Annotated in this window: 42 protein-coding genes (1 of these 42 cut by a window edge); 12 read left to right on the top strand and 30 right to left on the bottom strand. The window is 50.0% G+C overall.

Annotated elements, in window-relative coordinates:
• Positions 1 to 17: 17 nt before the first annotated feature.
• Positions 18 to 944 carry a C40 family peptidase gene (locus AC6CHQ_RS01365; protein WP_498080614.1) on the top strand — a complete coding sequence of 309 codons (927 nt, stop codon included), beginning with the start codon at positions 18 to 20 and terminating at the stop codon, positions 942 to 944.
• A gap of 154 nt (positions 945 to 1,098) precedes the next feature.
• Positions 1,099 to 2,976 carry an N-acetylmuramoyl-L-alanine amidase gene (locus AC6CHQ_RS01360; RefSeq protein WP_498080613.1) on the top strand — a complete coding sequence of 626 codons (1,878 nt, stop codon included), beginning with the start codon at positions 1,099 to 1,101 and terminating at the stop codon, positions 2,974 to 2,976.
• Between the two features lie 174 nt (positions 2,977 to 3,150).
• On the opposite strand, the gene AC6CHQ_RS01355 is transcribed toward AC6CHQ_RS01360, so the two are convergent.
• Positions 3,151 to 5,337 carry a 5'-nucleotidase C-terminal domain-containing protein gene (locus AC6CHQ_RS01355; protein ID WP_498080612.1) on the bottom strand — a complete coding sequence of 729 codons (2,187 nt, stop codon included), beginning with the start codon at positions 5,335 to 5,337 and terminating at the stop codon, positions 3,151 to 3,153.
• A gap of 268 nt (positions 5,338 to 5,605) precedes the next feature.
• Between AC6CHQ_RS01355 and AC6CHQ_RS01350 the strand changes: the two genes are divergently transcribed.
• The gene (locus AC6CHQ_RS01350; protein ID WP_498080611.1) at positions 5,606 to 6,856 is read left to right on the top strand and encodes a C40 family peptidase; all 1,251 of its coding nucleotides are present in this window, start codon (positions 5,606 to 5,608) and stop codon (positions 6,854 to 6,856) included.
• 98 nt (positions 6,857 to 6,954) lie between these two features.
• Here AC6CHQ_RS01350 and AC6CHQ_RS01345 read toward each other — a convergent pair whose 3' ends face one another.
• Positions 6,955 to 8,901 carry an S-layer homology domain-containing protein gene (locus AC6CHQ_RS01345; protein WP_498080610.1) on the bottom strand — a complete coding sequence of 649 codons (1,947 nt, stop codon included), beginning with the start codon at positions 8,899 to 8,901 and terminating at the stop codon, positions 6,955 to 6,957.
• A gap of 125 nt (positions 8,902 to 9,026) precedes the next feature.
• Between AC6CHQ_RS01345 and AC6CHQ_RS01340 the strand changes: the two genes are divergently transcribed.
• On the top strand, positions 9,027 to 10,448 hold the full coding sequence (locus AC6CHQ_RS01340) for an MBOAT family O-acyltransferase (RefSeq protein WP_498080609.1): 1,422 nt from the start codon (positions 9,027 to 9,029) through the stop codon (positions 10,446 to 10,448).
• A gap of 9 nt (positions 10,449 to 10,457) precedes the next feature.
• Positions 10,458 to 11,642 carry an alginate O-acetyltransferase AlgX-related protein gene (locus tag AC6CHQ_RS01335; RefSeq protein ID WP_498080608.1) on the top strand — a complete coding sequence of 395 codons (1,185 nt, stop codon included), beginning with the start codon at positions 10,458 to 10,460 and terminating at the stop codon, positions 11,640 to 11,642.
• Between the two features lie 51 nt (positions 11,643 to 11,693).
• Here the strand turns inward: AC6CHQ_RS01335 and AC6CHQ_RS01330 are convergent, their stop codons facing one another.
• The 6 genes from AC6CHQ_RS01330 to AC6CHQ_RS01305 all read right to left on the bottom strand — a co-directional run bounded on the left by AC6CHQ_RS01330 (position 11,694) and on the right by AC6CHQ_RS01305 (position 21,741).
• The gene (locus tag AC6CHQ_RS01330; protein WP_498080607.1) at positions 11,694 to 12,782 is read right to left on the bottom strand and encodes an S-layer homology domain-containing protein; all 1,089 of its coding nucleotides are present in this window, start codon (positions 12,780 to 12,782) and stop codon (positions 11,694 to 11,696) included.
• A gap of 194 nt (positions 12,783 to 12,976) precedes the next feature.
• Positions 12,977 to 13,702, bottom strand: coding sequence for an S-layer homology domain-containing protein (locus AC6CHQ_RS01325; protein WP_498080606.1), 726 nt, complete (start codon positions 13,700 to 13,702; stop codon positions 12,977 to 12,979).
• 109 nt (positions 13,703 to 13,811) lie between these two features.
• A complete protein-coding gene (locus AC6CHQ_RS01320) occupies positions 13,812 to 16,100 on the bottom strand; it encodes an S-layer homology domain-containing protein (RefSeq protein ID WP_498080605.1) in 2,289 nt (762 codons plus the stop codon).
• Positions 16,101 to 16,202: 102 nt separating this feature from the next.
• Positions 16,203 to 17,906, bottom strand: coding sequence for an S-layer homology domain-containing protein (locus AC6CHQ_RS01315; RefSeq protein WP_498080604.1), 1,704 nt, complete (start codon positions 17,904 to 17,906; stop codon positions 16,203 to 16,205).
• Positions 17,907 to 18,107: 201 nt separating this feature from the next.
• On the bottom strand, positions 18,108 to 19,850 hold the full coding sequence (locus tag AC6CHQ_RS01310) for an S-layer homology domain-containing protein (RefSeq protein WP_498080603.1): 1,743 nt from the start codon (positions 19,848 to 19,850) through the stop codon (positions 18,108 to 18,110).
• A 187-nt stretch (positions 19,851 to 20,037) separates the two neighbouring features.
• Positions 20,038 to 21,741: an S-layer homology domain-containing protein gene (locus AC6CHQ_RS01305; protein ID WP_498080602.1), complete on the bottom strand. Its 1,704-nt coding sequence runs from the start codon at positions 21,739 to 21,741 to the stop codon at positions 20,038 to 20,040.
• 250 nt (positions 21,742 to 21,991) lie between these two features.
• Here AC6CHQ_RS01305 and AC6CHQ_RS01300 point away from each other — a divergent pair, with 250 nt between their 5' ends.
• Positions 21,992 to 23,494, top strand: coding sequence for a DUF6056 family protein (locus AC6CHQ_RS01300; RefSeq protein ID WP_498080601.1), 1,503 nt, complete (start codon positions 21,992 to 21,994; stop codon positions 23,492 to 23,494).
• 144 nt (positions 23,495 to 23,638) lie between these two features.
• On the opposite strand, the gene AC6CHQ_RS01295 is transcribed toward AC6CHQ_RS01300, so the two are convergent.
• The 6 genes from AC6CHQ_RS01295 to AC6CHQ_RS01270 form a co-directional block, all read right to left on the bottom strand.
• A complete protein-coding gene (locus AC6CHQ_RS01295) occupies positions 23,639 to 26,269 on the bottom strand; it encodes an Ig-like domain-containing protein (protein WP_498080600.1) in 2,631 nt (876 codons plus the stop codon).
• A 289-nt stretch (positions 26,270 to 26,558) separates the two neighbouring features.
• Positions 26,559 to 27,863, bottom strand: coding sequence for an oligosaccharide repeat unit polymerase (locus tag AC6CHQ_RS01290; protein WP_498080599.1), 1,305 nt, complete (start codon positions 27,861 to 27,863; stop codon positions 26,559 to 26,561).
• 16 nt (positions 27,864 to 27,879) lie between these two features.
• Positions 27,880 to 29,406, bottom strand: coding sequence for a murein biosynthesis integral membrane protein MurJ (gene murJ, locus AC6CHQ_RS01285; RefSeq protein WP_498080598.1), 1,527 nt, complete (start codon positions 29,404 to 29,406; stop codon positions 27,880 to 27,882).
• Complete coding sequence (locus tag AC6CHQ_RS01280) at positions 29,399 to 30,136, bottom strand: WecB/TagA/CpsF family glycosyltransferase (protein ID WP_251239028.1); 738 nt, start codon at positions 30,134 to 30,136, stop codon at positions 29,399 to 29,401. The genes murJ and AC6CHQ_RS01280 overlap by 8 nt, the downstream gene beginning before the upstream one ends.
• A 26-nt stretch (positions 30,137 to 30,162) precedes the next feature.
• A complete protein-coding gene (locus AC6CHQ_RS01275) occupies positions 30,163 to 31,440 on the bottom strand; it encodes a nucleotide sugar dehydrogenase (protein WP_251239027.1) in 1,278 nt (425 codons plus the stop codon).
• 116 nt (positions 31,441 to 31,556) lie between these two features.
• Positions 31,557 to 32,726, bottom strand: a complete 1,170-nt coding sequence (locus AC6CHQ_RS01270) for a S41 family peptidase (protein WP_498080597.1) — start codon at positions 32,724 to 32,726, stop codon at positions 31,557 to 31,559.
• A 253-nt stretch (positions 32,727 to 32,979) separates the two neighbouring features.
• Between AC6CHQ_RS01270 and AC6CHQ_RS01265 the strand changes: the two genes are divergently transcribed.
• Complete coding sequence (locus tag AC6CHQ_RS01265; protein WP_498080596.1) at positions 32,980 to 33,843, top strand: hypothetical protein; 864 nt, start codon at positions 32,980 to 32,982, stop codon at positions 33,841 to 33,843.
• A 24-nt stretch (positions 33,844 to 33,867) separates the two neighbouring features.
• On the opposite strand, the gene AC6CHQ_RS01260 is transcribed toward AC6CHQ_RS01265, so the two are convergent.
• The 5 genes from AC6CHQ_RS01260 to AC6CHQ_RS01240 form a co-directional block, all read right to left on the bottom strand.
• A complete protein-coding gene (locus tag AC6CHQ_RS01260) occupies positions 33,868 to 34,353 on the bottom strand; it encodes a VanZ family protein (RefSeq protein WP_498080595.1) in 486 nt (161 codons plus the stop codon).
• A 36-nt stretch (positions 34,354 to 34,389) separates the two neighbouring features.
• Complete coding sequence (locus tag AC6CHQ_RS01255; protein ID WP_498080594.1) at positions 34,390 to 35,460, bottom strand: CAP and S-layer homology domain-containing protein; 1,071 nt, start codon at positions 35,458 to 35,460, stop codon at positions 34,390 to 34,392.
• A gap of 104 nt (positions 35,461 to 35,564) precedes the next feature.
• Positions 35,565 to 36,761: an aminotransferase class I/II-fold pyridoxal phosphate-dependent enzyme gene (locus AC6CHQ_RS01250; RefSeq protein ID WP_498080593.1), complete on the bottom strand. Its 1,197-nt coding sequence runs from the start codon at positions 36,759 to 36,761 to the stop codon at positions 35,565 to 35,567.
• Positions 36,762 to 36,954: 193 nt separating this feature from the next.
• Positions 36,955 to 38,061, bottom strand: a complete 1,107-nt coding sequence (locus AC6CHQ_RS01245; RefSeq protein WP_498080592.1) for a nuclease-related domain-containing protein — start codon at positions 38,059 to 38,061, stop codon at positions 36,955 to 36,957.
• Between the two features lie 227 nt (positions 38,062 to 38,288).
• Positions 38,289 to 39,221, bottom strand: coding sequence for a DMT family transporter (locus tag AC6CHQ_RS01240; protein WP_498080591.1), 933 nt, complete (start codon positions 39,219 to 39,221; stop codon positions 38,289 to 38,291).
• A 191-nt stretch (positions 39,222 to 39,412) separates the two neighbouring features.
• Between AC6CHQ_RS01240 and AC6CHQ_RS01235 the strand changes: the two genes are divergently transcribed.
• On the top strand, positions 39,413 to 40,867 hold the full coding sequence (locus AC6CHQ_RS01235; RefSeq protein WP_498080590.1) for an S-layer homology domain-containing protein: 1,455 nt from the start codon (positions 39,413 to 39,415) through the stop codon (positions 40,865 to 40,867).
• A gap of 155 nt (positions 40,868 to 41,022) precedes the next feature.
• Here the strand turns inward: AC6CHQ_RS01235 and AC6CHQ_RS01230 are convergent, their stop codons facing one another.
• From AC6CHQ_RS01230 to AC6CHQ_RS01200, 7 genes are all read right to left on the bottom strand, one after another.
• Positions 41,023 to 41,640, bottom strand: coding sequence for a 3'-5' exonuclease (locus AC6CHQ_RS01230; RefSeq protein WP_498080589.1), 618 nt, complete (start codon positions 41,638 to 41,640; stop codon positions 41,023 to 41,025).
• 130 nt (positions 41,641 to 41,770) lie between these two features.
• Positions 41,771 to 45,331: a S8 family serine peptidase gene (locus AC6CHQ_RS01225; RefSeq protein WP_498080588.1), complete on the bottom strand. Its 3,561-nt coding sequence runs from the start codon at positions 45,329 to 45,331 to the stop codon at positions 41,771 to 41,773.
• A gap of 216 nt (positions 45,332 to 45,547) precedes the next feature.
• Positions 45,548 to 46,276: a YetF domain-containing protein gene (locus AC6CHQ_RS01220; protein WP_092054437.1), complete on the bottom strand. Its 729-nt coding sequence runs from the start codon at positions 46,274 to 46,276 to the stop codon at positions 45,548 to 45,550.
• Positions 46,277 to 46,390: 114 nt separating this feature from the next.
• Positions 46,391 to 46,984 (bottom strand): general stress protein, encoded by a 594-nt coding sequence (locus AC6CHQ_RS01215; RefSeq protein WP_498080587.1) that lies wholly within the window; start codon positions 46,982 to 46,984, stop codon positions 46,391 to 46,393.
• A 105-nt stretch (positions 46,985 to 47,089) separates the two neighbouring features.
• Positions 47,090 to 48,397, bottom strand: a complete 1,308-nt coding sequence (locus AC6CHQ_RS01210) for an efflux RND transporter periplasmic adaptor subunit (RefSeq protein WP_092054443.1) — start codon at positions 48,395 to 48,397, stop codon at positions 47,090 to 47,092.
• The gene (locus AC6CHQ_RS01205) at positions 48,390 to 49,082 is read right to left on the bottom strand and encodes a hypothetical protein (RefSeq protein ID WP_498080586.1); all 693 of its coding nucleotides are present in this window, start codon (positions 49,080 to 49,082) and stop codon (positions 48,390 to 48,392) included. Before AC6CHQ_RS01205 ends, AC6CHQ_RS01210 begins: the two co-directional genes overlap by 8 nt.
• Before the next feature lie 316 nt (positions 49,083 to 49,398).
• Positions 49,399 to 49,851, bottom strand: a complete 453-nt coding sequence (locus AC6CHQ_RS01200) for an IDEAL domain-containing protein (RefSeq protein ID WP_092054449.1) — start codon at positions 49,849 to 49,851, stop codon at positions 49,399 to 49,401.
• Positions 49,852 to 50,317: 466 nt separating this feature from the next.
• Between AC6CHQ_RS01200 and AC6CHQ_RS01195 the strand changes: the two genes are divergently transcribed.
• From AC6CHQ_RS01195 to AC6CHQ_RS01185, 3 genes are read left to right on the top strand one after another with little or no spacing between them, the layout of a single operon-like run.
• A complete protein-coding gene (locus AC6CHQ_RS01195) occupies positions 50,318 to 51,898 on the top strand; it encodes a hypothetical protein (protein ID WP_498080585.1) in 1,581 nt (526 codons plus the stop codon).
• Positions 51,895 to 54,624, top strand: a complete 2,730-nt coding sequence (locus AC6CHQ_RS01190; RefSeq protein ID WP_498080584.1) for a DEAD/DEAH box helicase — start codon at positions 51,895 to 51,897, stop codon at positions 54,622 to 54,624. Before AC6CHQ_RS01195 ends, AC6CHQ_RS01190 begins: the two co-directional genes overlap by 4 nt.
• A 21-nt stretch (positions 54,625 to 54,645) precedes the next feature.
• Positions 54,646 to 55,128, top strand: coding sequence for a hypothetical protein (locus AC6CHQ_RS01185; RefSeq protein ID WP_498080583.1), 483 nt, complete (start codon positions 54,646 to 54,648; stop codon positions 55,126 to 55,128).
• 5 nt (positions 55,129 to 55,133) lie between these two features.
• On the opposite strand, the gene AC6CHQ_RS01180 is transcribed toward AC6CHQ_RS01185, so the two are convergent.
• Positions 55,134 to 55,637 (bottom strand): single-stranded DNA-binding protein, encoded by a 504-nt coding sequence (locus AC6CHQ_RS01180; protein ID WP_245744438.1) that lies wholly within the window; start codon positions 55,635 to 55,637, stop codon positions 55,134 to 55,136.
• Positions 55,638 to 55,924: 287 nt separating this feature from the next.
• Between AC6CHQ_RS01180 and AC6CHQ_RS01175 the strand changes: the two genes are divergently transcribed.
• Positions 55,925 to 56,371: a YwpF family protein gene (locus AC6CHQ_RS01175; RefSeq protein WP_251239014.1), complete on the top strand. Its 447-nt coding sequence runs from the start codon at positions 55,925 to 55,927 to the stop codon at positions 56,369 to 56,371.
• Between the two features lie 76 nt (positions 56,372 to 56,447).
• Here AC6CHQ_RS01175 and AC6CHQ_RS01170 read toward each other — a convergent pair whose 3' ends face one another.
• From AC6CHQ_RS01170 to AC6CHQ_RS01160, 3 genes are all read right to left on the bottom strand, one after another.
• Complete coding sequence (locus AC6CHQ_RS01170) at positions 56,448 to 56,792, bottom strand: hypothetical protein (protein WP_251239013.1); 345 nt, start codon at positions 56,790 to 56,792, stop codon at positions 56,448 to 56,450.
• 197 nt (positions 56,793 to 56,989) lie between these two features.
• A complete protein-coding gene (fabZ, locus tag AC6CHQ_RS01165; protein WP_092054467.1) occupies positions 56,990 to 57,427 on the bottom strand; it encodes a 3-hydroxyacyl-ACP dehydratase FabZ in 438 nt (145 codons plus the stop codon).
• Positions 57,428 to 57,464: 37 nt separating this feature from the next.
• Positions 57,465 to 57,671, bottom strand: the 3' portion of a protein-coding gene (locus tag AC6CHQ_RS01160) for a DNA-directed RNA polymerase subunit beta (protein WP_092054470.1). The gene runs 273 nt beyond the window's last position; the window shows 207 of its 480 coding nt (coding positions 274-480); the start codon falls outside the window, past its right edge — the gene reads right to left on this strand; it ends in the stop codon at positions 57,465 to 57,467.

The raw sequence follows: 57,671 nt of genomic DNA, 5'->3' as shown, positions 1-57,671 counted from the left end.
GGGAAAAAGAGAAGAACATGAAACGTTTCCTTTGCTCACTCGCAGCTGTTGTGACAATTACTGCCTTCTCGCCGCAGATCGAAGCTGAAGCGGCATCCGTTAAAACGACAGAATCTCAACTGATGAATATTGCAGATGACTATATCGGTGTACCATATAAATGGGGCGGAACAACGACTTCTGGTTTTGACTGCTCCGGTTACATCCAATATGTATTCAAGAAAGCCGGCGTAAGCGTGCCGCGCACTACTTCACAAATGGCTGCCACAGGAACTGCGGTCTCCAAATCAAATCTGCAGGTCGGCGATCTGGTCTTCTTTAATACAAGCGGACGCGGAATCTCCCACGCAGGTATCTACGCAGGCAACAATAACTTCATCCACGCATCATCGAGCCGCGGTGTGATGATCACATCCCTCAGCGATCCATATTACTGGGGCAGCAAGTACGTCACTGCTCGTCGCGTAGTTGACTTCCCTGCAAAAGCCCAAGAAGTTGCACAGGTTGCTGCTCCAAAGCCGGCAGTGAACCAGGAAGCTTTCGTTACCCGCCTTGAAGCTGCTGAAGCGCTCGCTAAAGAGCTTGGACTGAAAGCCTCCCAAACTTCAAAGTCCTACTTTAAGGACATCCCTGCCAACCATCCGAAAATCGCTGTATTGAACGCAGTCTACGAAGCCGGTATTTTCACAGGTTCCAACGGCAACTTTAATGCAGACCAGAATCTCAACCGCACTCAGATGGCGAAAATTCTAGTGGAAGCTTACAACCTGGAAGGACAAACAAACCCAGGTTTCAAGGACGTCCCTACTAACTACTGGGCATCCGGCTATATTTACACGCTCTACCATAACAATGTAACGACCGGTTATGGAGACGGTACCTATGGTATCTACGATCCGCTTTACGAAATTCAATTAGATAAATTCATGGATCGCGTGAATTGACAGGAAGTTAAATAATTCTTTAAAAAGACCATGTCTTCTCAGGGGACTTGGTCTTTTTTTCTATCTTTTTCATTTAATAGTTGAATAGTTATAGAATAATAGATTTCCATTTGCTATCATAAAGTCGAGATGGATCATATCAAGGAGGAAAAGGATGGACATTAAACGACGAATTCTGCTTCCGCTGCTTTCACTGCTTCTCGTTCTCGGCCTTCCGTTGCAATCAGAAGCAGCCACAGGCTTCACGGATATTGGCGGAAAAGAATTTGAACAACACGTCAATTATATCGCCGGGAAGGGAATTATTTCTGGATACAAAGAGAATGGGAAAAACCTGTTTAAACCAATGAATCAAGTCACTCGGTTCCAGGCAGCCAAAATGCTCGTTATTGCTTCCGGCAATGAAGGAATTCAGGGTGCAGACATTCGTTTCTCAGATCTCAAGAGCAGCGAAGAAAGAGACTATATCAGTAAGGCTGTCAAATTAGGATATTTCAACGGCTACCCGGACGGCAAGTTCCGGCCTCATCAGCCCCTTTCCAGAGGTCAGATGAGTAAGGTCATGTCACGGGCATTTAACCTCAAACAATCAATCAGCGTGGACAATCCGCTGATGTTTGCGGATATCAGCCTTTCCTACCCTTATGCCACTGAAATAAATGCGCTTTATTACAATGGCATTTCCCGAGGGGCAAACGGCAACTTCCTATCCGAACGGAGTTTGACCCGCGGTCAATTCGCCATGTTCCTCTCTCGTGCGATGGACAAGAAGTTCCGCCTCACGGTTCCTGCCCTCAACAAGACTGTCATCGCCAACGGAAAAGTCAATACTGGTTTCAATCACTTGAACATCCGGAACGCACCTTCGACTTCCGGTGCAGTAATCGGAAACATCAAACCCGGCACTCTCTTTGCCGTCGTTCAGAATGATCAGTTGAAAACTTCTGACTGGGTCCAGATCCGTTATGAAAAAGGACCTGCTTACATCAATGCCAGTGACCTCTACGTTACATTCCTTGATCATGACAACAATGAGATCGGTTCGGCTACACATTCTGTCAAGGTGAATACTAAGTCGTCGACAGATACGACGCTGAACGTTCGGACAGAGCCGTCCGTTAACGGTATTGTCCTCGGACAATTGAAAAATGGGAACGTCGTACAGGTATATGGTGAAAGCAATGGCTGGCATCTCATCATCTTCAATGGAATACCGGGCTATATCCAGTCAGCCTACACCGAGAAGGTTCAAGCCCCTTCCCCTGCCCCATCAGGCAACCTTAACGGGACAGTTACCGTTAACAGCCTAAACGTAAGACAAAGCCCAAGTGACTCGAGCGCATCTCTTGGAAAACTCAACAAAGGCGCAGTCGTCAAAGTCCATGGCATCAACGGCTGGTGGGCGAACATTGATTATAACGGGCGTAGTGCCTATGTTCACAAAGCTTTCCTGAAGCTGAAAAACACAAGCGGCTCTGTACTTAATAATCGGATTATCGTCGTCGATGCAGGTCATGGAGGTCGCGATCCGGGTACTTCGAAAGCTGGTGTCACCGAGAAGGCCATCGTCCTGAAGGTTTCTCAGAAAGTCGAGCAGAAACTCAAGGCTGCAGGTGCAACAGTCTATATGACCCGTGTCGGTGATACGTACCCTTCCCTACAGAACCGTGTTGACTATGCCGGCCAAAAATATGCCGAATCCTTCGTCAGCATCCACGTCAATGCCGCTGGCTCTTCCGCGGCGAGAGGCGCAGAAGTCTTCTTTGATACATCGGTCAACATGAATGGCGTTGAAAGTAAGTATCTTGCACAGGATATACAGAATCGCCTAGTAAGGGACGTTGGCATGTATAACCGAGGAGCAAAAGACACTGCGTTTTATGTAATCCGCAACCAGCATGTACCGGCAGTTCTTGTCGAACTTGGATTTATCACCAATCCGAATGACTTCAACAAGCTTACCAATGATGCTTATCTGGAGAAGTTTGCACAGGCCATCTATCAAGGAATTGTAGACTACTACGCAAAATAAATTAAAAAAGTGAGCTATCGCCTAAAAAAGGCGGCAGCTCACTTTTTAGTTGGTAACAACAAAAGAATAATTTCATTTTGAGGTGAATTCTCTTTTAACTCTCTAATGTCAGTGTTCACGATTTTTAGTCCTATACACTAAAAACCAACCAGGCTATCTGGTTGGCCTTCTTACTTATTTGCTGGATTGGACTTTTTCAATCAGCCCAACATAATTGGACATCATCTTCGCAGCCTGCTGACGTGTTGCCGATTCAGCCGGACGGAATTTTGTACCATTGTCCGATCCGTCTGCTACACCGAACTGGTAAAGGAAGGCTACGGCATCTTGAGCCTCTTCACCAATGCGGCCGATATCTTTAAATGGCACTTCCCCAGTCGGCTCATAGGCCGTGCCTTTAAGAGACTCATAGGTACGCTTGAGCATCAGGGCCACCTGTGAGCGTTTGACCGGTTCATATGGCATGAAGTTACCGTCCAGGCCATTTACGATCCCTGCTTCCTGGGCAGCAGCGATTTCCGCACGTGTCTCGTCAGCCATGTTGCCAAGGTCTTTGAAGTTTGTAGTCTTACCTTCTGTCTCGAGGCCGAGGGCACGAACCAAGATGCTCGTTGCCTGAGTTCGAGTCAATTCGCGGGTTGGGGAGTACGTTGTTGCAGTAGTTCCTTTGATGAGATCACGATAGTAGAGATCCTTGATGAACGGTGCGAACTCGCTATCCACTTTTACATCAGTGAACGGAACGGTTGCATTAATACGACCTTCAACAGCCGGATTGATGGAATCCCATTGGCTTACATAGTCGATGAACATTTCATAGTCGATGTTGCCCGGCTCGCTCACCCGGCCTTCTTCATAAGCCTTGCCGAACATTTCATAGCCGTCTCCACCTTTGGCGGTGAAGTTGTTTGTTGCCACATGGTAAGTGTCTTCAGGATTGAGTGCTTCGTATCCGTCTTCCGTTTCAACCAGTACTTCTTTCACTCGATTTCCGGCTTCCGCTTTTCCGTCAAACGAGAATTTGAGACCGGATACGTGAAGGAAACCGCCGTTTTCAGCCGGGAATTGACGTACACTATGCTCAAGTGCCTGAACAAGTTCTTCCCCTGTAACTCTCATAATCGCCAATGCATTACCAAACGGCATGACGGTCAGCACTTCGCCGACTGTAATATCGCCTTCATCGATACCGGCACGGATTCCCCCGCCGTTCTGAAGGGCGATCGAGACGTTAGGATCGATGCTTTTTGCAGTAGCCAGCATGCCGTCCGTCATTAAATTGCCAAGGTTGGTTTCCCCAGCACGGACACCCCATAGGCCGCGGCTTCCATCAAGAGCGACTTCCGCTTCTACATCAATCGACTGATTTTTCAGCTCGTCGATTTCCGCTTTGTACTTGGCAAGGATCTCAGCTGCGCCTGCATCCTCTTCTTCTACGGCATCAACATCATGCAATTGCCCATCATAGCCTTGAACAACGCCGTTTTCATCGAAAGTGACATTGAGCTCTCCGAGGAACTTACTATACTCATTAGCCTGGACAATGATTGTCGGATCTCCATCTTTGTCCGCCTTTACCGGCTCTTCAAGGGTTTTATGCGTGTGTCCGCCGACGATGATATCGATTCCATCCACTGCATCAGCAAGAAGTTTATCGTTATCATATTCTGCTGAGTCATCATATCCGATATGGGTCAGAGCGATGATTTTGTTGACCCCTTGTTGTTCGAAAGATTCGACCGCTTCTTTTGCTTCTGCAATATAGTTGCTGAAAGCAACTGAACCCGGGCTGGAAATCGCAGCGGTTTCTTCAGTGGTCAGGCCGAAAATCCCGACCTTCTCGCCATTGATCTCTTTAACGATTCCATCATAGATTTTCCCGTTTTCATAGTCGGCAGCATAGCCGCCCGCCTGCAAGTCTTTAAGATGTTCATCTTGGGAAAAGTCTGCATTGGCACTGACAAGCGGGAACTTAGCCCCACTAACGAATTCACTTAGCGCAAGATGACCATTCTCGGAAGAACCAAGGTCGAATTCATGGTTCCCGAATGTCATAGCGTCATACTCCATGTAATTCATCAGTTCCAGGTCGGCCTGTCCTTCATAGGAGTTAAAGTATAACGTTCCAGAGAAGACGTCACCGGCGTCAAGCAACAGGTTGTTCGGGTTTGCGTCTCTTAGCTTCTTGATGAGCGCTGCACGCTTTGGAGCGGCCTCCACATGAGCATGTGTATCATTCGTATGCAACACTTTCAGCTCAAAGTCCCCTTCAGCTGCTTTTGCTTCACCAGGCGCCTGCAGGCTGAATAGGCTTAGCGCCATCGTCGCGGAAGCTGCCACCTTGATCCATTTCCCGTTCATCATACACCATCCTGTTCTATTCTTTTTTTGTCTTCTTTTCAGAAAACACTTTCTCCGCTCTATTCTATCATTCTGTTGTTCTATTGAATATGCTGTTTTACTTAGATATCTGTTAATTTTCAGTAAAAATGAATGAAAACCGCACCAACCGAACTCGTTACATTAGTAATCTATTTGTAATCAAAACGTAATCTATCAGAATATTGATTAGCAGGCTTGATAAAGCTACAATGAGTTCTAAGTGATTCGACAGAAAAGGAGAGCTATGATGAAAAAAATCGCATTTTCGGTGTTGGCGACATCAGCACTTGCAGCGGTGATAGCCGCACCGGGCGAAGCAGAAGCTTCGCAACAGTACGCGGTACAATCGGGAGATTCCCTATGGAAAATCGCCTCGAAGCATCAAATCTCCGTTGCCAAACTGAAAGAGATCAACAACATCCGGACAGACGTCATTTATCCTGGACAGACACTGGTCCTCTCGTCAGCAAAGCCATCCATCAAAACGCCAGACGTTGCCTCCGTTCCAAGCAGAACAGCTGTATATACCGTCAAAGGCGGCGACTCCCTAGGCAAGATTGCATCCATACATAAGACGACTGTGCGCCAGCTAAAAGAATTGAATGGACTGACAGGAGATCTCATACTGGTCGGACAGAAGTTGAAAGTTAGCGGAACAGCCACGGCCCCTTCTACTTCAAAAGCAAATCCTGAAAAAGCTGCAGCCCCTTCTTCTCCGACTTCCGCAACGGGCGATTACCAAGTGAAAAGCGGGGATACACTTTCTCTGATTGCAATACGGCATGGGGTGTCAGTTGATCAGGTCATGAAATGGAATGGACTTACCTCCCACCTGATCTATGCCGGACAGAAACTGAAAATCACCGGCTCAGCTGCTGCTTCTTCCAAATCAGAGCCTAAAGTGGTTCAAGTTTCTGCACCCCGCCCTACTATAGAAAATAGTCATACTGTAGTCAGCGGAGATACGCTTTCGGGAATTGGAGCGAAATATGGGGTCAGTGTCCGGAATCTGATGGCCTGGAACAACCTGAGTAACTACAATTTGTATGCCGGACAAAAATTGAAAGTGAAGGGTGATTCTTCGTCTGTAAGCAATCAGATCCCTGCTTCGTCTCCCGCTCCGGCCCAATCTGATTCATCTCTGATTAGCGTGGCTAAGAGCGTGGCCGGGACGCCTTATGTCTGGGGAGGCACAACGCCTTCCGGCTTCGATTGCAGCGGCTTCATCTGGTACGCTTTTAAGACTGCGGGCTACGATGTTGCCCGTACGAATACGGACGGCTATTTTAGCCGTTCCTATTACGTAGATACTCCTGTTCCAGGAGACCTGGTCTTCTTCAATAACACGTATAAGAAGGGCATATCCCATATGGGCATCTACTTGGGGAACGGCCAGTTTATCCATGCAAGCTCTTCTCAGGGAGTGGTTGTCTCCAATATAAATGACTCCTACTGGAAACCTCGTTTCGACAGTTTCAAACGATTCTATAACCAATGATGCAAATAGAGCTGTACAGAAAATCAGTTGAATACGATTTTCTGTACAGCTTCTCTTTTGCACAAATTTGAAAGAACACCGCCGCAGCGGTGTTCTTTTTAGTTAGGACTATAAACGATCCTGACATGTTCCCCGGCAAGATAAATCATTTCGAGACTTTCGTCGTCAGAAGCCACCCGGTACCATGTGCGGTCGGGCTTTTTCTCAGAACCAAGGACGGCGACCGGAATCGGAGCTTTCTCATAAGTGAATGCGATGTTATTGCCGACAACCGGGGAGGTGCGTGCATTAAGGCCTGTTGCCAGCGTGAGACCAATCGTATAGCGGCCAAAGTCACGTCCGCCCATTGCCTTGTCCGCACGATACATATGGCCGGCTGCTTTCGCCCCCCAATATGGATCCGATGCATATCTCATGTTGAATCCGGTTGCTTTCGTACCGAATACCGGGCCATTGGCATACGGTGCATTCGGCGGGATGTAATTCCGGTTAAAGAACTGGTCCATCAGTTCGTTGATGTTCTCTTCGACCGTTTCAAAATGATCATTTGCCGGATTGTCGTCATAGACGCGAAGTCCGAATAGGTTGTTGAACTCCAAAGCCCTTGTACTCAGCCCATAGTTGCTCTCATGCTGGGCAAGTGCCAAAATCATGAGCGCGTTCACATTTTTTTCACGCTCTACCTTTTTAAGAACTTCCCCGATCCCAATTAGCTTACTCCTTTTAGAGGCATCCTTATAGGCAGCGTTATTCGGATAAGCTACCTCCAGTCCTTTCAGCATTTTGATGATATAGGCATCGATCTCAGCTGCAGTATAGACTGTCTGGGTTCGGGCCGGGAGGAACTGGAAGTAATTATAGAATGTTTGGACAGGCTGACCGGACCAGTTCATATAGTGGATCTGATCCCACGAAAGATACTTTTGGCCCTGTTTCAGGCTAGCAGGGGCTTTTCCCATTACGTAGCTTGCTTCTGATCCAGTCCGGTTAGAATAAATATGATGAACAAGATCACCTGAAGCATTTACTGTGTAGTAGGAACGGCCTTTCAACATGTCCCAAGTTTTCAGGTCGGCGTTCGCATGCTTGATGAAGCCGGTTGTGCCCGCGACCTTCACTTTCACATAGTCTGCTGTCGCTTCCAAGAATTCGAGCTCAGTGTCGCTGGTTACATAGGTAAAGGCGCTCTTCATATCGGCCTTCTCGTAAATGTTTGTCAGGGATGAAGAAGCAGTCGGCTTGGTGACAACGATACCGTAATGCATATTGACGATTACGTCACCAAGCAGCACGACCTGTCCATTTCCCATGGCCGCAGTGGCCTGGTCGAATGTATCAAAGCGCTTAATAATCTTCGTATTCCCATTACTGTCGACCGTTGCCGTCGCGTATTTAATCTCCGGCTCAGGCTCCGGTTGAGGTTCCGGTTGTTCCGCGATTCTTACCAGTCTTGCTATGACTGCGGAGGCCTCACCCCTAGTTGATAGATCTAATGGTCGGAAGTAGATGCCGTCTTCCCTTGGAGAACCCTTAAAGATTCCGAACTGTACTGTCTGCCCGATCGCATAGAGGTAGTCAGGGAATATGCTGGACTGATCCTTGAAAGTGACTGGATCTGCTTCGCCGCTGATTTTTAAATAGTTCAGAGCACGGTCCGCCATAACCGCCATGTGTTGCCTGGAGATCTGCTGGTATGGTTTGAACGTACCATCCCCATAACCGGTAACAATTCCTGCATTGGCTGCGGCAAGCACTTCATTGAGAACACCAGATTTCTCATCCAGGTCCGTAAAATATGCTCCCTGTGTAGCCGGCTGCAGATTCAGTGCACGTGCCATCAGGGCTGCGAATTGCCCGCGGGTGATCGGATTGTTCGGATGATAACCTGATCCATTCCCCTGAAGAATACCCTTTTCAACCAGATATCTCATGTCCTCCTCGTGCCAGTGACCCGTGATGTCATCTTCCGCCGAAGTGGGGGTTGCTGCGATAAATAAACCAAGAATGAGTAACCACGCTGCAGTTAATTTCGGGAGCTTTCCCATGGGATCCTCCTCCTCTACCATGAATAGATTCATAGTATCACAGACCGCTATAGGATACACAATATTCTCCTATTTTCGCTATGCTATAATAAGGGCATCATTTTGTGCCGAATTGAGGAACATCCATGGTTTTCAGCAGCCTTATTTTCTTATACGGTTTCTTGCCAATTGTGTTGGTGCTCTATTTTCTGAGTCCAGCCAAATTGAAAAATATAATCTTGCTTGCATCCAGCCTGTTCTTCTATGCTTGGGGAGAACCTAAACTTGTTTTCCTCATGCTCATTTCCATTGTTGCGAACTATCTGTTTGGGCTTTGGATAGGTAGAACTGAGACCACACCAAAAAAGAAGGCACTTGTGGCCGGAGCAGTGGTTTCCAATCTGGCCATTCTCGGATACTACAAGTATGCCGGATTTTTAGTTGATATCTTAGAGGATTTGACCGGAAAAAACATCGCCTTTGAGGGGGTCCCCCTTCCGATTGGAATTTCGTTCTATACTTTCCAGGCGATGAGCTACATCATAGACGTCTACCGGAAGGATGCAGCCGTCCAACGGAATCCGCTTAACCTTGCCCTTTATATCTCGCTCTTCCCCCAACTTGTCGCAGGCCCAATCGTCCGCTATCAGACGGTCGCCGACCAGATAAGGGAACGCTTGACGACCTCAGACCGCCTTGTCACAGGGTCTGCCCGTTTTATCCAGGGCCTCGCAAAGAAAGTCCTGATCGCCAATCCAATGGGAAGAGTTGCGGATGAAGTTTTTGCCATGAGCGGCGGTGACCTGACCACAGCCACCGCATGGATCGGTATACTGGCTTACACACTCCAGATCTATTTTGACTTCTCGGGATACAGTGACATGGCAATCGGGCTCGGAAAACTGTTCGGATTTGATTTCCTGGAGAACTTTAATTATCCGTACATTAGCCAGTCGATTTCCGAGTTCTGGCGCCGCTGGCATATCTCACTCGGTAGCTGGTTCCGGGATTACGTCTATATCCCGCTCGGCGGCAATCGTGTGGATACTTGGAAGACCTACCGCAACTTGCTCATTGTCTGGACGCTAACCGGCTTCTGGCATGGAGCCAGTTGGACATTTATGGCCTGGGGATTCTATTACGGAGTTCTCATCTCGCTGGAGAAATGGTTCCTGCAAGGACTCCTGAACAAGATGCCCCGCTTTATCAGGCATGTCTACGTGCTGGTAATTGTCATGATCGGATGGGTGTTCTTCCGGGCTGATGATTTCGATTATGCTTTCCATTATATCGGGACCTTGTTTGGACTCGCCGGAGCCGGTCTGTTTGACCACACCTCTATCTTGTATGCTACCGACTACTGGCTGTACTTCATGGTCGCAATCATCCTATCTATGCCGCTCTATCCAAAACTTCGACACTGGTTCCAAGGATTTGCAGAGAGGCGTCCTATAGCAGGAAACATCCTTTCCGTTACCGCCTCGGCCTGGTTCCTTCTTTTGGTTGCTATCGTCACAATGTACCTGGTCAATGAAACTCATAATCCGTTCATCTACTTCAGATTCTAGGTGGTCGACATGAATAAACTTAACTTACTGCTCCCCGTTGGGCTTTTTCTGATGCTGGGAGGCGGGCTAGCCGCTCATCTCCTCCTACCTGACAGAAGTGCCTCTCAAATGGAGAACCGGACGCTTGCGGCTGCTCCTACATCACCAAGTTCGGCAGAAGTCTTATCTGGTGATTGGTCGAAACAAGCTGAATCCTACTTTACAGACCAGTTCCCTTTGAGAGACATCTGGATGAAATCTTTCGTCCGCTCTGAACTGGCTGTCGGAAAAACCTATATCAACGAAAAATACTTTGCTGACTTTGACAGCGGCTGGATCACATCCGGCCCTTCCGAGCTTCATGACGAAGAAACTCTTGATGCTGGCGCCGTAAAGGCACAAAACATAAATGAACACTTAAAAGAGCTGGGCATACCGTTCACCTTCTATTCCTTGCCGGCAAAGGCAACCTATGTACGGGAGCCACATCCCGACTACATGCCAGAAGATGCAGGGATTGAAAACAACGCCCGATTCCTCGAAAAACTTGCAGATCGGAATATCCGTTCTGTGCGACTGATCGATACAATGAGAACAATCGAACAGGAATTGGATCCTCAGAAACTCTATTTCAAGACGGATCACCATTGGAAAATCGATGGGGCGATGCTCGGTTACCAGGCAATTATTCATGACCTTATAGAAAACGGAATACCGGTCTCGGGCGCGCCTCTAAGCGAGGAAAATATGAAGCGTTCCTGCCTGGAAAATCCGTTTGAAGGATCGTGGAACAAGTTCTATCATATGCTGGTTCCGAACGATGACTTGATCTGTTACCTGGAGCCAGACGGAATGGCAGACCGGTTTAGCATCAGTGCCACGTCTGTAACAGGAACTTCGGATGCTAGCTATGAAGACATTTACGGAGTTGCACGCAAGCTCCCCCCGGAGCAGTCGGTCAATTACTCTGTAGGCTACACATCAGACTATCCGGAATTGGATATTCATAATGCCGACGCTAACAGCGGTCATCTGGTTGTTCTAAAAGACTCTTACTTTAACCCGATTACCTTCCTGACTGCCTATCATTTTCAGCGCACCACAGTCATTGACCTCCGTTATTACGAAGGAGATTTAGATACATGGATTGAAGCAGAACAGCCCGATGCCGTCATCATGGCCTATAACGACCGGAACTTCGATTTAGGGTTCTGAAGACAAAGAAGACTCCCAAGCATATGCGCTCGGGAGTCTTCTTTGTGGTTATTAGGATTCTGCCGGAGAGTGGGACGAAACGTTCGTTTTGAAGGATTCTTCGAACTCTACGCCGTTCTTCTCGATTGACAGGGTGATTGGAAGTTCCGAGACGCGGTAAGCGCCATCTACAAGTTCCATCTCATTGAATGCCTGTGTGATCAGAGTTTCTTTCGCAGCTGCGAAGTCTTCTGTAATAGAAACTGCTGTGTTATTACCGATCTTGATATGAGTTACGCCAAGTTCAGGCATCTTATCGGAGAAGAAACCGGTCTCTTTAACTGCATCGATGCCTTCTTCAAAGTTGGAAACAGTAATGTTGAAGACACCCTTTTCACGGTTGAAGGAAGTATCAACGAGCACTTCACCGTTGGCGTCATGTACGTCACTGTCTTCAAATTCTTTGAAGATCTGATCGCGAGCTTCCTTGACTGCATCACGCTTTTCTTCATCCACTTCCGCGCGGAAGATGAACGATGCCATCTGGCCACGCTTAACCGTTACGTAAGGGCTGAAGGTTGTAGCTGTTGTTCCTTTGGTGATGTTGTGGTCAAGCAACGCCTGGACGTGCTCAGCCATCCATTCGCCCTTTTTGACATCAGAGAACTTGCCTGTGTATGCCTGGTTGTTCAATCCGTAACCAAGGTCGATGATTTTTGCCATCTGGGAACGAGTCAGAGGCGCAGTAAGATCGAAGTACTTGCCTTTGCTGTCCTGATAGCCTTTGATGATGCCCCGTTCTGCGAGTGCTGCGATGTAGCCATAGTACTCGCTGTCCTTGCTTACGTCACGGAAACCAGGATCTTTGACATTTGTCGTATCCAGTTCCAATGCGCCTGCAATGATTTTCGCTGCCTGTGCACGTGTCACTTCACGGTATGGTTTGTACTCCCCGTCAGGGAAGCCCTTGACGACACCGCGAGCTGCCAGATTTAGAACATCCGAGTAATAGTCCTGGTTCTGCTCAAGGTCAGGGAAAATCTTTTCCTCATCTTGTGCATAGGTTACTGCAGGCGGTGCAGCAGTGAAGAGTGTACCTGCCGCCAGGGATGCAGTGAGCGCCATTCCCAGCATTTTTTTCTTCGTGTTTGGCTTGACCATTTTCTTACCTCCATCTTCTTCTGTTTTTTGTCTTGGGGGTAAATCATGATGTATGTAGCAATAAAGAAATACATGGTAATTGTAGCAGTTTAATAGTAAATGTTCAAATAATATTCGACAAACTTTTCGAATAGTCACTATAGATGGAAGAATAGTAGAACCAAACCAAAACTGCTTTGGTCTCAGGGACTTTTCTACTCCAATTCATCAACTATTCGAATTTCTGTAACTACGGGTGGAGGGAACTCTTCATGGCCAGCATGGAAAGCTGCTACAAGGAACGACGCCAATTGCCCCCTGGTGGTCGTCTCGGTCGGCCGGAAGCGCTCGATTGTCGTCACGTCATTTTTGGAAAGGATGTCGATTGCACGCCGTTCCGCATCACTGAACGCCTGCTTGTTATCCAGGATCCGTGAACGCTTCTCAGGCAAGTCCTGCAGACCAAAGGCGCGGACAATGACCTGTGCCATTTGCTGACGCTGGATCAGACTCCCCGGCATCAGCCGATTGTTGCTCCCCAGGAACACTCCCTCTTTCTTCACCAGAAGAGAATATAAGTACAGTTCCGGGTCACGATGATCCGGCGGGACATCCAAGAACGGTTCCACGTCAGACAAGTCGGTTTCTGCTGCTGTTCGGCCGCTCGTCTTCTCAACATACTTGCCCAATGCCTTGACGACATTGGCCCTGGTTAATTTTTGGTACGGGCTGAACTTGTTATCTGGGTACCCGGACATTAGACCCAGAGTCCTTGCTTCAGTGATGTTCTGGAAATGCGTGTCGGATACCGGTACGTCGACATAAGGACTGGTGTTGACCTGCTGATTTCCTGATGCCCCCTGCCCCGGCTCCCAGACTACTGTTCCCAAAAGGACAAGCGTAGCCACCGATATAGCAACCCAGCGCTTTGGTGCCTGCATCGCATCCCCTCCCTTTCTATTATTATACCTTCATGCAAGTGAAAAGGATGCTGAAATTATGTAAAATGCGGACGGAAATCCAATGATTCCGCCCGCAATTGAATTTGAATTAGGAAGCCGGCTCCTCAGTGAGATCGACAGTTATGGTTGCAGACTTAAACGTCTGTCCGTCCGCGTCTTTCACCCTGAGAGAGAACTGCCCTTCATCACCTGTTTCCAGTCCGTTCAGAAGGATTCCGCCTTCTTCACCTTCAGCTTCTGTGAAAGTGATATCGCCGAGGTCAGTCGAGACAGTATCCACGGTACCGACGATCACATCGCTATCATCCAAACCGGCTTCAGTACCTTCGACATCGACATAAAGCGTCGGAACACCGTTATCCAGCGCTACCGATACAGCATCGTCCGATGTCAGTGAAACAGCTTCTGCTGACAACAGATCCTCAAGTGCAACCGGCAGTTCTGTAATTTCGGTGGAAGCAAACGATACTGAAGACAGTTGAGGCGTCGTATCTTGGACAGTCACCTTGAAGCTATCACGGCGAAGGTCCCCTTCCATAATGGAAATGGTCGACTCTCCAGGCTTATTGGCTTGGATATTGATCTCGCCATTTTGCCCGTAGGAAACGGTCACATTGTCATTGTTTGTAGTGGCTGTATACTTGGCGCCAGAGCCAAGATCCGTTTCGGGACCAATCAGCAGACCATCCTTGTTGTACTTGTTGTATACAAGGCTCAGTGCATTGTCATTCTTCGTACCCGAAAGATCAAGCACAGCATCGGCGGAGTTGTTGGCCAGCTCGAGATTTCTAGTGGCTACATTCGTATCCGTGCCGACTGTGAGAGGCACGCTCAGCAAGGTCGTCTCTCCCGAAGTGACCGCAATCGTTCCGGTCCCTGCTGTATTCCCCGCTGTTACCTCTGCAATGTACTGGCCATCCTCAGTTCCCGGGTTAACTGTGACATCCGCAATTTCTTCATCATCCGCATTCGTCACTGCGAAGTCTTCAGGATCGAAGCCATTCACCGGCATACCATATTGGTCAGTGACCGTGAATGTAAAGCTACCTGTCTTTCCTGCAATGAGACCCAAGCTCTCTGTTTCTGTCACAGCTGAAGCCGGGGCACGCTCAGCAGACGCGACGGTGACTGGAACTGTCAGTGATGTACCGGACGCATCATGAGACACGGTAACAGTCGCTTCTCCCGCAGCCACCGGCTTGACAGTCCCATCCTGACCCACTAGGATGACACCGGTGTCAGAAGACGTGTAGGTGAGCCCGTCCCTCACGGAAGCTTCTTCTCCGGACTTTGTCGTCCCCATGACAGAATTGATACTAGCAGTTTCCCCTGTCGTGATGGTGTCATTGGCAACTTCTTTGCCACCTACCGTGAGCTTGTAAGAATCAAGGGACTCCAGCGCAGTCGTAAAGTCCTGGATGGTCAGCGTAGCATCGTCGGATGAAACCGTCTCTCCGTCTTTTGTAACGTTGACTTGGAACGTAACTGTATCCCCTACATTTGCAAGCTCTTCCGGATCCAGTTCACCTGTCGCCTGATCTTTAAAGAGTCCGGAGTGTGATGAGAGGAACTCGACAGTATATCCTTGCTCGGTCAGCGCCTCGAGTTCCACTTCTTCCCCACCGTTGATGGTGAAGGTTGCAAACTGCCCTTCTGAAGTACGGTCAACAGCACTGTCTACGCCTTCAACAGAAGTGACCTCAATTGGCGCATCCGGCATAGCATGATACGCGCGGACGAGGAACGAAGCAAATTGCCCGCGTGTAGTGGTCTCGGCCGGACGGAAATTCTTCTCTGTTGTTACTCCATGCTCGGAAAGAATATCAATGGATTCACGGAAATCTTTCCAGGCCGCATCATTATCTTCTACACTTGATTCCTTGTCCGGAAGGTCTTCAAGTCCAAAAGCGTTGACCAGTACTTGAGCCATCTGCTGACGCTGGATCAGGTTAGTCGGCATCAGGTTATTGTTGCTTCCTTGGAATATATCAGCCTGCTTGACAATCAGTGAATAAGTATAGAGCTCCTTGTCCGGATAATCAGACTGTACATCATTAAACGGCTCAACATCGGTCAGGTCAAAGTCTTCAATGTTCTTGCCGCTCGACGCCACCACATACTTCCCAAGCGCCTTGACCACATTGGCACGTGTCAGTGATTGGTAAGGCTTAAACGTTCCATTCCCGTAGCCTGAAAGTATTCCCAAGGTGCGTGCTTCCATAATATTGGAGTAATGTGTGTAATCCCCCGGGACATCTGTGTAGGAAAATTCCTCTGCAACTTCCGGTGTCTGTGCCGACACTGGCGCCACCACTGATGCTACCATCGCGGAAGCCGCTACTGCTGTGCCAAACTTATAGTATGTTTTTCTGTTCAAGAAATCTTCCTCCTATCAAAAGAATGATTGCAGGAGAAGGGCGAACCCTTCTTACATTCTCATACCCCAGTTATACCAGAAATAACGTTATATCTCTGTTTCTCAATCTGAGGCCTTCTCTGGATTGATCACAACAACATCATTCTTGGTAATTGTTTTAGTAACCGGTGCGACTACGGCATTATTGCCTTTTGAAGCATCAGTGATCATTAAATACAGGTTGTCTTCACCTTCCGGTACAATCGTAAGTGAAGAATTTTGGCTAATGTCTATTGGCGGAATGGAGATATAGATCTTATTCCCATCCGTCCTATCAAAATCACTATTAACCTCAGTTCCTCCAACCATAAAGACAAAGTCGTCCTCAAGGTTCTGACGTCGAATTAAAATTTGCTCTTCCCAATAGTCCCACTCGGATGAATGTATATGACCTGGTACATATAAATACATAGGACTCATTTTCTCCGAGAATGTCAGCTGAATTTGATCAGCGATTGAAGAATCTGCTGAGGAAATTACATAGTGAGCCGAGACCAATGTTGGTGGTACATTATCATGGAATGAAATTGTTGTTATAACGGTCTCAGGCTCTTCTGTTCCATTATTTGCAGCGATAGAATTATAGACAATAATATCTCCGTCTGCAGTTTTCACATTCTTAGTGATTTCTAGTGTGTTGTCAATATCCTCAGGAATACGTTCAGGCAGTTTTGGAAGAGTTATTTGAATGACACCTCCTTCCCCACTAATTGTTGTACCGGCCGGAAGCGCTCCTCCATTAAACTTATAGTTTGTGAGATCAAGGGCGGAAGCACCCATTTCAGTAGGATAATGGATATAGATGACATTATCGACCACGCCGAAACCGGACGGTTCTTTATAAGTCGGTTCTTTGACAATAACTTCGATAGAAGCCAACAACTCTGTATCCTTTACATTTCCTTCGAATGTATAGGTGCCAGCTTTGTCAGTAATGAAATTGTTCGTGTTCCACTCCACGTTCCTAGATGTATCTACTCCGCTTTCCAGTGTTACTCCAACCGTTTTCGGCAGTTCAGGTGTTTCGCCGACTGTAATTATGATATCTGGTTGAGTGTGCACAGACTCAACTGAAGAAGGATATGGCGCTTTTGGATTCAGACCTTCTGAAACTTTGTAGGCACGAACCAGGAACGAAGCGAACTGACCGCGAGTTGTGCTTTCATCCGGACGGAAGTTTTCTACGGTCGTGACGCCATTCACGGAAAGAACATCTATTGATTCGCGGAAATCTTTCCAAGCTTTGGCGTTATCCTTAACGCTTGATTCCTTGTCGGACAAATCTTCAAGACCAAATGCATTGACCAGTACCTGGGCCATCTGCTGGCGCTGGATCAGGTTCGTCGGCATCAGGTTATTGTTGCTGCCCTGGAAGATACCGGCCTGCTTGACGATCAGCGAGTATGTATAAAGCTCTTTATCCGGATAATCGGACTGCACATCATTAAATGGTGTAACCTCGGTCAGATTGAAGTCTTCAATCTCCTTGCCGCTTTTCTCCACCACATACTTCCCAAGTGCCTTTACCACATTGGCACGTGTCAGAGACTGATAAGGCTTAAATATTCCATCCCCATAGCCTGACAATACACCGAGCATACGGGCTTCCAGGATACTGGAGTAATGCGTATACTCTGTTGGAACATCCGAATAAGCAACCTCTTGCTCCATATCCGATGTTTGTGCGGCTACGGGTACCACCGTTGTTGCCAGCATTGCCGAAGATGCCATTATTGCTCCAAATTTAGGGTTTAACATTTTATTCATGTTTTTGTCCTCCTAGTTGTGCGTGATTTAAACGCCTTATCTCTTATACTACTATTAATCTGCATAGTGCATCCTGATTCTTTGAAAACGTCACGACATCTGAGAATTTCTCTATTACATGTAAAACGAAGCTTGAACTTTTTATTTAATATGAGCAAAAATAAAGCGAAGAGATTTCCCTCTACGCTGAAAAAAGCAGATTTACTCAATAATTAAATCTGGTTCTATTTCGACATCTGGGTCGATGACTACAACATCTTCCTTTGTCAGTGTTTTGGTGACTGGTGCCATCACCGGATTTTTCCCGCGTGAGTCATCAGTAATCATAAACCTCTCATTGTTTTCACCCTCCGGCACAAGTGTAATCGTTGAATTCTGGTTAATATTTATGGGTGGAATCGAAATATAAATCTTTTCACCATCAATCAAAAAGTCTTCTTCAAGGAACAGATCCTTTCTAACTTCCGTCCCGTTTACTTTAAAGTTAAAATCATCTCTAACATAGTGGCGGTTACTATCGTTTTGATGGCCAGCAAACTCCATCATAACCGAGTCCTCTGGATCAATAGCATCCATGTCGTAAAATACAGGTGCCATTCCTTCAGAGAATGTCAATTGGATCCAATCAGCAGTCTCAGAATCAGCAGAAGTAACAACATAGTTAGCCGATACAAGGGTTGGTTGGACATTATCGTGAAAAGCCGAAGTCACAGATGCATTAACGGGTCCTACTTCCTCGAAATCTCTATCGAAGGCGTTACCGGTAATGATTTCCCCATCGTTGGTTTTTACGTTCTGAGTTATTTCGAATGTATAAGGAATATCTTCATGAATTATTTCTTGGGGTTTTGGAAGTGTAATAATTACTCCCCCTCCATCTCCCTTCTTAATCTTGGTACCTGAAGGGAGTGGCCCATCATTAAACTTGTAATTCAATGGGTTTAGAGCAGATTCACTCAAATTGCTCCTACTAATTACGATTACATTGTCTCCTCCCCCAAATGTAGCTACTTCCGTGTACGTTGGTTCTTTAACGGTCAACTTCGTTGCTGCTGTCAGTTCTGTAGAGGCGACTTTACCTGTTAGTGTGTACGAACCCACTTCTTCAATATTGAGGCTGTCTGTGTCCCACTCGACAGTAACATCGGTTTTAACACCGCTTTCCAGAGTCGCTTCAACCGTTTCAGGAAGTTCTGGTGTTTCCCCTACAGTAATGATGATCTCCGCTGGGTTTTCCACGGACACTATCGGAGCCGGATACAGTTTTTTCGGATCCAGACCTTCCGAGACCTTGTAGGCACGAACGAGGAACGAAGCAAACTGACCGCGTGTAGTGCTTTCAGACGGACGGAAGTTTTCTTCCGTAGTCACGCCATTTTTAGAAATAATATCTATTGATTCGCGGAAATCTTTCCAAGCATTGCTGTGATCCTTGACGCTGGTTTTCTTGTCCGGTAAATCTTCAAGGCCGAATGCATTGACCAGCACCTGAGCCATCTGTTGACGCTGAATCAGACTTGTCGGCATCAGGTTATTGTTGCTGCCCTGGAAGATACCGGCCTGCTTGACGATCAGTGAGTATGTATAAAGCTCTTCATCCGGATAATCGGACTGCACATCATTAAACGGTGTAACCTCGGTCAGATCGAAGCCTTCAATCCCCTTGCCGCTTTTCTCCACCACATACTTTCCAAGCGCCTTGACCACATTGGCTCTAGTCAATGACTGATAAGGCTTAAAAACCCCATCCCCATAACCAGACAGTATACCGAGCATACGGGCTTCCAGGATACTTGCGTAATGCGTATAATCCGTTGGAACATCCGAATAATTAACCTCCTGTTCCACATCCGTAGTTTGTGCAGCTGCAGGCAATACCACAGCTGCCATCATTGCCGAAGATGCCACAACTGTAGCAAATTTGCGATATGTCTTTCTGTTCATAATCTAGTCCTCCTTATTTTTGCACGGGTCACAGCCCTTTCACCTAAACAACGCTGACTGCATAATGTGCTCTGAAAATCTATGACTTCCTTTAAGTCCTTTTTCTATTGACAGCAAGGCCCTACTCTTTAAATTAAGTTAGTGGAGAGACTTTCCTTTCCCTTGTTTAATAGGTTAAAGGATTTCACTAGGAAGTTACATCTGAATCAATTACTAACACGTCATTCTTGGTAATCGTTTTAGTAACTGGTGCAACCACTGCATTTCCGCCTCTGGAATCATCAGTTATCAATAATACCTCGTTCTCCTCTCCTTCCGGCACAATTGTGATTGTTGATTCTTGGTTAATTTCCATAGGCGGAATAGAAATATAAATTTTTTCACCTTCTACTACAGCACCGAAATAATGACTAACCTGTTGTCCTCCTACCTCAAAGATAAAATCATCTTGAAGGTACCTAAAATTACGGGATATTTGTTCTTCCCAATAGTCCCATTGCGATGGGTCTACCTGGCTTGGTACTTTCAAATAGATTTGACTCATTTCCTCAGAGAATGTTAGTTGAATTTGATCGGTGGTTTTAGAGTCTGCAGAGGGGATTACATAATGGGCTGAGACAAGTGTTGGGGATACATTATCATCAAAAGTACCCTTTACAGCCACATTAACAGGTCCATCTGTTTCAAAGCTTTCCAAGAAAGCATTGGCGATAATGATATCACCCCTTTGCGTTTTTACATTCTGTGTAATCTCAAATGTATATTCTATGTCGTCATGAATGGTTTGTTGTGGTCTTGGAATTGTAATTTGTACACGATTGTCATCAGCAACAATCTTAGTACCAGAAGGCACTGGCCCACCATTAAACTTATAGTTTGATAGATCAAAAGCAGAGTCGGTCATGGCCTGACCATAGTCAATAGTGATTACATTATCTTCGACCTGTATCGTTGCAGGATCAATATACGTAGGTTCTTTAACAATTACGTTAACAGAAGCAGCCAAATCAGAATCAGCCACGTTCCCCGTGAGCGTGTACGTACCAACTTTGTCTTTAACGAAATTGGCTGTATTCCAATCGACAACTCCCGTCGAATCCACACCGCTTTCCAGCGTAACTCCGACCTTTTTTGGCAGGTTAGGCATTTCTCCAACTGTTATAATAATGTCCTTCAGAGCGTGAACAGACTCCACAAGAGAAGGATATGGAGATCTTGGATCCAATCCTTCTGAGACCTTGTAGGCACGAACGAGGAACGATGCGAACTGACCGCGCGTCGTGCTTTCAGACGGACGGAAGTTTTCCTCGGTCGTTACGCCATTCAAGGAAAGAATATCAATTGATTCGCGGAAATCTTTCCAAGCTTTGGCGTTATCCTTAACGCTCGATTCCTTGTCAGACAAATCTTCAAGACCAAATGCATTGACCAGTACCTGTGCCATCTGCTGGCGCTGGATCAGGTTTGTCGGCATCAGGTTATTGTTGCTCCCCTGGAAGATGCCGGCCTGCTTGACGATCAGTGAGTATGTATAAAGCTCTTCATCCGGATAATCGGACTGCACATCATTAAATGGTGTAACCTGGGTCAGATTGAAGTCTTCAATCTCCTTCCCGCTTTTCTCCACCACATACTTCCCAAGCGCCTTGACCACGTTGGCACGGGTCAGAGGCTGATAAGGCTTAAAAATCCCACCCCCATAACCTGACAGTATACCGAGCATACGGGCTTCCAAGATACTTGGGTAATGGGTATAATCAGTCGGCACGTCCGTATAAGCAGCGTTCTTCCCCACATCCGGTGTCTGGGCAGATACAGGTGCTACCACCGTCGCCATCATTGCAGAAGACGCGACTACTGCACCAAATTTTCGGTATGTCTTTATGTTCAAAATATTTTCCTCCTTAATTGTTTATAGGGCACTTAATTGTTCCTATAACTAATATTACTATTAAACTACCGTTCATTGGCTAAAGAAGGAGATTTATTGAAATTAAGATATCAATGCGTGTGTATTATTGCCAGCCAAACCTCACCGGTAAAACTATCTTCAGTGCTCTGCTAATATTGACGGTTGTTTAACCCTCTGGGTATCATTGAAAGGATTGTTGAAAGATGATAGAGACGGAAGGATTGAAGGAATGTTAAATAAACCTGCAAACATGAAAACCTTTATATTGGCAGTGGTTGCTTTCATTTTTTTCGGCTTTTTAGCTTACAATACACCTTTGGGAGGAGATGATTGGGCCTGGGGATCGGCTTTCGGTGAAGAACAGTGGAAAAACTGGTTTGACAACTATAATGGCCGCTACTTAAGCAATACAATCGTCATCATTCTAGCGAAGGTTCAATGGTTGAGGGTACTTTTCATGGCCCTTGTTTCCACCCTGCTTATCATGCTCATCGGCCGCCTCGGCAGCCAGCCTTCAGAAAGACGAATGAGGACGATGATTGCCTTGATCTTGTTTCTGATTGTTCCAGCGAACATGTTTGGCCAAACGTTCGGCTGGCTGTCAGGCTACGTGAATTATGTATTCTCTGCGGTTTTACTTCTCATGTACATAACTATTAACCACAAGCTACTGGATGCGGAAGAGCAGCCAAAGTTTCTAAAGAAAGACATCCCGATGATGGCTTTACTAGGACTTTTAACTCCGCTGGTTGTGGAACACGTGACATTGTTTGTAATTATTACAGCGTCCATGACCATTCTATATACAATGATTCGCTTTAAAAAGGTCTATGCCATTCATCTGACTTATGCAGTGGCATCCATTATCGGCACTTGCATTATGCTCTCAAATCGTGCTTATGCCAGTATCTTTGGTGGGGAGGCTTCTCATGGGAGAGTTGTGTATGCAGATCGGCCGGAACTGTTCTTTGGTATTTTTAAAGAGTCCATTACGCCAATTCTCTTTATCGACAGTTACGCCATTCACATCGTGCTCTCGGGTCTATTGCTATTATTCCTAGTGCAAAAGGAAACTGACGGCAAAAATCTTAAGATGGCTTTAAAATACGGCACCATGACAATCTTCCTTGCAGTCATCGCCTTCTTCCTGGTAATCAAGCCTGCCCTAGGAGATTATTACTTTGGAGAATACACAGTAGATGCAGAAGCCCTGTTATTTATTCTCTACTACCTTGCATTAAGTGCCGCATTATACATCTTCTCGCCAAACACAAAAAGCAGGACCCGATTCGCTTTTTACACGATCGGAATCCTGCTCATGACAGCGCCTTTTGCCGTCCTTTATCCATATGGACCAAGGGTCGCCTTTAGTGCCTATGTCTTTTTCGTGTTGATTGGAACAGAGCTATCCTCACAATTGATCAAAAAAAGCGACATAAACCTAAGATTATCCAGTGTGCCGATCTATTCAACAGTTGCTATCCTCACTATTTTCTATACATTTACCATTTGGATGAACGGACACACGGACCGCGCCCGGATTACTGAAGTTCAAAATGCCCTAGATCAGGATCGGCAAACCATCGAAATTAAAGAGCTACCATTCCCTCAGTATCACTGGATGCCTACACCGTTACCCGATAACTCTCACATTGATCATTATAGAAACTACTACAGTATTCCGAATAGAGCAGATATTTCTGTTCAACCATTCTTCCCTGAATCGATGTAAGATTATGCTTTTGTCCTCTTATGGTTACTGCCAAAGGAGGATTTTATTTTATCACTCTCATTATGTTGCTCCAAAGTTTAGCCAAGATAATATTTCTCCAAAGAAATAGGGCTACCCAATGTATGGGTAGCCCTACTGAGATTATCACTCAGAGACCGAATTACCAGGTACGTCTACATTGACAGTTGTAGAAGCCACTACATCTCCATCTGCTTTTGTAAACTTGAAGACAATAACACCCTCATCGCCAGCAGCGGTTGTGAAAGTATATGCTTCTGTAGCATCTGTTGGAGCTTCGAAACGATCTTCATCGAAGTCTGCGCTAAGCACAGTGAAGTCTCCAAGGTATACATCTTTGCTATCGTCGCCATCCCACTGACCGTTATCATTAACATCAAGATAGATCTGATCGTTGTCAGTACGTTTGCGTACGAAAGATGTTGTCTCAATATTCAATTCGATTCCTTCAACAATGTCATCTTCATCAACACGCTCGATGTCGAGAACATCGTATACGTTAATCTGCTCACCTTCTGCGATGACTGTAGGAGCTTTTACAAACTCAACAGATTTAACTTCAATAGTCGGGATGTTTACTGTCCACTCATACGTATCGATGAGTACACCATCAAGAGAAACTGTAATATCAGTTGTACCGTTCTCTTTTCCAACTACTGTGATTTCACCATTAGCATCTGTAGAGAGCTGTGCGATATCTTCGTCTGCAACTTCGACAACATATGTGCCTGCTACACCAGTCAATTGTACAGTAGTTGCAGCTTCTTGAGCTTCGCTGTCAGCAGTAGCAACAAATCCACCATCTACGGTGTATTCATTTACATTCAGGTCTGCAACAGCAGAACGCTCTAGTTTTGTCTCTTTCGAAACAACTGTATTTCCTTCAGTTACTTCTACTTCAATTGTATCAAGTGGTGCAGTGAAATCATCTGCACGAAGGTAAACTTCGTATTCACCTTTAGGGGCTGTTTCAGAAACATTGATTACTAGTGCACCAGAACCTGGAGCCTCGTAAGTAACTTCTTTACCAGTTACGGTAATAGCTTGATTAGACTCATCAGTAGAAGTAGTGACTTCAATATCACCATCTTCGAATACAAATGGATCGCCGTATTGGTCCTGAACGGTAACGCCTACTGTTCGGCTAGCAGTTTGTGCAAGCTTATAGCTATCTTGTGCAACTGTAGCTGTTGCCAATTCGCGTTCTTCGTTTGTTACAGTCAAATCTACTGAAGCAGTTTTATTGCCAACAGTAGCAGTAATTGTTACATCGCCTGGTGCGATTGGAGTGATATTGCCGTTTTCACTGTTAACTTGGGCAATACCAGGATTCGAAGTAGAGAATACTACTGGAATTCCAGAGTTGTAGATAGTAGCGCCTGTTTCAGAAACCAAGTCACCAACATCATACGACTCTCCGATAACCAATGTATCACTGTTCAACGTAAAGTTGCCTGTTGTATTAATTACAGAGAGATCACCAATTTCCGGAGTAGCATTCAAGTTTACAACTTTGACAGATGCGAATTCGGATTCAGTTACTTTGCCATCGCGAGTGAGAACAATTTTCACTTCAAACTCATCGTTAATTTTTACAGCACCTTCTGCAATCTCACCAGTTGGGGATGTAGTAGCGGCAGTTTCGTTTCCGGATTCAAATACTGCTTCTGTTGCCTGGAATTGTACTTTATATCCATATTGATTTACAAGGTCATTTACACTTACACTTTTACCGTTGACTGTGAACTCAATGAATTGTTTGTCTTTGTCATCATCGACAACAGTCGTAGTAATTGCTGCTTCTGTAACATCACCAAGCTCATCGGATTCAACGATTACTTTAACAGAGGCAGTTAGGTCCGTGCCTTCTACATCACCAGTGAGCGTGTAAGTGCCTGCTTTAGTGTTATCGAGGTCTTCTGTGTTCCACTCAACATCTGCTGTACCAGTAGAGCCGTTTTCGAATGTAACACCAACAGTTTCAGGAAGGTCTGGTGTTTCGCCTACCTTGATTGTGATGTCGTTAAGGTCATTAACGGACTCGATTGGCGAGAGTGGAAGGTCTGGAACAAGGCCTTCGCTCACTTTGAATGCACGCATCAGGAAGGATGTGAACTGACCACGGTTTGCATCTTCAGTCGGGCGGAACGTAGTTTGGTTAGTTACGCCGTTTTCAGCGAAGATTTCTACCGATTTAGCGTGGCTCGCGAATGCTTTGTCAAGGTCAGTCAGGTTAGGTGTACCCTCTTTGTCTTGAAGATTGAAAGCACGAACCAGTACGGAAGCGATTTGCTGACGCTGGATGTTAGTTGTGTGCATCAGGTTGTTGTTCGAACCAACGAAGATTCCTTCGTTTTTAACAACTTTCGAGAAGTTGACGAGCTCTGCGTCTGCGAAGTTGTCCGGAAGGTCGGAGAAGCCTTCAACGCTTGCGAGATCGTACTCTTCTGCGTACTCAGAAAGAGTCATTTCTTTTGTTTGCAGGACGTATTTAGCAAGGATCTTTACAACATCACCACGAGTGATTTTTGCGTACGGAAGGAATTTACCTGCGTTTGGTCCACCAGTGTAACCGGAGACGAAACCAAGTTCGTTCGCTTCTGTGATTTCCATGAAGTAGTCGTTCGGACCTACGTCAGAGAAAGCCTTTGTGTTCGCTGTTTCTTGCCCTTGTGCAGCAACCGGTGCTACTGCGGATACGACCATTGCGGCTGTCGCTGCGCCAGTCAAAAACTTTTTGTAAGTTTTTGTTGCCATAGAATATGTTCCTCCTTAGATTTAAAGAAATGATGCCATCTCTATCACTGCAGCCAGAATGGCAGAGTAATAGAATGCTCAATGTTCATTATAGAGTATTACAATACGATGTCAACGGATTTCAGTATGATTTCCATTTGGTTTCGGGTATTTTGCGGAAGATAATCGAATATTATCATAATTGATGGTATCTTTGTACCAAAAAAAGCGGAACGGCATCAGTATATGATGCCGTTCCGCTTTCTATGACCAGTATTTATATGCAACAAGGAACTTATTCTATGGGCGCTTACAGTATATCGCGCTGCAGAGATTTGTTCAAGTCTTTTTTTCTGCCCGAGAATTCGATGGCAGCTGTCAGAACCACAAAGCCGATCATCAGGATAAAGATGAGGTCGAGCAGGCCGGTATGCAACGAGACTGTAAAGATCGTCATGACAAATGCGAACGCAACAGCCTGATAACTCCGGACGCCTGCTGTCTGAACTTGGTTATAAAGCATAGCTACAATGATTCCATAAAGAAGGAAGCCGATCGCTACCAAGAGGTATCCGCCGTCCAGGAACAGCTGGCCGATGTATGTAGGCGTCGTCGTTCGGGTTGGGCGTGTGATGTAACGGCCGTCCTCAACGCTGATCGAGTTGACGACTTCGGTGACCTTCATGCGAGGGGAAATCTGTTCGCCAGGCAAGACGGTGCCGAAGATGCCGCCATGGATTGACCCTTTCAGGTAGCCTTCATTACCCGTGTACTCAATGATCTTGGAAAGGACGATATGACCTGTGACCATCTCGGCATTCATCTGACGGACCCATTTCGGAGTCTCGTTGACGATTTCTTCATCTGTTCTCAGGTCAACCTGTTTTTCCTCTTCGAGTACGACGTCAGGCTGTTCACGGCTGTTAAACTCTTTGGTTGTATCTTCCGTCAGCACCCGGATAAAGCCGAACATCGAGAAGAACAGCGCCACGACGAACATGGCGGCAAGCAGCCATGTGAGCTTGATGCGCTTGATGACGTAGTGGAAGATGACGAGACCGGTAAAGAGCATGACCGCAATCGGCGTCCGGTACCCCATGAGAAGGAATAGGACCATTGCCCCGAAGTAGATCGTACCGTAGATCCACATCTTCTTCCTCGACATTTCCTTGTCGCGGATGATCTTGTAAGAAAGGAGAAGAACAACTCCGAACCAGAGCAATTGGCTAAGCAGGTTCAGCTTCGGATCCAGGTTGCGGCGGACAGACTCGTCAGTGAGACCGACCTGACCGGTCGCGAGCATCGCCGCGTAGGCAATCGCGCCGATCATCGCCAGAACCCAGATCACCCAAACTGTCTTACCTTTCATGAATCCGAGCCCGAAGCCCGGGAACGTCCAGCCTTTTTTATCCGTGATCCAGACACCGATGTAATACGCGACCAGTGAAAGGATCACCGCCGGCCAGATGGTTTCTCTTACATTGAAGTAGGCGAACCGGTGAAAGTCAAAGAGGCTGACGACAAAATAAAGTACCAGTACAAATGGCAAAAAGAAATAGGGTGAGAATGCGTCGATCCGGTTCAGCCGGCCGACGAAGTTTTTTAATGTTTTCATAGTCAATGGTTCATCATCAGCGGGATGATGGTGTTCCTCCTTTGGCTAGCATCTCTTTCACAAATTCGTTTCGGAACAGCAGCATGACGGCGAAATAGACAATCGCTCCTGAAATGCCGAGGACGACCAGGCGGATGATGCGGTGCCAGTCTTCGGACCCCGGAACCAGCAGATCGAAACCGTACAGATAAGCCATCATCACAGCGACACCGAGAATAATCTGTACGGTGTTCCGAAGCAGATACCGGACATCGAATCCTCCAACTTCTTTATAGAGCGTCGAGAAGGTGATCGCACAATAGAGAAGCGCCACGATCGAAGCGGACAGCGCAATCCCCTGTGCCCCGTAGAATTGGGAGAAGATCCAGTTCGACAAGATGTTCAGGATGATCGAAATCAATCCCACCCGCATCATGTAATGCCCTTTTTCCAGTGTGTAGAAGCCCTTCGCGGTGACAGCCTGGATGCTATAGAAGAAGGCCGATCCGATATAAAGCACCGCATAGGAGGTTGTCAGGCTCGTCGCGCTTGCCGAGAAGGCACCGCGCTCATAAACTGTTCCGACGAGTTCGTGCATGAGGTACCACATGCCTGCCAGCATCGGTGTGAGGAAAACAAGCAGGTACAGATACCCTTTTTCAAGCCCCCGCTTGAACAGGGCCGGATTTTTCTTGTTGTGTGCTTCGGCAATGATCGGGAATGCAATCGTCGCAATCGTCACGCCGAAGATCGCCTGCGGGATGTTGACGAGCCGGAACGCATAGTTCAGGTTCGACACGACCCCTTCCCCGAGATCGGCTGCGAAGAAAGTGTTGACCATCAGGTTGATCTGACCGACGGCGATCGTCAGCCCGACCGGCCAGAAAATATGGTAAAAGTCCGAGACTTCCCCGATGTCCAACTTCTGCTGCCAGTTCAGGAACTTCTTCGGGGTCCGGTAAATGACTTTCAAAAGCAGACTGACAATCGTCCCGACAAAGTAGCCGACAGGAATGGCGATGATGCCGAGCTGCTCGTGGAAGAGAACAGCAAACAGGATCGTCATTAGAACGACACTCGTCTGAGAAAAGACACTGAACGAGAACTTCTTCTTCGCGTCAAAGTAGCCTTCGTAAACGGCGTTTACGCCTACCATACATAGTGATGCGAAATAGAGTGCCGCCGTTGCGGTGGCAATGGCGAATCCATGTTCGAACTCCCCAAAGTTCGGGTAGAACAGCCGGATGATGGGGCCGGACAGGAGCACGCCCAGAATTGAAACACCAAGCGTGATCCAGAACGTTCCCTTCACGATATTCGTCAGGTGCTCTTCTCCCCTGCCAATGGCGTTGAACTTATAATAACTTGGCAGAAAGGCATCTTTCATCCCCGTCAGGAGAAAAAGGACAAATGCGTTCGGAATCGTCATCGCAGCCAGATAGGCATCGGCCTGATAGGAGTCGCCGAACAGGCCGGCGATGACAAGGTCGCGGATCATGCTTGAGAATTTCAAGACAAAAGTCGAGAACAGGAACAGGATCGACGCAACCTTCAGCTTACTCATTGACACCGCCGCCTTTCTCATGTCGGCCGGTTAGGACCGCGATGAGAAACTTCGGCAGTTCGAGTTGCCTCCTCCACCGGGATGGTTCTTTCAAAAGGCGGTACAGCCATTCCAGGCCCAGCTTCCGGAAGGCGGCCGGGGCACGCTTGATGTTTCCGGAGAACACATCAAACGACCCGCCGACTCCCTGGTAGACGGACGGAACGAGCCTTTCCATGTTGCGGATGATGAAGTTTTCCTGCGTTGGGCTGCCGAGGGCTACAAACAGAATGGCAGCGCCGGATGCATTGATCGTGTCCAGCACCTGCTGCTCGTCCTTGACGTAGCCGTCGAGCGTCCCGGCGACGTTCAGTCCCGGGAACTTCGCCCGCAGTCCGGCCGACGCCTGGTCAGCGACGCCGGGCTTTGCACCGTAAAGGAAGACACCGTCTCCGGTCTCTGCCGCCCGGGCGCAAAGCTGCTCCATCATGTCCACGCCTGTGATGCGGTCGCGGATCGTCCCCTTTTTCAGCCGGGAAGCGATCAGCACGCCGACGCCATCAGGAATCTGGAAGTCCGCAGTATTCAAGATTTTGTGTAGGGCAGGGTCTTTTCTCGCTTTCATCAGCTTTTCCGGATTGATCGCGACGATGAACGACTTCTCCCCTTCCCGCTTGCGCGAAAAGATGAGGTCGAGCATCTCATCGAACCGTTCCGTATTGACCTGTACCCCGAAAAATTGTTCTTTCATTAGATTCACCCGTATGCTCGAGTCGATTACTCGTTCGTATTGTCTTTATGGTCTCCCAGCAGGTATGTCCGGAAGCCTGCTTCCTTCCAAGCCGCAAGGTCGATGCAGTTTTTCGTGTCATAGATGATCTTCTCGTCCATGGCATCCGCAACCTGGCCCGGCTCAAGATCCTTGAATTCCTTGTGGTTCGTCAGGATGAGGACCATCGCCGCTCCGTCGGCCGCTTCTTCGATGGATTGGACCTGTGTCGGATGGCTGTCATCTTTCACGTGCGGATCGAATGACGCGACGGTGAAGCCCTTTTCTTGCAGATTGTTAATGACATCGATAGAAGGGCTCTGACGCATGTCATCTACGTCTGCCTTGAAAGACAGGCCGAGGACGGCGATTTTCCGCTCCGAATCCCCTACAAACTCCATTACCCGGTCAGCGACGAATTCCGGCATGCCGTCATTTGTTTTACGGGAAAGATGGATGATGTTCGACTGCTCAGGTGCCAGTTCAACGAGGAACCAAGGATCAACCGCGATGCAGTGGCCGCCGACGCCGGGACCCGGCTGGTGGATGTTGACCCGCGGGTGGAAGTTTGCAAACCGGATCGCGTCCCAGATATTGACGTCCAGGTGCTCACCGATTTTCGCCATTTCGTTGGCGAACGCGATGTTTACGTCACGGTAAGTGTTTTCCATGACCTTGACCAATTCTGCGGTGGTCGCATCCGTCAGCTCAATCGGTCCCTTGACGAATGCTTCGTACAACTCTTTCGTCATCTCAGCGGATTTTTCATTGATGCCGCCGATGATCCGGCCGTTCTGCTCGAGTTCTTCGAAGATACGGCCCGGGATAACCCGCTCAGGAGAATGCGAGACAAAAAGCTCTTCGCCAATTTTAAAGCCGGACTTTTCAAGTTCCGGAAGCATGACATCCTCTACTGTCTTCGGTGGGACCGTCGATTCCAGGATGATCAGGTTGCCCTTCTTCAGATAAGGAACGATCGACGCTGTCGCCTTCCGTACATATTCAAGATCCGCAGTGCGGTCTTCACGGATCGGGGACGGGACGGCGACGATAAACGCGTCCGCTTCGACGGGCTCCGTAGAGACCGTCAGCATGCCGCTGTCGATCGCCTTGTCCAGGCGCTCCTGCAGGCCGTTTTCTTCAATGTGAAGCTGTTTATTCGAAATCATCTCGACTGCGCGCTGATTCAAATCCACACCGTGAACGCGTACGCCATGATTGGCGAACATGACCGCTGTCGGCAGGCCGATGTAGCCGAGTCCGATGACACAAAGATTCTTCGTCATTCCAAGTCTTCCTTTCCTGATACAAAACTGCAAATACAAGTTAAGGTCAAATCAATTTCCCCATTATAGCACAAGGCGACGGCATTCGTCTTTAGGCGGGAGGACAGAAGATTTTGTCACATTGTCCGGATAAACAGGTATGCGCCCTCCCTCATATAAATGCCGCTTATGTCCGCAAAGCGGGGATGGATCATCAGCACATATACAGCATTTTTTTCGAGCCCGACTTCCGGTACGATCCTGAGTGTGCCCGAATCCTTCTGCTCAACCCTGACAGGAACCGGCTTGGCGTTTCCCATCCGGATCAGCTCCACACGATTGGACGCGGCAGGAGCAGAAAAGTTCATCTCCTGAGAAAAAGAGACTTCGATGGGTCCGCCCGGCGCCTCTGCTTCGACTTCCGGAATTTCTGCATACCTCCAGGTCTTCAGCTCTGCCTTGGTCAGCGCAGTATGGGCAAATTCCAGTTCTTTGCCGAACTCCGTCGGCACATCCGGCGTGATGCCGATGCCATGGATATCGGAACCCCCAGGACCGGTAAAGTGAGCCGTAGTCAGCTTAAGTGCTCCGCCATCCGACAGTTCAAAAAAGCTTTGAACACTGCCCTTCCCGAACGTTTTCTGCCCTACAAGGATGCCCGCCTTCTGGTCTTTGACAGCGGCCGCCACCAGCTCGCTGGCGGAAGCGGAGTATTTATTCACCAGGACATAAGGCTTGCCCGGGAATTTGACCGCGGACTTTGCAGCGGGCACTTCAATAGTAGAATCACGATTGTAGCGGGTATAGGCTTTCGGGGCATTGTTGAACATGCCAATGATGGACTCCGCACTTGCAACTGTTCCCCCGCCGTTAAAACGGAAATCAAGGATCAGTGATTTTGCTCCTGATTTTTTTAGACTTTCCCACTCTCTGACGATTGCCTGCGGGGTCTCCACTTGAAAACTGGGAACTGTAATATGGGCGACATTGCCGAACAGCAGCTGGGAATCTACCTTCGGCTGTACTGTACTCACCATTGTATTACCCGTCAGATTCTCATACAGGGCCGGAATATGGATGCTATTCAGGTAGGACGCATACTCTGACTTCGTCATGTAGAGGGAATACGGGTCCAGCCCTTTCATGATTTCATCGATGGTCTTCATCTGTTCGATGCCGGCCGGCACCTCGCCATAATAATAGTTTTTAACATAAAATCGGATCTCATCAACGATGGCTGCCTGTGCTTGATGACCGACGAAGAAACTCATGAAGATAAGAATTAAAACTGTTGCAACCTTTCGCATCCCAAGCCCCCCTGCCTCTGCCCAAGTGTTTCTCTCTATTATAGCAGTAGGGGCACTGGAGAGGATATGGACTCTCCACAAAAAAACAATCAGAAAAACTGTCTGATTGGCAGGGCATTTGTCATAAGTTGGCTGGTCCGCAACTCCCAATCTTCGGGTGTGCTGACATAAAAGATTCATTATCCTTCTAATTTGTGCTACTCTATTCAAAACTAAGGAAAACGCCTATCGCAGGACTGGAGGGATGCACAACATGAAAAAAGGCATCAAGCGTCATTGGAAAAAAGTTCTCCTTGGGCTGTTCGCAGTCGTATTGGTTGTCGGGGGCTATCTGCTTTATCAGTTCCAATTCAAGGAATACGATGTAGCGGACGAGGAAGTCGAAAAGATTACGGATGAGGACTATACAATCGAACTGCCGGACGGCACGAGCATCGGTGGTGACAATGATGAAGCAAGCGCCGATGAAGAAGATTCCGATTCTGAAGCCGGTGAAGATGCATCAGCTTCCGGTGAATCAGGCGCTGGGTCTGCATCGGGCGCTGTTGGTGAAGCCACAGATGACGGCACTGATAAAATCGTCTCCACTGAAGGAACACCAGGCGGTGCCGGTTCGGCGGCCGTAGCAGGAGTCAGCCAGACATCTTCTGAGAATCAGGGCTCCGGAAATTCATCCGGTTCCAAATCAGGGACAAGCGCAGGCGCAGGTTCTGGCGGAAGCACGGGTTCCGGTTCCGCCGACAGCACACAGCCATCCGGCTCCAAACCGACCGTCGCGGCGATCAAGAACAAATATGCACCTTCGTTTGAAAGCCTCCAGTCCCAGGCACATGGCAAGATCAATTCCCTTGTCGGACGCGCCAAGGCTGAGTACAGCGAAAAGAAAAGCAATGGTGAATCGATCAGCTACGGCTACTTCTACCAGAAGTACATGGGTGCGGCAGCTTCCCTTGAAGGACAGACCGACGCCGTGTTCAATCAGCTGATCGGGGCAGTCGAAAGCGAACTTCAGCAAAATGGCTACAGCAAGGAATACGCACAAAGTTTCCGCGATCAGTACCAGGCGGAAAAAGAATCGATGCGCAGCAGCATCATCAGCTCAGCGATGAACCGCTGACCAATAAGACCGCCGGATTTCCAATCAGGAAATTCCGGCGGTCTTTTGTTTGGGCATCTTATTTCGTTTTTGCAGCAGGGCGATGAGGCTCAGGGCGAGTGCCGCTCCGAATGCATCAAGCGCCACATCACCCAGATAAGGCGTCCTGCCCCCCGTAAGCGACTGATGATACTCGTCCAGAACTGCCGCGATGACGGTCAATGCGAATGCCAACAGGTAACGGAAGCGGATCTTTGGCAGCACGGCAAAGATTGCCGCAGCCAGCGCGCCGAAAGAGACGATATGAGCCCCTTTCCGGATGAGGAACTCGATGAAATGGTAGTACCCCTTTGACTCAACAGAGATCGTTTGCCCCCAATACGGTACCTGGAGTGCAGAAAGGAGACCTTCAAGCGGACGGTCAGGAAGCCACTCTTTCAGTTTCGGAATCAGTGACTGCTGTTCGTACGTCTGTCCGGATGATAAAAACAGGAGTGCAACGATCAGCAGCAGAAATAGGTATTTTTTCATAGTACCATCATAATCCAGACGGACTGGATTTAAAAGTCATTTTCTCGAGAAGTGATGGGTCCAGTAGGTTTCTCCTTCCGCATTCTTCGCGAACCCTGCTCCGATGTGGGTGTACCGCGGGTCAAGAATGTTTTCACGGTGCCCTTGCGAATTCATCCAGTCGGTGACGACTTCCTTGGCGGATTGCTGATTCCATGCGATGTTCTCCCCGATGCGGGTGAATGGGTAGTCGAACATGACCGCCATGTCCCACACCTGGCCGTAAGTCGGCGACTCGTGCTCGAAGTAGTTGTTCTGTGCCATGTCCTCCGATTTCAATTGGGCCATCATGGACAATGCGGGGTCGGCGGTGAGCGGGGAGATGCCTCGAGCCTCGCGCTCCGCATTAACCAGGTCGATCGTCTGCTGGCTGATTTCATCCTGAGGGCTAGGCGGATTCGGCGATGCATCCGTCAGGTCGACATACTGTTCACTTTCCTTGTCATAGACGATTTCTCCGGAATCGCGCTTCCGGTCAAACTCCAATGCACGGCTCGCAAACACGGCAAACTGGGCGCGGCTCACCTTGCCATTCGGTTCAAAGCGACTGTTTGCACGGCCCGTCGTGATTCCGAGTTCAGCAATGGTCGTGATGTACGTATGGAATTCCCCGGAAGGCGTATCGGCGAAGAATGACAGGTCATTGTCATCGGTGATGATGTCGAATGATTCCACAATGATTTTCGCCATCTGGGCACGGGACAGGTTTTCTTCCGGCCGGAAACTCTCCGCATTCCGGAATACGCCACTGTGCGTCAGGTCACGGATGTAGCCGTAAGCCCAGTGCTTCGGCGTGGCGTCAGTGAATTGAGTGCGGAATCCCTGCGGTGCCTGCTGTGGATCTGTGAGTTCATGAAGCACTTTGGCGCTTTGCGCACGGGTAAGCAGGTTGTTCGGGTAGAACCGCCCGTCCGGATAGCCCTTCAGAGCACCGAGTTGCGCCAGTTCCTGGATTTCTGCGGCGGCCCAGAACGACGGCCCGACATCTGTAAAACTCTTTGTATCTGCGGATGCGGCGGATGGGATCGAGAAGGCAAGCAGGATGGCGACAAGGAAATTTTTCAGCATAGAAAGCCCCTTTCACGGTATCTTTCTATGAAAATACCCTGTCCGGGGAGATTTAAAGGTTTTATGAGCAGGAAAAAAGGACCCTTTTCGAAGGTCCTCGAGGATTACATTGTTGGTGGATCCGGGACGATGGTGCGGGTGTCTCCGCGCAGCTTCCGGACAAACGTGCCGAGCCGCTCCATTCCCTTTTCCAACTGTTCCATGCTGGCTGCATAGGAAATCCGGATATGGCCTTCCCCGTACATCGTAAAAGCACTGCCATGGACAACTGCGACCCCTTCCTCTTCAAGCGCCCTGATGGCGAAGTCCTGCGAGGTGATTGGGAATTCTTCGATCGAAGGGAACGCATAGAACGCACCGGTCGGGCGGACAATCGGAAGATTCATCCTTTTTAGAGCAGTCATAAGGAATCGCCTCCGTTGGATGTAAGCGCGGTTCATCTTATCCGTTGCCTCGGAGCTCCCTGTATACGCCTCGATTGCGGCATACTGTGACGGCGTCGGTGCGCAAATCGCATTGTAGGCATGGATCTTGACGATATGCTTCATTACTGCGGCAGGACCGAACAGCACCCCGATTCGCCAACCCGTCATGGAATGCGACTTGGATAGGCCGTGGATCAGGAAAAGCCGGTCCCGGAGCGACGGATAGGCACCAAACGATTGATGCGCTGCGTCAAACGTGTTCTCGCTGTAAATGTCGTCGGACAGGATATAGACCTCATATTTAGCGAGGACCTCGGCAAGCCGGTCCATCTCCGCTTTCGGGATGGCGACACCGGTCGGATTCGACGGGTTATTGAAGATCACGACCTTCGTCTTGGGAGTGATCAATTTTTCAAGAGCGGCTGCGTCCGGGACAAAACGGGTCCTCCGGGTATCCAGATAAACCGGAGTTGCGCCTGCCAGCCGGATCAGCGGCTCGTACCCCGCATAGATCGGCACGGGGATGATTGCTTCATCCCCCGGCTCGAGGATCGTCCGCAATACTGCATCCATGGATCCGCTCCCGCCCGCAGTGATTACTGTCTCAGTCGCCGGATTGTAACTGAATCCATACTTCTTGCCGTAGTAGGCGGACGCCGCTTCCCTAAGCTCCGGCAACCCCGCATTCATCGAATACCCCGTCGCCCGCTCCCCGATCGCCCGCCTCGCTGCCTCCTTCACCTCATCCGGCGGCGGAAAATCCGGTTGTCCTACCGTCAGATTCACCGCCCCCGGATGCGCCGGCAGCCGGTTCGACATCTGCCTGATCCCCGACAGCGGCGTCTTCTTCACCAGCGGATTGATCCTGAGTGCCATTGTGATCATCCTTTCCGAATTAGAACCAGTGTATGAGAGTGTCTGCAGCAGATAGAAGATGAGACGTTGCGATACTGATGTGAGACGTTGACATACTGAAGTGAAACGTTGCGATACTGATGTGAGACGTTGACATACTGAAGTGAAACGTTGCGATACTGATGTGAGACGTTAACATACTCTATTGAGACGTTCACATACCATCACGTCCTGTTCTGATGTCTCTAGAATCGTTCAGTACATAGTCTTCCGCCCACTTCAGAGGACCGGCTTCCTCCTTATGATAACTGGTTGCAGGGGGTCGGCCGCTCATAACGAGCTGCAAGGACTTCAGGACTCTTGTTGCTTGCGAGCTATACCGGAGCTGAAGAAATTCCCTGCATTGCTTGTTCGTGATTTTCGGTTCAATCAGAATGAGGCGATCTTCAACCGCCTGGCGAACCGCTTCTCTTCCAGGCAGGTCGCAAGTTTTGCAGTGCCAGCTGCGCATCCGTGCGTTCGTGATCTGCCGGTGACATATCAGGCAGAGCACGCCAGGACGAAAAAGTGCTGGATTGAAATCCATCTTCTCGCATAGCGGCAGCCCCTTACTTTCCGGTGTCCCTTCGCTGAACAACCTGGCAAGATAGTCGAAAGCCCTCGGCGTAAGAGGTGGTCCGGTTGCGATAAGAGAGCGAAAATGTCGCGCAAGCTGTTTTCGGTATATGAGTGGAAGTGTAATAGGCCGCTTTTTAACGATGGTGTTCTGATTCGATAAGACAATGACGCCATGGACCGGCAAAGTGATCCGATGAATGGCCAGAAACTGATTCAACCCGCTGATCTGCCTATCCAGCTGATGGACATAGCAATCGAACTCGTCAATCTCGCCATTTACCCGGATTCGGACGGTCTTCCCTTCCTCTTCATTGAAACTCAAAGTACCCGCGATATTCTTCACTTCCAGAATCAGAGCAAACACCGGCGTGAGAATCAGGACATCAATTTCGATCCTGAAGTTTTTCCTGATTAGCAATGAGAGGTTTCTGAAAACTTGTGTTCCTACTGGAAAGATCACTTCAGAAAGTGTCTGTTCTACGGCCTCTTCCCCTGCTCTTCCTGCTTTTTTCCGGTATAGCCTCGACTCGATGTCGGCCAATACCTGCTTTCGTTCCAGTTCGATCTCCCCTGCATCAGTCGCGATGCCTAGCATCGCCTCAACTGTCGGCACCCCTAGCAAGTGGTTTGCTACCGGTTCTTCCGGTTGAAGACGGGCGACTGCTCGCTCCAGACAATGAATCCCCCAGTCAGTCGTATCCACTTGAGTCTCCTTTCAGGCCGGAGGGGGATCGCTAAACAAAAAGCGTCCGGCTTCGTTTCCTTTACCATAGGCGAAGGAAAGCCGTGACGCAATAGTTGATTTTTCAATATTGAGAATGTTTTAGGGTGAGCCGTAATAGAATCGTGGTTTGGTATGTTAACGTCTCAATCTAGTATGTTAACGTCTCAATAGAGTATGTTAACGTCTCAGCAAAGTATGTTAACGTCTCACCCGACTTCATCAACATTCTGCTCCCCCGCCCCTTTCCGCGCGCGGCGCATCTTCCACAGGTCTTCTGCTGCACCAGATCCGAACAGGACGCCGGTGACAATCAATATAAGGCCGAGGAAATGGTGGATGGTGATGACTTCACCGAGGAACAGCGCCGAGCCGAGAAGTGCGACTAATGTGTTCAGGTTCATAAATATAGCTGCTTTCGTCGGGCCGGCCTGTCCGACGGAATAGTTATAGAGCAGGTGGCTGATGGCGGTGCCAAATAACGCACTCAGTCCAAAGATCAGCCAGAACGTCGGCGGGACTTGGCCGAACGCGGCAAGTTCTCCCGGTTCGGTGAACAAGCTGATGACGAATAAAGTGGAGCCACCGATCAGAAGCATGTAGGCGGTCAGCAGCCGAGGGTCGAGTGTCGCAGCTGCTTTCGACACAATCAGGAAGCTCAGCACCTGAGTGGCGATGGACAGGAAGATGAATACATCGCCCTGAGAAATGCCAGACATCCCCCCTCCCGCAAGAACGACGGAGCTGACACCGATAAGTCCAAGCAGGACGCCTAGCCACTGCAGCTTCGACGGGAACACGCGGATCAGCAGCGAGGAAAACACTGCGGTCAGGAACGGACCGGTGCCGAGGATGAGGGCGGCATTGGTGCCTGAGGTCATTGTCAGCCCAGCGTTCAGGAAATAGTGGTGTGCAACGACATTCAGCAACATGCCCGGGATGATATAAATCCATTCTGAACGGCGCGGAAGACGGATAATTTTCATGGCCGACAGGATGATGAAGACGGCTACCCCGGCGGTGGTGATCCGGAGGGATGTCATCGTGACGGGCCCTACAAACTCAAGCAGATACTTCAGCATCGGGAGGTTCAGCCCCCACATGAACATCACGAGCGTCAGCATCACATAAATCTTCCACATGGACCGGTCTTCCTTTCCTCAGCCTGCAAGGCATGTTCTTTCATAGCTGTAAGTATAGCAGACCGGGAGAAAGCCGCCGCAGCTATAAAGTCTGATAATGATAGTAAACTCATAAATTCAAAATATAAATAGACTTACCATATCTATCCTCGTATGATAATAGTTGAATTTAACTACATAGGAGGAGAGCAATGAAAAATCTCAAGTTATTTTTGGCGACCGTTCTACTACTTACTATTATGCCATTAAGTAACACGTCAGCTGATAAAATGTTATCTGATGTGTTTGCTTACAAGGATGAAATCCGCTTTCTGACCGACCTAAAAGTAATTAATGGGTACCCTGACGGTACGTTTAAACCGAAGAACAAAGTGATTCGCTTGAATGCCATACAGATGATTTTAAGGGAAAAAGGCATTACTGACTTCACCGCACCTGATCCTGGGTTTGCCGACATGCATCCTGGCAGCTATGGGTACGGGGAAGTCGCTAAGGCGGTAGATCTCGGTATCATATCAGGTAAAACAGCCGAGGACGGAACTAAGTACTTCGATCCAACAGGTCATCTGACACGGGCTCAGATGGCGAAAATTTTAGTTGAAGCATACGATTTGGAAATCGCGGACAAAAATTATGAGTTTCCAGAATACAGTAGGACGTATCTGCCTCCTCACTGGGCGGAAAATTATATCGATATCATCGGCTCCCATGGCATCACCAATGGATATGGTGGGGGATTCGGTGCGGAAATAGAGATTTCCCGGGAACACTTCGCAGTCTTCATGGCACGTCTTTTGGATGACCAATTCAAGGCCATGCGCTATAACGATGCTCAAGTTCATTTCATCGATGTCTCCCAAGGGGACTCCATTTTGATTGAAAGTGCAAAGGGAGAAACTATGCTTGTCGATGGTGGACCACGTGTGGCTGGGGAAAAAGTAGTTGCATTCCTCGAATCACATGGCGTTACAGAGCTCGACTATGTGGTGGCCACAAATCCCGACGAAGACCATATCGGGGGTCTAATTGCTGTACTTAACAATTATCCAGTCAAAACATTTATTGACTCAGGAAAAACTGACGATACTGACATCTATTTGGAATTGCAACAAACCATTGCCTCTAATGATATTTCGTTAGTTATACCCGAAATCGGTGACTTGTTTAAAGTAGGTGACTTTGATGTAGAAGTACTTTATACAAATCCTGAAGCTTCTAATAATGCTGATGCTTCGCTTGTATTAAAAGCCAATCACAGCAAGAATGGCTTTCTTCTCATGAGTGATGCAGACGAGAAAATTGAAAAATTATTATTGAGCCAAGGCGGACTCAAATCTACAGTCTTAAAGGGTGGCAACCATGGTGCGAATACAAGTTCATCAGTTGACTTTGTTACAGCTGTAGATCCTGAATACACCATCTTATCCTATGGCAAGGACAATCCTTATGGCTACCCTCTCCCTCATGATGATGTTATCAATAGACTTTATGAGTCTCCAAACTGGCCAACTGCTGTAAGATACACTGCTGAATGGGGTAACATTACATTTAACACTGATGGTATTGCTTATTATCTTGAGCTCGATCACTGGAAAGGCTTAGACCCTGTGAAACCTTATATTCCAGAGCCGGTTACAGATCATTAAAATAAATGTTACTTAAGAAAGGTTTCTAATAGAATGTTTAAGTCTCTAACTGTATTTCAATAAAACATTCAAATTAATAAAGCCGCCACTCTTCCTAATCCGGAAAAGTGGCGGCTTTTTTTGTAGGAGTTATTCACTTTTATACTGGAGGCCATTTACCCGATGACGCCAAGGCAGTGCTGATAAAGCTTGGCAGTGACGAGGCAGTCTCCGACGGCATCGTGTGCATCGTGTTCAAGCTTCAGGTATTTGCTCAGTGTCGTCAGCTTATGATCAGGCGTTTCTGTAATGACTTTACGAGACAGTTGCACTGTATCAATAACCGTATATTCCGGGATCTGGATGCCATGCAAGTCTTCTATGGCATAAAGGAACCCCATATCAAATGCGGCATTATGTGCGACAAGCGGAAGATCTCCGATAAAGTCGATCAGTCCACCGATGACATCATCGATCACCGGAGCATTTTTCACGGATTCATTTGTGATGCCGGTCAGCTGGGTGATTCTCGGTGAGATGTGACGCTTCGGATTGACGAGCGTCTCGAATGTGCCGATTTTCTCGTGATCCTTGTACTTGATCGCGCCGATCTGGATGATCTGGTCAGCGCCTGAACGGAATCCGGTTGTTTCAAAATCCAGGACTACATAGCTTGCGGCTTTCCTCACAGAAGTCTTGTATCGTCTCGGCCGCCTTGGCGGCCGTGCCTGTTTGCGTTGCTGACGGATCTTTTCTTCCAGCAGAGTTTCCACTTCCCGCCTCGGGTTTACCATAGGTATGCACCGCCTTCTGTCTAGTATTCTTCTATTTCCGTTTCTGCGGTAATGTAATCATATTGTAATATTTATTTTCCCAAGAAGAAACCGTTCCGGTAGATTTACCCGGAACGGTTCTCGGTCTGCTTTATCTTTTTGCCGTGAAAGTGCCCGGGCCATCCGCCTTGAATGTTCCGATGCTGCCTTTCACTTTCAGTTTGTACGTTTTGCCGCTGTCACTATCGCTGACAGTCAGCTTGTTCGTCTTCTGGATGCCGCTCAGGTCAACCGGTATGGAGACTTCAACCTTCTGTTTGCCGGTGTCAATGTTGTTGCCTTCTGCATCAACAAAGTGAACCGAGTACACTTCAGAAATGGCATTGCCTTCTTCCGACTCTTTCTTGCCCAGTGCAATCATGACATCGCCTGCAGCCGAAAGCTGGCTGACCGTTTTCTTGTCAAAGACGAAACCGGCATCGCCACTTTGTACAGTCAGGCCTTTTTTAGCGTCGGCAATCTGGCCGACCTGAGCCGCAGTCAATGCAACTTCTGCTGCCCCTTCAAATTCAGGGACGTTTACAACCACTTCTTTGGAAGATCTGTTTCCGAGTTGTTCGTCGAGTTCATTGTCCGGAACCGTGATCACCGGCTCCTCTTCTTCTTCAGGTGCTGTGTAAATTACCGTGGAAGCCGAATTGCCGGCCGCATCTTCTACGTTGAGGCGCGCTGCTTGTCCAGCTCCAACCTTGCCGCCAAGTTCTATCAAAAAGCTGCCGTCTTGTTCCAGTGTGACCGCTTCAGTCGCAATGACTTCCTCGCCGGCTACAACTTCAATTCGAGCGTTCAATTTCATATTCAGGTCGTAGTCCAGACCATAAGGTGCAAGGACATTCTTATAGTCGACGTACTTGTCGACTACCCGGCCTGTGACGATCGAGCCTTCGGCAGAGGATTCCACAACAGGTTCAGTGGACTTCACGAAAACCGGTCCGACGTAGTCGCTGACGATTGGCGGGTTACCGGACGCGGTCAGGCCGGTCAGGTCAATCGTATATACACCTTCAGGAATAGCGGCCTGCTCTTCGCCGTCCCATGGCATATAGGTGCCGCCGATATTCAGGGTGTATGCGCCAGCCGGAAGCGAATTCCCTGCATGGAGATAGCCGATATAGCCGTCACCATAAGCTCCCCCTTCAGGATCCTGGATATCCCAGAGTTCAATATAGTTGGTGCCGAGGTCACCCGTGATCTTGAACGACAGCAACGCCGAGTCGTTCACACCGTCCCCGTTAAACGACAGGTCTGTGCCCGAAATGTCCATGTACTCAATGGCTGTCGCGCTGTCCGGACCGAACGAGGCAGCGAAGGGCAGCGAAAGTCCGGCTTCAGGACCCGTGATGTGGACATAGCCGAGCAGCTCGTCGCCCGCTTCGGCCTCTGCCTGAGGTGCAGTCAGCGTGACCGTAAGTTCTTCCTCGCCGTTAAGCGTAAAATTCGGCTTGTCCACGGTGACTGTCGCATCGCCGAACGCTTTCGTCGTCTGGACAGTAACGGTGTAGTTGCCTCCCGCTCCTGCCATATCTTTCACTTTGACGGTCTTGGAAACTTCCACATCTGCTTCTGCAACCTGCTGGAGTTTACCGAAGGTGATGGTTCCTTTGACGTTGTCGACGATGTTGCCCTGTCCGTCCGCATCTGCCTTATCATAGGAGTAGGCAAGCGCTTTAGGGAACGCTGCTTCATAAGGCTGGACGCGCCCTGCCCCTTGCGAGAAGACATCATATCGTTCGGTATCAAGCAATGTAGCCGTGCCAGATAGTGACACTTTCACATCGAACGGTGTCCATCCAGGGTTCGCCTGCTGGATAAGTGCCGCGATGCCCGCAATGTGAGGCGTCGCCATCGAAGTGCCTGTCTTGCGTGCGTATGCCTGGCTGTAGTCGGCATCCGGTACGTCCGTCTTGTAGGCAGGGATGGCCGACATGATGTTCGTGCCTGGTGCTGTTACGTCCGGCTTGATGTCGAAGTCAGGTGTTGACGGGCCCCGTGAGCTCGAGTCGTTTACCTGATCGCCATCTGACATTTGTGTCAGGACATTGCCGAAATTGACCGTGCCTTCCCCATTTCCGATCGCCGAGCGGAAGGCCTCACCGTCCGTCTGGCTCATGTCGAAGGTCGGAATGTATTCGAAGTCGCTGCCGAGATACGTCCCGGAAGCGTCGGGTGCATTCGTGCCGCCTGCGAAGTTATGGATCAGGACGGCAGCAGCCCCATGCTTTTTCGCCGCTGCAATCTTGTCCACGAACGGAATGTCTCCGCGCGAGACAAGCGCCACTTTGCCGTTTACATCAAGGCCTGTATAGCTTGCATCTCCCCCGGTACCCGGAACGGAGACAACCGCGAATTCACCTTCAAGCTGTGAAGCCGTATCAGCGCCGAAAGTGGTTGCCATGAGATTCATAGGAACCTCGGCCTCGTATTCTCCTGCGGACATGCGGACATCCGCGGACACCGTTTCTTCCGGCTTTGTCGTGTTGCCGACCGCGATGCCGAGCGTCGCGGTGGCCGGTGTGCCCATTGTGCCGCGGTTCGGTCCGGAGTTCCCGGTCGCGACAACCGCGATCGTGCCCTGCAGCATCGCATTGTTGATGGCAAATGAGTCTGCGGAGATGGATGTGTTGCCTCCGCCGCCAAGGGAAAGGTTGATGACATCCATGCCGTCCTCGACCGATTGCTCAATCGCCGCGATGATCCAGGACGTTGCTCCGCTGCCGTACGCTCCGAGAACACGGTAGGCATGGAGCTCGACATCCGGCGCGATGCCCTTGATGCCGTATTCGTTGTTGCCGGCAGCCGCAATCGTGCCGGCCACGTGCGTGCCGTGCGACGTGTAGAACGAACTGCCCTGCGCGTTGAATTCAGCCATATGATCCGGCCGGTCAAGCGGCGTGGTCTCCATCGGGTCATCGTCAGCGCGTGGACGCGCGTAGTCCGACGAATCCGGCACGAAGTTCTGGCCGCCTGCGTAGTTATCCCGGAAATCCGGGTGGTGGTAATCAATGCCGGTGTCGATGACCCCTACCTTGATCCCTTCCCCTGTAAGCCCCTCATTCCAGAGACGCTCGATTCCGAGGAAAGTGTTCGTGGAATCCATTTGGATATCCGCCTTACCGTCCTTGGACGGCAATTCCATCGCTTCGCGCATAACGTCCGGCTCGACGACTTTAACGCCCGGAACATCGAGCAGCTTCTCAAGGTCGTCCGCCTTGACGGTCGCCGCAAATCCGTTCAGCACCGTTTCATAGGCATAGCCTTCTTCGACGAGCAGCTCAGCCGCCTTCATCGCCTTTTTGGCACGCTGCTGTTCCGCCTTGATGGCGTGAACCTGCTTGGCACGTTCGGATGCCTGATACGGAAGTTTCTTCAGCTTTTTCTTTCCTTCCGCAACTGCAATCGGTTCTTCAGATAACTGAATGATGACATTGACTTCTTGCTGCCCTTTCAGCTGCTGCAAGTCAGGATGAAGCTGAGGCAGGCCGTTCCTTGCATTGTCCTGCATCGCGATGGCCATTTTCTGTTGCATGATCGCATCGCTCTGGCCTGTTGCAGGTTTTTGTACTTCAGCAAATGCACCTGTCGGCACAATCAGTGACAGGACCATCAGCAAAATCATGAAAATTATGGGCCTGCGTCTTTTTGTCCCCTCCAAAATCTCTCCCCCTATCCAAAATGTTCATACTATGTGGAACATTTTTAATATAGCATAGGATTTTAAAGGAAAATAAGAGATTTTTCATGCCGGACTTTCGGACTATTCCATGCCTTTTACCGGCTCTATGGCACATCTGAACCAAGACGCTCTTTATTTATTTCGGGACACAAAAAATAAACCTTTGGACCCTTTTTCCGGCACGGGTCCAAAGGTTTACTTTTTTAGTTTGGGCTGCTTCAGTGTGACATCCAATGTCCCGTCCTCCTGCAGCTGTGCAAAAAAGACTTGATCTGAACGTGACACCCCGTGTTTGCTGATTTCCTCAAGAAGCCATTCTTCGTTTAAGCCGTATAACTTGAGATTTTTCCGGTTGACCCTTCCGTCCGCGATGATTTCCGAGGGCATGTATTGGGGAGGGCCTCCTCCTACTTTAATGTCCTTTTTGGTGGCAGGAAGCTTGTCGACTTTCTGAAGAACGCTCAGTGCACCGTTTGTTTCCAGGACAGCATACTGAACGTCTTTAGTGGAAAATACCCCGGCTTCCCGAAGCATCATGTTCAAATCATCCAAGTGCAGCTGGACGGATTTCATCGCATGTTCATCAACACGTCCTTCCCTGATCAGAATGGTTGGCTGGTTATCGAGAAATGCCCTGCTGCTGCCCCATTTCAGGGTGATGAAGCTTAGCATCACCGTCAGCAGTGTCCAGGTGACAAGCGAGACCAATCCGTTCCAGAATGGCGTTTCGCTTTCCCCGGCAATGTTTCCTGCAATCGATCCGATCGTAATTCCCGTAATGTAATGGAAAAATGTCAGCTGGCTCATCTGCTTTTTCCCAAGAAGCCTTGTCAGAAGCAGCAGAACCGCAAATGCCATCGTTGATCGGGTGACCATCTCCCAAAAATGGACACTGTCCCACCCTTCTCCCCATCCATCAAACATGCAGACGCACCCTTTCCCTGTTATCTTCCTCCCATTCTGCCGTTCTTTTATTGGTTTTATTCCATTAAAAAGACCACTGCACCAATGTGCAGCGGTCTGTCCCGTCTGTACCGATTATAGAGGGTCGTTGAACCGGTTGCGGTCTGCCGGATTGACCGAGTCATCCAGCCGGTCAGTAGTGGCAGCTGATTCGTCGATCCGTGTACGGCCCGTTGTAAATGTTGTCTCATCTCTAAGTGTGCTTCCCGTCGTGAAGCCCGTGTCTTCGACGCTGGCATTACGGTCAACGAGGACAAGAATCTTGCCTTCGTTAAAGTACGTCTCGTAGCGCTCTGCCTCGTCTTCCGGTACGCCCATGCCGATCAGAGCACCGGCAAGGCCCCCGACTCCCGCACCTGCAGCCACTCCGGTGAGTCCGGCAACTACAGGACCAGCAGCAACGATCGGCCCGATACCCGGAATCGCCAATGCTCCAAGGCCGGCAAGCACACCGCCGAGTCCGCCCAATACGCCGCCGGTCGCAGCGCCGGTTGCAGCACCTTCGGCAGCCTGTGTGCCGGTCTCTTCTTCAATCGCTTCCACATCATCATTGTTTTTGGATATAACGGAAATGTCTTCTGAAGTGTAACCCTGGCGTTTCAGATCCTCGATTGCATCAATCGCTTCCTGTTCGTTGTTGTAATAACCTACTACTCTACGTTCAGTCATTTTCCTAACGCCTCCTTTAGCAGTCTAGTTTGAGGTTACCCGCTCAACAGAGGGATAAACAAAAAGAGCCGCCCGCTAACGCGGACGGCGTTTGGTTAAATTCGATTATCTGAACAGAATATAACGCGTGTAATCGCGCCAGTCATGCGCTTTCCATTCTTCCTTGGACGGCCATTCAAATGGCATCGGAAGAATGGTCGCAGGCGGCGAGATATTCCGGTCGTAGATCGGTCCTGTGATCACAAAGTCACCCGCATACAGGTTGTCCGTGATGACGCTTTGTCCCTTCCAGTCAAACGGAGTGATGACCGGTACACTGACTGCATACCCATCTCCGTCGATGACAGTGACGATCGCTTCGTCCCTGTACTTGCCGGTAAGGGCATCCGTCTTCACCGCGACGGCATCGAATGCCTCTTGAGTGTAAACGACTGCGTTGACATTGTTCGCGAACGGCAGCGTACTGACATCTTCATTCGGTAGGACCCTCACCTCATAGTAGGCAAGCGGATTGCTGACATCCCGGTTGTCGAGGCTACGGTAGGTATCGAGCCACTTCGACTCCGGTGCCTCTACTTCCGCAATTGAATACACACTGCCTTCAATCGCAGCATCCAGGCCTGGAGCCTGAATGAACACGCGGTCCCCTTGCTGGATGTCCTGCCACTCCTCGCCGGACGCATACGTCAGAATCGTCCGTTCGGAAGAATATACATCAACTGCCAGCTGCTCACCCTGCCGGTGGACTTGGGCCACAGTGCCTTCGACCGGGCTGAGCAGAGAAGGGGATTCCCCGCTTTGCTCCAACTGGGCCTCGACGACCGTCAGCTGGCGTCTGATGTCCGCAAGCTGATTTTCTACAGCGGTGATGGCATGTGCGTAAGCACCTTCCTGTGGTACATCGACATTGACATCGACGCTCAGGTCGACGATCGGGCTGTCGTTGTCAACAGAACTTCCACTGTTTCCGAATCGTTCGTTCGTGTTGGAGTTGGATCGCGAGCCCGACTGTGAAGAACGGCGTTCCCGCTCCAGCTGGCTCAGTGTGGACTCAAGTTCCCGCTCCTGGGCCTGAAGCGCATTCTGTTCGGACTGCCACACAGAACGCTGGCCTTCCATTCGGCCGGCATCCAGTTTCGCGATCGGCTGCCCTGCCGTGACCTGCTCCCCCTCCTGGACGAGCCATTCCTCGACAGTCGCCTCTTTGTCGACATAAGCGGTATAGACCATATCCGGAACAACGAACGCTTCCTTGGCCAGTTTCTCGGCGTAGTCGGCAGCGACCATGCGCTCCGTTTCAGGCGCATAGACATATTTCGGGATCAGGCTCTTCTGCCCGTATAGCAGCATGAGGTTTGTTGCGATAAAAGCGGTGACGGCTACCGCCACGGCGATATTCCCAAGCTTATTCAACCGTCCCACCTCCTCCGAAAAGCTCCGTGAACAGCCTCTCCGCAGGAATCATGCCGTAAAGCGAGACTGCAAGCGCCATCAGCACCTGGAGGCCGAGCAGAATCCACAACAGGCTCCGGCCCGCTTCAGGCAGCAGCTGGCGGATAAATCGGAACTGGTAAGCCACGACAAGCGCGGTCCCGACACTGAGCTGGTTCAGGAAGTAGATCAGGAACGGATACGTCAGGAATGTCGATGCAAGCGGTCCGAATGACAGCGGTGAAACCGGCGTCGCGGCCCCGCTGATCAGGAATATCGCAAAAACGATCGCTTTCTCAAGAAGCAGGATCGCTGTCACAAACAGTTGCAGGACGACGAGCTTCCGGTATTCGACATTTGTCAGCTTATGTAGGATGAACGCGACGCCATACACATGGAACGCCGTATAAAGGACGGACAGCAGAATGGCGGCTGCGAGCGTGAGGATCCGCCTGAGGGCGAACGTTTCTTCCGCACCTGTCACGGCGATCGGCGTGAGTCCGCGCGTCCCGATGCCCCACATGTCCATCAGGGCGTACAGGACGGCAGCTGACAGGAACAATCCGGCGACCCGCCAGCGGAAGCCTTTCATTGCGCTCCCTTCCATCCGGTCCGTCAGTTCCCGCTGATTCAACAGGAAGCGCCAGAATTTGAAATCAAAGAACATACATCCATATCCCTTCAAGCCCGATAGGTTAATAGGTTACACCCCTCAACTTTACCAAAATAAAGTCGTTTTGTAACCATCCAAACGACACAGGACCAGGGGATTATTCAACAAAAAGCGGGTTTAGCCGTCAGGAATCGGGGTATGGGAGGCAGGGTCATTGTTGAAAACGAAAATGAACTGAAGTGAAGTGAAACGGTGACATATCTTCCAGTCACCTTGCCATTATTCAATGAAACGTTATTAAATTCCCGTTTCTGTCCCTAAACGTCAAGAACCCGCCGGTTCCTCCAGCAGGTTCTTTAGTATTTAGATTTTATGAAGTTCCGTTCAATTGTCCGGTCAGATGGTGGAAGAGGTCCCGGTCGCCTTGTTCAAGTGCGCGGTCGATCAGGTTAAGCAGGTTCATCCGTTCAAGTTCCAGGATCACATTTTCCGCTTCACCTGGTTCGAGCAGCAGCGGGTCATTTTCCATAATGTCCGCCCCCTGCAGGATTTCTTTGAGGTGGGTATGGATGTCCGATATAAGCAGTAACTGATAAAGCGGGAGGCGGATGAAGCGGCTGCCTTTCTGGAAGACGAAAATGTCGCCGAGGTTTTCAACTTGAAGACTTTGGAGGTTGATGTGGATCTCCTTCCCCTCCGACGGAATAAAGTGGAAGAGTTCTTCACCTTTCTTGATCGTGAAGTACTGATATTCAAAGACAAGCTTCACCTTCGCCTGTTCCTGCGTAACGTAAAATGGCTTCATTCTTTGGATGTGCAGCATGGGGCTCCCTCCTTTTCTAAATATTCCGTTATCAACAGTTTACCATAATTATATGAAAGCGCATACAAAATAATCCGGGCTTGATGCCCGGGACCTTTTTATTCGCTGCGATCGGAAGGTTTTCTTCCTTATTCCGTGATCCCCATTGCCATCCATGAAGAACCCGAAGTCCCGGACCCCAACTTCATTAACCAACCAAGATGAGGCTTGGGAAAGACGAGCAATCAGAAGAGGCTGCACGGACTTGACGATGCCCCACAATCAACACTTTGGTGATTGTGGTCGGCCTCAGTACAGAATTGAACCCGATCGGTCAGTCTTGGCCGAAAACGGCAGCCCCTCCATTTACGATTGATTTACGGCATCGTATAATGGAGGGACAGCCTTTTTTAGTTTGAGGGCTTTTTCCGGCGGTCGACATTGCCGGCCAGTAAGGAAAACAGCCCTATAGAAAGCGGTGTTTTAAATGATGGACCAGCTCACGGAAGTCGCTGATATATATAGAACGGAAATCATTGAAGCAATGGAACAGCAGAAAAAGCTGCCGGTCACCTATGATGTGAGGGAACGAAGGTTCCGCCAGGCTGCGATGATGGTGCGCAATGACTGGCTTCGCCTTCTCCAATCCGATCAGACAGGAATCGTCCGGTTCTCATTTCCCGGATTTCCTCAGCCGGAAGCGGAGATCCGCCTTTATAACCCCCGTGCCGCATGCAGCGTCCACGGCGATAAGGGCTGCGAGCATACGACAGCCGCCTACTTCGCCCTATACCAGCGCTTTGCTTCCCTGTCGGACTGGCTGGCGGAATGGCGTCATTCTGCCACCCAGTCAGCCGCTCCGTCACGGGCAGCGGAAAAGACGCCTGAAGCATGGCGAGAAGTATTCGGGCAGCTGACCGGCACCTTTCCTTCGATCGGTGAGAATGTTCCCTTCCATATGATTTCATCCGCCGTCACCCTTTACCGGCAGCAGGTGCGCGAGGCGGAACCGCTGGAACAGGAATGGAAACCGATGTTCCGGCTGTATGCAGGACTTTTCGGACTCAGTGCCATAACGGCGGGTGCACCGGCAGGCGGTTTCTCGATCGGCTATGACCGGTGGCAGTACGGCCGTCTGCTAGATTCCCTCACCGACGGCATCAGGGAAGAGTTAAAGCTTCTCTCCACCTCCCGCAGGCTGTTTGCTGCAGATCCGTTTTATCAGGATCTGGAGGATTTCATCCGGACACTGGTTTTGTCCGCAGAAAACGTCCAGGGCAGATGGCTGTCCGTCTACCGGGAGATGTGGGAATCCCTTTTTAACAGTGCGCCTGCGCGTCAGCGTGAACTGGAGACGCTCCGGCGGATGAAGGACGGCGATAAAGAGCCGCCGGCCCTCCGGCTGATGACCGCCTACCTGGAAATGCTGTCGGGCGAAACTGCCACAGAGCTGGATGCACCGCTCACAGACAACTCTCTGCCTCTCTTCCCTTCCTACCTCGATCTGGCATCCACACTTGCGGAAAACGGACATCCTGATGAGGCGCGGAATCTCCTCATGTCGCTTGTACCGCAGATCGGCAACTATATGGAATCCGTCTCGTTCCTTGACCAGCGCACGGCCGCCGGAAGACTGGCCGACCTGTGCCGGGATACCGATGTTCCCGATGAGACTGCTGCCGACATCCTGTTCCGCTGCGGAAGCGCCGCAGAGGCCGAGTATGCGGAGTTCCTCCTTAGCCGCGGGCATTACAGGGAATGGGCGGCATACCATCATCTGAACCGTTCCAGCCTTGAGCGGATCGAACGGACCGGACTAAAGACGATGATCGATGAAGCACCCATGGAAGCGGTGTTTCTCTTGAATGTCCATGTGGAGGAGCAAATTGCACAAAAAAGCCGCCAGAACTACCGCGAGGCCGTTCGGATCATGAAGAAGATGAAGCGCGCCGCCAAAAAGGCGGGCCGCACTGAGTGGTGGACGGGCTATGTCGACGCTCTCAGGCGCCGGCACCAACGGCTCCGTGCGCTCATGGAAGAACTCGAGAAAGGAGGGCTGCTGTCATGAAGCCCCTAACTTTAAACCGGGAGATAAGCTTGAAGGTCAGTGAATCGCCCGATGGCCGCTTCCTGTTTGCCGGTTTTGATCCGTCGGGTGACTTTATCGGAAGCCGTCCGCTGAAAGAGCTGCTTTTCTTTAGCCACACCCGCTCCTATATGGGCCTTCTCATCGAGGACAAAGATGGTGCTGTCCGGGCGGGCAGCCGCGAGATCGTGGAATCGTTCGGCGATCCGCATCCGTTTGTCCGCTATGTCGGCAGGTCCGAAGAAGATGAACAGTGGATCAGTACATTTAAAGAAGCAGCATCCATCTATAGCGAACCCGGCCTTCCACGGATACTCGGTGCCCCCGGCGGTTCGCTTCAGGTCGCCGAACAAGTATCGGAGGGAGCAGCACGCCTTCTGGGCCAGGTATTCGAGGAAATCCTGGAAGAAGGCGGCATCGGGCAGGACCGGCTGGATGACGTCATCCGCTTCCGCCGTCTGGAAGCTTCGGAAACACCTGATGCTCCCCTCCCCTTCCGAATGGCCCTCCGTCTGTCGGAACCTGTGGAAGACGACGGGCTGTGGATGCTGGAGAGCACCCTTGTGAATCCGAAGACCGGATCACACTGGACACCTGCCATAAGCAAATCGGCACAGCCGCCTTCCGAATCTTTACCGAAAAAGTGGAAGCCCTATGCCGGGTCCGTCGCACGGATGCAGTCCAGAATCCGCACTGTCCTCTCCGGTGACTACAGTTCCGATAACACTACGTTTATCGCCCTGCCGTTTGAGGACCACGAAGTCCGGAGTTTCCTGAAAGACGATCTGCCCCTTTTGCAGGCACTCGACATCGACGTCATCCTGCCCGGCTGGCTCCGGGAAGCCGCAGAACGCCGTGTACGTGTCCGGGCGTCTGCCTCTGCCGGTTCATCCGGCAATGCCCGACTCGAGGACGCGCTCAGTTTCAACTGGTCGTTCTCGCTCGGAGGGTCCGAAATCCCGGCCGAACGCTTCCAGCGGCTTGTCCAGGAAAAGCGGGAATTCATCCGCTCCGGCGATGAATGGTTCCGGCTGGATGCTGCCTGGCTTGCCCGCATCCGTGAAATGATGGAGACGGCCGAGAAAAGCGGCTGGACCGTCAAGGACCTCCTTTTCAGGGATCTTGAAGAAGAGTTGGGTGCAGTCAGCTCCCGGCCTGACGACGAAGAGGAAGACGACCCGCTGTTTGATTTCCTCCTGCAGCATTCATTGAAAGATGCCGTCGAGCGCATCCGCAGCAAAGAAGGCATTCCGGAAACACCGGTGCCGGATGGGCTGCATGCGGAACTCAGGCCTTATCAGCAAAAAGGATTCGACTGGCTTGTCTTTATGCGGGAACACGGATTTGGGGCGGTGCTTGCGGACGACATGGGACTCGGAAAGACGGTCCAGCTGATCGCCACCCTGCTCCATGCACGGGAGTCCGGCCTCGCCGAATCCCCGTCCCTGATCATCTGCCCGACGTCGGTCATCGGCAACTGGCAAAAGGAGCTCCAGAGATTCGCCCCTGACCACCCTGTACTTGTCCATTACGGCCCAGGGCGCCTTCGGGACGATGGATTGGAAGATGCATTGGCCTCGCTCGGAAACGGGCTTGTGCTGACCACTTACGGTACGTTCATGCAAGATCATGAGGAACTGACGGCTAAAGAATGGGACGCTGTGGCGCTCGATGAAGCCCAGAACATCAAAAACATGCAGACGAAGCAATCCAGGGCAGTCCGGAAACTGCGCGGCCGTCACCACATCGCACTGACCGGCACACCGATTGAAAATCGGCTTGCCGAATTGTGGGCGATCTTTGACTTTATCCACCGCGGCTATTTGGGGCGCTTCGCGGAGTTCCAGGAGGAGTTTATCGGGCCGATTGAGCGCGACGGTTCCGAAAAGCAGATGCAGCGGCTGCGCGCGAAGATTTCTCCGTTCCTCCTCCGCCGTACCAAATCGGACCCGGCACTGAAGCTTAACCTTCCCGATAAGCTCGAGGAAAACGAGTTCGTGCCGCTCACCGAGGAACAGGCTGCGCTTTACGAAGGCTATATCAGTGAAACGAAAGCAAGCCTCTTGGAGGCGGAAGGATTCCGCAGGCGCGGCATCATCCTGAAGATGCTCAGCCGGCTTAAGCAGCTCTGTAACCATCCGGCTCTGTTCCTGAAGGAGCCGTTCGGGGAACCCGATGAGATGCTTGCCCGCTCCAAGAAGCTCGAGCGGATCATGACACTAACCGCCGACATCGTGGACCGCGGCGAACAGGTGCTGATCTTCACCCAGTACATCGGCATGGGTGAACTGATCCGCCACTGCCTGTCCAACTTGTACGATATCGAAGCACCTTTCCTGACCGGCAGCATGCCGAAGGGCCGCCGCGACCGGCTCGTTGAGGAATTCCAGAATGGCGGCTTTCCTGTTTTCATCCTATCCCTGAAGGCCGGCGGCACAGGACTCAACCTGACCGCAGCCAATCATGTGCTTCATGCCGACCGGTGGTGGAACCCCGCAGTCGAGAACCAGGCGACCGACCGGGCCTACCGCATCGGACAGGACCGTTTTGTCCACGTCCGCAAATTCGTGACGATCGGCACGATCGAAGAAAAGATCGACAGGATGATCACCGAGAAAGCCGCACTTTCCGCGGATCTCATCCAATCCGGCGCCTGGATCACAGAACTTACGGACGAAGAACTCAATGACCTCTTCGCCATCGGGTGATTTTACCGGTGTAAGGTTTCTGTGATTGAGCCGTTGATTATCTTTACTGAAACGTTGATTATCTTTACTGAAACGTTGATTATCTTCATTGAGACGTTGATTATGTTGACCGAAACGTTGACGATGTTAAATGAAACACTCACGATCTTCAACCATACAGAAGCAGACAGCCCGGCCACCCCCATGGCCGGGCTGTCCATTATCCTGTATCCTCCACAAATGTTCACTCATTCATCGCTTCATGACGAAATTCATTATGTCCGATTCCTGCCAATGACGGTCGCTCAGCTTCTTTTCCATGTAAATGACCCGCTCGTTGAGGTGGGCGACGATCCGGATCAGCTGTTCGATCTGCTGCTCGGTCCGGCCGAGCTGATGCTTGATTTGTTCCATCCATACCAGGTCCTTTCTCAAGGTTGGTTTTTCTCAAAAGGTGGTCGGGGTGACGTCGCAGAGTTCCGGGATCCGATCCCGTCTGTCCGGCGTTGCGGTCCCGCCGGTTGACGGAATCATGGCCGGATGGGTTCTTCGCCTGTTTCGAACTCCAGGCCATGCGGGAGTGTGTGTCCCTGTGCCTGCTGGCTTCCATGGTGTTCCTCGTGGGAGTGTTGCGGGGTTATTCCTTCCATCCCGGTCCGCCGAACCGGAACGGACATCTCCTCCGTCCTGCCGCCTCCGGGACTGTCAGCTACAGCTGTCCGGTGGGCAGGCGGTTTGGTGGAAAGGAACCGGAGCTCCTCACTCACCACCTGTGTGACATACACCCGGTTTCCGTCCTTTTCATAGGTCCGGGACTGGAGCCGGCCTCCGATGCTGACTAGCGACCCTTTGCCGCAGTATTTCACCGTATTGACCGCCGAGTTCCCCCAGACAGTGCATAAGACAAAATCTGCGTCATTGTCCCGGTCATTCTTGAACCTCCGGTTGACAGCCAGCACGAAGCTGGTCTGGACCCGGCCTTCCGACAGTTTCTTCAGTTCGGGATCCTTTGTGAGCCGCCCGACCAATGCCACCTGATTCAATGGTTCACCTCCTTTGCTGTGGATGAGCCAAGCATAACCGAGGCTTGGCAAAAGAGGCAAAACGCCATTTTTGAAGATTGAGGACGATTTTTGTCCCAAAATTCATTTTTGCGGAGTCTTCCTTTTGTCCTCCGGAACGGCTTGGCCTTTGCGCCGTCCCATTTTCGGCCCGTTTCAGTGATTCGGCAAAATTCGATTTTGGCACATTGGCAAACAATTTTCGGACTTTCGGCCTTATGGTATACTGGGCGTACGAAAACACCTGGGAGGCGTAGGCATTGAAGTCGTTTAAACTGCTGTCTGTCGGTTTCGAGAAGGACGGAGAATTCATCTCCTGCCCGCTCGTGGACGGAATTATCATCAACGAGGAAAACAGCCGCCGTTCCTGGATCCTGGAGATGTTCATCGATAAAGCGCATAAGCCGCTGTTCGATGAATGGCTGGAATCCGGTGAAGTGATGAATGCCAAGGCGGTCATCTCCTATCCCGAGAACGAACCCGCGGGCTTCCGGCTGGCAGTTTATGCCGTGAAGGAAATCGGCGACCATATCTCCGTCCTCCTGAAAGGCCCTCTGAAGCGAGTCCGTTCCCAATACGCAGAACATCTGCTTGAGGAACTGATTGCAGAAGGGCTGCAGGGAGACGACATGCTTGACCGATTCCGGGATGATATGAAAAACCGGCCGCAACTGAAGCGCGACCGGAACAAACTTTCCCCATCATAATCAGGGCCGCTTTTCTGACGGTTCACCAAATGACAAAACCCGGCCGGGCGCCTGCCCAAGCCGGGTTTCTCTTTCATTATCCTCCGCCCATGCCACCGCCGTTACCATTTCCGTTGCGGTCAAGATCGTCTTCCATGATCTCATCGCGCTTTTCGGAATCCGTGCCTCCGCCGTCATCATTGCCGCCGAATTCACCAAATCCCGGACCTGTTCCGTCCGGGTCGACCGGGCCGTTTGTGCCTTCACCGCCCATGCCGTCACCGCTTCCGTCGCCATTACCGTCGAACATCTCGTCATTGCCTTCCTGGATGTCCTCCATGGGTGTTTCGTTGTCCGCCGGGAGCGCGTCCTCGTCGTTCCCGTTGCAGCCGGCAAGCATGGCTGCGGTGGCAAACAGTGCCGGTGCCGCTTTTTTCAACATTAAAATTCCTCCCCTACGGCTATTGTGCAAGGTTTCCGCACGGCCGTCCGGACAGCCGCTCCGCCTTGACATCACGCAGGCCTGCGCGATGTCATTAGCTTGGCTGTTTGGGGAGGAACGATGATGAAATTCTTATTTCCTATTTAAGCCTTTGCTTCCCGTATAAAGCTTTCTTTCCTGAGCATGCTAATCGCAGTTCAGGACTCAGCTTTTGGGCCGATGGCGAACAGGATGTCCGCTTCGCAGGCGATTTCGCCGTCAACACGTGCAATTGCATGGCCCTTGCCCATCGTGCCGCGGAGTCGGGTAAGTTCGACTTCCAGTTCAAGCCGGTCCCCCGGCTTTACCTGGCGCTTGAAACGGCAGTTGTCGATGCCGGTGAAAAACGCAAGGCGTCCGGCATTGCCTTCCATGGAAAGGACCGCAACAGCGCCCACCTGTGCCAGCGCCTCAACGATCAGGACTCCAGGCATGACCGGATATCCCGGGAAATGCCCATTAAAGAAGTCCTCATTGATCGTGACATTTTTATAGCCTGCTGCACGCTTCCCTTCTTCCAGCTCCGTAATCCGGTCGACCAGAAGAAATGGATAGCGGTGCGGCAGGATTGCCTGGATCTGTTCTGTCGTCAACATTTGATGTCCTCCTTCAATATGGCCGGCACGGTGCCGCTCATACATCACCTATAATCATTTTCCATATATGCTGCCAAGTTTCCGGCTTCAGCGCATCCGCCGCCTTGCCGTCTCCGATGACGCTGAACCCGAACATGACCCCGAGCACTGCTGCAAGCACCACTCCGATCAGAAACAGCAGGACGCGCAGCCAGATCGGAATCAGCCTGATCTGGACCCAGCGGCCGACTTCCTCCTGGCCGCC

It is taken from the genome of Bhargavaea sp. GQ12 (assembly GCF_059758705.1).
The sequence above is the reverse complement of the archived record's forward strand: the minus strand, read 5'-3'. Positions and strand labels throughout refer to the sequence as shown.

What these genes read in the sequence shown, in the direction of transcription:
- AC6CHQ_RS01235 (WP_498080590.1), top strand. Translation starts at nt 39,413, where the DNA reads ATGAAAAATCTCAAGTTATTTTTGGCGACCGTTCTACTACTTACTATT.
- AC6CHQ_RS01260 (WP_498080595.1), bottom strand. Translation starts at nt 34,353, where the DNA reads ATGAAAAAATACCTATTTCTGCTGCTGATCGTTGCACTCCTGTTTTTA.
- AC6CHQ_RS01215 (WP_498080587.1), bottom strand. Translation starts at nt 46,984, where the DNA reads ATGACTGAACGTAGAGTAGTAGGTTATTACAACAACGAACAGGAAGCG.
- AC6CHQ_RS01350 (WP_498080611.1), top strand. Translation starts at nt 5,606, where the DNA reads ATGAAAAAAATCGCATTTTCGGTGTTGGCGACATCAGCACTTGCAGCG.
- murJ (WP_498080598.1), bottom strand. Translation starts at nt 29,406, where the DNA reads ATGAGTAAGCTGAAGGTTGCGTCGATCCTGTTCCTGTTCTCGACTTTT.
- AC6CHQ_RS01230 (WP_498080589.1), bottom strand. Translation starts at nt 41,640, where the DNA reads ATGGTAAACCCGAGGCGGGAAGTGGAAACTCTGCTGGAAGAAAAGATC.
- AC6CHQ_RS01190 (WP_498080584.1), top strand. Translation starts at nt 51,895, where the DNA reads ATGAAGCCCCTAACTTTAAACCGGGAGATAAGCTTGAAGGTCAGTGAA.
- AC6CHQ_RS01265 (WP_498080596.1), top strand. Translation starts at nt 32,980, where the DNA reads ATGAAAAAAGGCATCAAGCGTCATTGGAAAAAAGTTCTCCTTGGGCTG.
- AC6CHQ_RS01365 (WP_498080614.1), top strand. Translation starts at nt 18, where the DNA reads ATGAAACGTTTCCTTTGCTCACTCGCAGCTGTTGTGACAATTACTGCC.
- AC6CHQ_RS01355 (WP_498080612.1), bottom strand. Translation starts at nt 5,337, where the DNA reads ATGAACGGGAAATGGATCAAGGTGGCAGCTTCCGCGACGATGGCGCTA.
- AC6CHQ_RS01275 (WP_251239027.1), bottom strand. Translation starts at nt 31,440, where the DNA reads ATGACGAAGAATCTTTGTGTCATCGGACTCGGCTACATCGGCCTGCCG.
- AC6CHQ_RS01300 (WP_498080601.1), top strand. Translation starts at nt 21,992, where the DNA reads ATGTTAAATAAACCTGCAAACATGAAAACCTTTATATTGGCAGTGGTT.
- AC6CHQ_RS01255 (WP_498080594.1), bottom strand. Translation starts at nt 35,460, where the DNA reads ATGCTGAAAAATTTCCTTGTCGCCATCCTGCTTGCCTTCTCGATCCCA.
- AC6CHQ_RS01315 (WP_498080604.1), bottom strand. Translation starts at nt 17,906, where the DNA reads ATGAATAAAATGTTAAACCCTAAATTTGGAGCAATAATGGCATCTTCG.
- AC6CHQ_RS01295 (WP_498080600.1), bottom strand. Translation starts at nt 26,269, where the DNA reads ATGGCAACAAAAACTTACAAAAAGTTTTTGACTGGCGCAGCGACAGCC.
- AC6CHQ_RS01250 (WP_498080593.1), bottom strand. Translation starts at nt 36,761, where the DNA reads ATGGCACTCAGGATCAATCCGCTGGTGAAGAAGACGCCGCTGTCGGGG.
- AC6CHQ_RS01330 (WP_498080607.1), bottom strand. Translation starts at nt 12,782, where the DNA reads ATGGTCAAGCCAAACACGAAGAAAAAAATGCTGGGAATGGCGCTCACT.
- AC6CHQ_RS01170 (WP_251239013.1), bottom strand. Translation starts at nt 56,792, where the DNA reads ATGTTGAAAAAAGCGGCACCGGCACTGTTTGCCACCGCAGCCATGCTT.
- AC6CHQ_RS01200 (WP_092054449.1), bottom strand. Translation starts at nt 49,851, where the DNA reads ATGCTGCACATCCAAAGAATGAAGCCATTTTACGTTACGCAGGAACAG.
- AC6CHQ_RS01325 (WP_498080606.1), bottom strand. Translation starts at nt 13,702, where the DNA reads ATGCAGGCACCAAAGCGCTGGGTTGCTATATCGGTGGCTACGCTTGTC.
- AC6CHQ_RS01220 (WP_092054437.1), bottom strand. Translation starts at nt 46,276, where the DNA reads ATGTTTGATGGATGGGGAGAAGGGTGGGACAGTGTCCATTTTTGGGAG.
- AC6CHQ_RS01290 (WP_498080599.1), bottom strand. Translation starts at nt 27,863, where the DNA reads ATGAAAACATTAAAAAACTTCGTCGGCCGGCTGAACCGGATCGACGCA.
- AC6CHQ_RS01240 (WP_498080591.1), bottom strand. Translation starts at nt 39,221, where the DNA reads ATGTGGAAGATTTATGTGATGCTGACGCTCGTGATGTTCATGTGGGGG.
- AC6CHQ_RS01280 (WP_251239028.1), bottom strand. Translation starts at nt 30,136, where the DNA reads ATGAAAGAACAATTTTTCGGGGTACAGGTCAATACGGAACGGTTCGAT.
- fabZ (WP_092054467.1), bottom strand. Translation starts at nt 57,427, where the DNA reads ATGTTGACGACAGAACAGATCCAGGCAATCCTGCCGCACCGCTATCCA.
- AC6CHQ_RS01345 (WP_498080610.1), bottom strand. Translation starts at nt 8,901, where the DNA reads ATGGGAAAGCTCCCGAAATTAACTGCAGCGTGGTTACTCATTCTTGGT.
- AC6CHQ_RS01205 (WP_498080586.1), bottom strand. Translation starts at nt 49,082, where the DNA reads ATGTTCTTTGATTTCAAATTCTGGCGCTTCCTGTTGAATCAGCGGGAA.
- AC6CHQ_RS01335 (WP_498080608.1), top strand. Translation starts at nt 10,458, where the DNA reads ATGAATAAACTTAACTTACTGCTCCCCGTTGGGCTTTTTCTGATGCTG.
- AC6CHQ_RS01340 (WP_498080609.1), top strand. Translation starts at nt 9,027, where the DNA reads ATGGTTTTCAGCAGCCTTATTTTCTTATACGGTTTCTTGCCAATTGTG.
- AC6CHQ_RS01310 (WP_498080603.1), bottom strand. Translation starts at nt 19,850, where the DNA reads ATGAACAGAAAGACATATCGCAAATTTGCTACAGTTGTGGCATCTTCG.
- AC6CHQ_RS01360 (WP_498080613.1), top strand. Translation starts at nt 1,099, where the DNA reads ATGGACATTAAACGACGAATTCTGCTTCCGCTGCTTTCACTGCTTCTC.
- AC6CHQ_RS01195 (WP_498080585.1), top strand. Translation starts at nt 50,318, where the DNA reads ATGATGGACCAGCTCACGGAAGTCGCTGATATATATAGAACGGAAATC.
- AC6CHQ_RS01270 (WP_498080597.1), bottom strand. Translation starts at nt 32,726, where the DNA reads ATGCGAAAGGTTGCAACAGTTTTAATTCTTATCTTCATGAGTTTCTTC.